This is a genomic window from Micromonospora sp. C51 (assembly GCF_018070435.1).
Lineage (GTDB): Bacteria > Actinomycetota > Actinomycetes > Mycobacteriales > Micromonosporaceae > Micromonospora > Micromonospora sediminimaris.
In genome coordinates this window covers 1-46,133 of the sequence record NZ_JAGPXQ010000044.1, presented here as the reverse complement: position 1 = coordinate 46,133, position 46,133 = coordinate 1, and the positions used below count along the sequence as shown (strand labels likewise).

Sequence of the window (46,133 nt, the reverse complement as noted above, 5' to 3'; positions counted from 1 at the left end):
CGACGTCCTGGCCGCCCAACGCCGCGAACGCGCCCGCATCCGCAGCGAACGACAACAACGCTGGGGCCAACCCGCCACCCGCGCAGCCTGACCCAACACCCCAAACGTTCGTGGTCACGGCACTAGCTGATCTTCTTGCGGTAGATCGCCGTCGCGCCGACGTAGGCCACCACGAGCAGACCGGCGCACCAGGCGAGGGCGATCCAGATGTCGTTGCCGACGGGTTGCTGCGCGAAGAGGCCGCGGAGAGTGTTCACGATGGACGTCACCGGCTGGTTCTCGGCGAACCAGGCGACCGGGCCAGGCATCGAGTCGGTGGGGACGAACGCCGAGCTGATGAAGGGCAGGAAGATCAGCGGGTAGCTGAAGCCGCTGGCGCCGTCGATGGTCTTGGCGGTCAGGCCCGGCATCACGGCGATCCAGCTGAGGGCGAGGATGAACAGGACCAGGATGCCGGCGGCGGCGAGCCAGTCGACCACGGACGCACTGGTGCGGAATCCCATGATCAGCGCGACGCCGATGACGATCACGAGCGAGGCCAGGTTGGCGATGAGCGAGGTCAGGACATGTGCCCAGAGCACGGCGGGACGCGAGATCGGCATCGATTGGAAGCGCTCGAAGATGCCGCCCTGCATGTCCAGGAACAGACGGTACGCGGTGTAGGCGATGCCGGAGGCGATGGTGATGAGCAGGATGCCGGGAAGCATGTAGTTGATGTACGACTCACCGGTGCCCGTGTTGATGGCCCCGCCCAGCACGTACACGAAGAGCAGCAGCAGTGCGATCGGGGTGATCGCCGTGGTGATGATGGTGTCCGGGCTGCGGAGGATGTGGCGCAGGGAGCGACCGGTGAGGGTTCCGGTGTCGCTGAGGACGTGGGCAGTCATCGGGATTCCTCTCCCGCAGGCATGGCCGCCTCGTCGGTGGTGTCAGTGGCGTCACCGACGAGGGCGAGGAAGACGTCTTCAAGGGTCGGCTGCTTCTCGACGTACTCGACCGTGGCGGACGGGAGAAGCTGCCTCAGCTCGGCGAGAGTGCCGTGCTGAATGATCGTGCCTTTGTGCAGGATCGCGATTCGGTCGGCGAGTTGCTCGGCCTCGTCGAGGTACTGAGTTGTCAGCAGGATGGTCGTACCCTTCTTGGCGAGTTGCTTCACCGTCTGCCAGACCTCGATGCGGGCCTGCGGGTCGAGGCCGGTGGTCGGCTCGTCGAGGAACACGACCGGCGGGTTGCCGACCAGGCTCATCGCGATGTCCAGCCGCCGTCGCATGCCACCCGAGTACGTCGCCGCCCGCCGGTCCCCGGCGTCGGTGAGCGAGAAGCGGGCGAGCAGGTCGTCGGCGATCGCACCCGGATCCCTCTGATGGCGGAGCTTCGCGATCAGGACCAGATTCTCCCGACCGGTGAGCACGCCGTCGACTGCGGCGAACTGGCCGGTCAGGCTGATCGACCTGCGTACGTCGGCCGGCACCGAGGACACATCGAAGCCGTGGACGGTCGCGCTGCCGCTGTCCGCCTTCAGCAACGTCGACAGAATCCGCACCAGCGTGGTCTTTCCGGCGCCGTTCGAGCCGAGCAGCGCGAAGATGCTCCCGGCCGCCACGTCGAAGTCGACACCCCGCAGCACGTGCAGGTTCTGGTAGGACTTGGTGACGGCTCGCACTCTGATCGCCGGTTCACGCGTCTCGGTGATCACGACCTGTCCTCCTGCCCGCTGTTGTGGTCGGCGGCGTCGATCGCCTTCCGGAGACGCTCGCGCTCCTTGTCGATCCACTGCCGGCCGGCGTATGCCTGTAGGAACGTCTCGGCGAACTCGACCGGATCGTCGCCGACGACGGCGCGGACCGGCGTTCCGTCGGCGACCGCACGCTCCCAGAGGTCGACGAAGTCGCCGAGCATCGTGGTGATCGTGTCGCCGTCGAGGATGCCACCGTGGTACATGAAGTACCGGTGCAGCGCCTTGGCCGAGCCGCGATAGGGCTCCGGCAGGGCCTCGATCCGGGCCATGTGGTGCTTGTACTGCTTCTTCTGCTCCAGCGATCCGACGAGCGTCTCGATCCACTTCGCGGCCATGCTCATGCTCCCTTTTCGTGTTGGTTGCCGTTGTGACGGAGTTGCTCGATGCGATCCGTGAGGACGCTCCAGGTCCTCCAGAACTCGGCGAGTTGGTCCCGCCCCTTCGCGTTGAGCGAATACACCTTCCGCGGCGGCCCCTTCTCGGAAGGCACCTTCTCCACGTCCACGAACCCCCGTTGCTCCACGCGGACGAGCAGTGCGTAGATGGTGCCTTCCGCGATGTCCGAGAACCCGCGGTCGCGCAGCCACGCGGTGATCTCGTAGCCGTACGCGGACCTGCGGGCCAGGATCGCCAGGACGATGCCTTCGAGGGTGCCCTTCAGCATCTCGGTCAGTTGGTTGCCCATGTCCCCATCTCCTCGCTACCCAGCGACGCTGACTACTGGTAGACAGTAGCGCTAGGTACCAGTAGATAGCAACACTGAATACCGAGAAATTCAGACCCGCGCCCCCGGACGTACGGCTCCGGTGCCGGCCAGCGGGTTCGAGACGGGCCCGACGAACGGTGGGCATCGCGCCGGTGACGGATCGAGTGGATCTCCACGACTCCGCCGTATCCACCCGGCAGATGGCTCGGGAGGCCACCGGACCTGCGCGGTGCTCGGGAGCAGCTACCGGAACCGGGCGACGAAACGGCGTTGCCACGGGGTCTCAACGGCACTCGGAGCGTAGTGCCGCCGGACATAGTCGACCGCCTGGTCGTTCGGCACCCCATCGATCACCGCGAGGCAGGCGAGGGCAGTCCCCGTGCGTCCCCTCCCACCGCCGCAGGCAATCTCGACGCGTTCGGTTTCGGCGCGAGCCCATGCCTCGCGCAACGCGTCGGCGGTTGCGGCACGATCGGACGGCAGCCGAAAGTCAGGCCAGCGCAGCCATCGATGCTCCCAGGCCACCGAGGTCGGCTGGCGGCCGAGGAGGTAGAGCGCGAATGTGGGCTGCAAACCTTGCGGCAGCGGGCGCCTGAGCGCCCGGCCGCGGACAAGCCGACCGGAGGGCAGCCGGAGTACGCCCGTCGCGGAGGGATCCCATGAAGTGCTCATCCTCGTCCGGGCAGCCGCACCCTGGTGGGCCGGCGTGCCCATTCTCCTTTCGGTTCGGTGTGCAGGTCCGAAGTCGGCTGTCTCCGGTTGACCAGATGTTTCGCCCCGCCGTGCCTGCCGGCCGCGCGCACTGTTGCGCGGTTGTCCGCTAGGAGCCGAGATATTGCAGGATCGCCAGGACGCGGCGGCTGTAGCCGGTCGCGTGGGACAACTCAAGCTTGTCGAAGATGGTTTGACGTGTTTCTCGACCGCGCTCTGTGAGACGTGTAGGCGTTCGGCGATGGCGGCGTTGGTGTGCCCTTGAGCCTGTTGGCCTCGAGCAGGCGACGGGCCAGCCACCGATCCAGCGTGGCGACGCTGGCTATCGCCTGCAGGTTCACCAGCAGCAGGGCCGCCCCGATGAGCCCCTGCAGCAGGAACCCGGCTGCGGTCATGGTGCCCGCGACGAAGGAGCGCAGCACGATGGCGGCGAGTACGGCACCGACCACCAGAAGGCCGGTGGTGAGCAGGCCGAGTGCCGCCGGTAGGAGGCGGGCGGCGAGGTAGCCGAGCACGCCCGGTCCGCTCGCCCGGACCGGGGGCGGGAGCGGTTCCGAGGCAACGATGGCTAGGCGGCACCGTTCCCAATCGGTGATGCGGTGGGCGTACCCGCGACGCGTGTCGCGCTCCGGTTGGCCCAGACCGGACGCCGAGCGACCGCGGTCAAGTCACCCGCCGCCCCCGACGGTGCCGTCCGTCGGGTCGGTGCCGGACACCTTGTGAAACTCCACGCACGGGGTGTGGTCGTCGAAGGGCTGGTCAGGGCACCGCCTAGCCTCAACCCTGCCCGGGCTGGCAAAGAAGAGAACCGTACCGATGCCGGTCAGTCCGATCAGGACCGTGGCGATCACGTCGCCCGGTCGCCACGACGCGTGCAGGGTGGCGCTCAGGGTCGTGATCCGCGACCAGTTCTCCCGGATCCAGGGGTCGCTGCCGCGCCGGCCGACCGTCGTGCGTTCACCAGGGTTGAGCGACCCGTCCAGCTTCGTCCCGATCCGGTGGATGCGGTCTAGGACGAACTCGAGCTCCCACACGTCGCCGACGTGGTTGCCATCGTCGAAGAACTCCGCCGACACGGCCCAGTTGCCACTGCTGAACACGCTCATCCGGTACGCGCACTGGACGTCTCCGGCCGTGATCCGCCCCGTGAACTCCCGGTCGACCAGGGTCGCCAGCGTGCGTACGCTCACCGGGAAATCCCATTTCTCCAGCTCGCTCACGGCCCGCAGGCTGATCGGGGCGCCATGGAACTGTCGCATGGCCCGGATGGAGATCACCGGCACCTCCGATGCGTCCCGGTCTGACCGCCCGGTGTCCTTCGCGCGCCATCACGCCTCTCCCGCTACCGGCTCGCCCATCTGGATCTCCTGCCAGTACGCGGTGCCGGTCGCGGTGACGACTCTGCCGCTCGGCACGCACAGCCACAGGCTGCACCGGTCCCACTCCGCCACCACCGCGCCGTTGATCCGCTGTGATCCAGTGTTCCGCACCAGCACGAGATCACCCACCTGGCCGGTGCGCGGCAGCTTGGGCGTCGGCCCGCTCTGCTCGATCACCCTCAGGTTGAGTCGAGCGCCATTGATCCGTACCCCGCCGGGGTAGTCGCCGTTGAAGTTGACGGTCAGACCGTCCTCCGAATTGTGCACCAGAGCGCGGCGGAATGGACCACCACCGGCGCCCCGGCGGGCGGCAGAGTCGAGAATCAGGTCCGCTGCCCTTGCGTTGACGACCGCGGCTTCGATCGAGATCCAGTCGGCGTTGTTTCCGTCGTCCAGTCTTATGTCGGTCGGCATTGTCTCCACCACCTTTCGACTCACCCGACGAGGGATGGTGGCTCATGTTCAAGGGCGTCGGCTGTGTCTGGCAAGGGATAAGCAAGATTCCCGACCCCGGCTCCGCCTCGTCAACCGTAAGGATCCGCGTGGCGCACCCGAAGGTCGTCCATGACCTCCTCGATGAACGCCGGAGCCTCCTCACGCATGAGATGCTGCCGGGCCCCTCGCCGGCCGTTCACGTCGGAGTTCAAGGCCGAGATCGTGCAGTTGTGCAGCGCCCTCGACCGGGAGTCGTGATTCGTTCACGTCATCAGATCGGTAGGGGCCGACTGCCGTACTTCGCTGCTGTACCGGCCACGCGCACCAAGGTTGCGGAGGAAGTGGGGCGGACGCACCACCATGCGAACCGCACCGCCACCATCGCTGGTGATCCGCTGGCCCTGCCTTCTTGCAGGGCACGGACTCGGACGACGTCCGGCGACCCGGGGACCCGAGCAGCCAAGGCCGCTGACGCATGCGGCCAAGCAGGCTAAACTAATCCCTTAGCTAAGCGAGGAGGTTGCGCCATGTCGGCTGAGGCCGTGCACTACAACATGCATGATGCCAAGACCCACCTGTCGCGCATCATCGAGCGGGTGGAACGCGGCGAGGAGATCATCATCGACCGGGCGGGCACCCCGGTGGCGAAGGTCGTACCGTTGGTCCGGCGGGCTAACCGTACCGCTGTCGGCTCCCTCGCCGGCCAACTGGACCTCTCCGGTGACTGGGACTCGCCACAGACCAACGCCGAGATCGCCGACGACTTCGGCATCGGCGCATGAATTTGCTGCTGGACACGCACGTCGCGCTCTGGGCCATCACTGGCGACCCGACCCTAGGCACCGAGTTGCTCGATCGACTACGCCACGAGCCGGACATCTTCCTCTCCCCGGTCACCCTGTGGGAGATCACCATCAAACAGCGCATCGGGAAACTCGCCGGCCCCCCTGACCTTGCAGAGCGGGTACGAGACATGGGCTTCCGGGAACTCCCGGTGACCCACGCCCACGCCATCGCCGCAGGCCGCCTGCCATCGCATCACCGCGATCCCTTCGACCGCATGCTGGTGGCACAGGCAATCACCGAAGGGCTGACCCTCGCCTCCCGCGACGCGTCGATAGCGCTGTACGACGTGGACATCCTCAAGGTGTGATCGGACAGCTCGGTCCACGCCGCATACCCGCGAGAGATCCAGGCCCAACTCGCCACCGGCTGCCTCCCATTCCGAGCGGCGCCGGTCGCTTAGCCCCAGCGCAAGCCGTGGCCTGCAGCTTCGCGGGTCTTGGACCCTAAGTCTGGGTATCCGTTCCGATGGGCCGGAGGTGCCACCATGCGAACCACGCCGCCACGATCGCCGGTGAGCCGTTGCCGCTGCGTGTGCGCAGTTCTACTCCGGCGTTGGTAGCCCGATGACGGGGCTACGAGTCGTCGAAAACGTCGTCGAGCACGAGTCTTGCGCGGCCCGGGATCTCCTCCTCAGGGAAGATCTCCGCACACAGAGCGAGGACCTGCTCCGCGCTGCTCAACTCGAGGCGGTCGATCAGGAAGCGGATGTCCTCGGCGTCCCGCCGCCGTGCGGCGAGCACCTTCATGGCCAGCAGATGCTCCGGAGACGCCGCTGCCACCCGCAGGCCGGGGTGGTCGAAGACGCGCGGAGCCGTTGCGTCGCCTCCAGGAGCGACATAGGCACTCGCCTGCTCGTTGAGCCACCTGCGGTGGCCTAGTTCATCCGCTACCGCACGAGCCTCGTCGAGCACGATGCCATGCGGTTGGAACACCGCGTCGATGTCACGGGTAGCCCGTCGGGCGTCGTATATCGCAGCGGACGCCGCTGGCTCTGGCGAGTCGACCATCACCGGTAAAAGAGTGGGCATGCCATCAACTCCGCCGCCGCGCCCCTAACCGCTTGCAGGTCTGTCCCGAGATCAGCCGGTGAACCCGGCGACGTACGCCGCGAGCGACATGCCGCCCGACCCGCCACCGCCGACTGTCACACAGCCGTCGGCCGGAGCACGCTCCCCAGCGGGATACGCGACGACCCGCAGCGGATGCTGGAAGTGCACGGTCAGGAAGCGCCACGCCGCCGCGTTCAGCTCCGGTTGTCGAGAATTGGCCACCTCACCCGGTTCGCCAGCGTGAAACAGCAACAGGGCACCTGCGCGATCCCGCAGCGCCCGGCCGAGGGCCAGCCGCTCAGGGCAGCGTTCGCAGGTCAGAAACCCTTCGTCGGTGCCGTCGAAGCCAGCGGACAACAAATCTGCGAACCCATCCTCCGGCCAGCCGGAAAGGTAGGCCGGAAGGGGTATGTCCAGGTCGCCGTCCGCGTCCAGCATGGCCGGCAGCACACCGCTCTCCATCTGACGATGCAGTTCGGGATCCCAGTCGTGAGCCACCCGAAGCTGGTGACCGACGTGGTCGGCAAGCAGCTTCCACAACGCGCTGGACGGCAGTCGGGACTGCGAGAAGACCGGCTGACCAGGATTGCCGGCATACCTGATGACAGTGCCGCCGGGCTGCTCGCTCAATGGCTTACCGAGCCCCCAGCAGATCCGGTTGCACGAGCAGTAGAGAAACGCCGATGCCCCCACGTGTCACCCCTAACCGGGTACGCCCATTCCACGAGCCCCCAGCATCCACAACCCTGCCGGCCGACCATCCGGCGTGTGGAAGGCAACGTACACGTCCGCGTATCTCGCCAAGCGGCGATCGTCGCGATTCTTGGCCCAGAACGCCTCCATCAGCCGTTGTACGTCTGTACCTCTGGGTACCTGCACATACAGCTCACCCCGATAGTCCAACTTCTTCGCATAGTCCTCGAACTGCCGAGCGAACGTGGTCGGCGCCCCACTGAAGGTCTTGACCTCCCTCCGGTACACCTCCCGCCCGCTGGCATCCCGGAAGGAGACGTCCGGTGGAGGCTTATTGGCACCGGCCAGCCTCGGCGTCGAGCCGGCTGGCCCGTACAGTGCCCGCTCCGCGTTCGCCTCGGTGAGCACGAAGTCCTTGTGCTGGGCGTGCTCCCTCATCAACAGGTGAATCGACTTCTGAACCGTTGGTTCGTTGAGATTGAGCTCCGCACCGCAGCCCTTGCAGGCAGTACGGGCCAGGCGAATATTGTCAGACAGAATCTCGTGCGGCGGCCGGGGAGGTTCCGCCACCTCAGATGCGGTCTCCGACGGCAACAAGCCCGGAGGCGCGCCCGCTGTGGGCGCGGCGGTACCGTCGGACGATGCCTGCGGCACTGTGGTACCGCAGGCCGCCACCGCGAACAGGGCCAGGCCGACCACAACTCGAGCGACACCGCGAGGAACTCGGCCGAGGATATCCATACGGGGAACCTACGGTGATGACACGTCCCGCCGCTGTCCCGTCACGCTGCGGCCTCAGCCGACCCGCTCGATCGACGCGTGATGCCAGCCGTAGGTGGGGCGGGCGGGACTCGAACCCGCGACCGAGGGATTATGAGTCCCCTGCTCTAACCGGCTGAGCTACCGCCCCGGCACCGGGCCGGATCTTATCCCGCCCAGTCGATCACCGGCCAACGAACCTTCCCGACCTCCCTGCGGGCCGACGGACCGTACGGTCGGACGCTCGATGCGAGCGCCGTGCGGTGCAGGTCGGGAGGGATCCGGCGGCCACGGCCTCTCCTCACCGGCGTCGCCCTCGTGTCAGCAGCACGATGGGCAACGCGAGGATAACAGTGAGCAGCCAGCCGATCACGACCGCACCCCACAGTACGGCGACGTCCTCCTCGGCGGTGGGACTGATCAGCATGCCGATGGTGAGCAGCAGGGTGAACCCGCCCACCACCAGCGTGGCCAGGCCGCTGAGCACCATCAGCAGGATCTCCCACCCGGCCCGCTTCGGCCGGGTCAGGCGCTCGCGAGCCGCGCGGAGGGCACGCGGTTGGGGGATGCTCTCCGGATCGCGGGGCGGCATGGTGATCTGCCGGTCGATCGGCACCCCGCTGTCGATGACGTGCATCGCCGCCGGGCGCGTGTCGAACAGGGTCGGCTCGATGTGCAGCACGATCGCGTCGTGGCCGATGAGCTGCCGGGCGCCGTCGGGCCAGGCCAGCATCGCGGCGCAGTCGGCGTAGGTGACCGTGAGGGTGCCACCGGCACTGAGGTGGCTGACCCCCTCGGTGCCGATGAGTAGTCGACTGTCGTCGTCGCGGGCGCGGTAGGTGGTGCCCGCGACGGTCGACTCCGACGAGGTGGGCGCGGCGGTGAAGCCAGCCCAGTCGGCGCTGGTCCCGTTCGGCACCATCAGCAGCGCCGAGGCGTACGCCTCCTGGGCGACCTCGTGCAGGTCGGCGAGGGTTACCGCCTTCAGCTGCGCGAGCTGCTCGTCGATGGTGCGGTTCGGCTCGCCGGTGAGCAGGTTGAAGGCGTACGCGGGCAGCCGGGTGGCGTCGGCCTCGGCGGTGGCGTACATGTCGATCCGCTTGGCCACCACGGCGTCGAGGTCGCTCTGCTCGATCCGGCCCACCCGCAGCTTGGCCAGCACGTCGATGAATCCGCCGAGCACGGCGTCCTGCTTCTCGGCCAGCGAGTCGGCCAGGGCCCGCAGGTGGGCCTGGCCGTCGCCACGCGGTTCGTAGCCGCTGCCGATGGTGTAGGAGAGACCGGCGTCCTGGCGCAGCGCCCGGAACAGTTCGCGCTCCAGCACCTCGGCGAAGATGTTCGCGGCGGTGCGGCGCCGCACGACCGCGTCGAGCACCACCGCCCGCGAGCCGTGCACGAAGTACGCCGGGGTGGCCGGCAGCGCCGACGAGGCGGCCGGTACCGGCTGCCGGGTGCCGGCGGGCAGGTCCAGCCGCAGTCCTTCGGGCACCCGGTCACCAGCGATCCAGAGCACCGCGTTCTCCCGGGTGAACCAGCGTGCGGCCCACTGGCGCAGGTCCTCGGCGGTGCGCCTGCCCAGCCCCCACTCCGGGTAGCTGCTGAGCCCGTGGTCGCGGGCGCCGTGGCGCCACAGCGGGATGTCGTCGATGGCCGCGCTTCCCCGGCTGCTCCACTCGGTACGCAGGATGTCCTTCTCCACCTCCAACCGCCCGGTCGGCAGATCGGTCAGGTTGGCGCAGACGGAGGTGAGGAAGGTGGCGATGTCTGGTGCTGAGCCCTGCATGTGGAAGGTGGTGAAGGTCGGTCCGGTGGCGCCGTTGAAGTGGTAGTCGGCGGTGCCCAGCGGGGCGAGAACGAGGTGTTCGAGCAGATGGGTGATGCCGTGGCGGGCCAGCGTCTCGTCGGCGGTGCCGACCCGGAAGGTCAACCCGGCGCGCATCGGCCCCCCCGGTGGGGGCGAGCAGGGTCGGCACCCCGTCGGTCTCCAGGTGTTGGATCACGGCTGGCCGCCCTTCGCGTACGCCTTGTCGCGGAACCGCTGGAACTGCGCGACCGCGTCGCCGAAGTAGCCGAACATCGACTCGTCGCCGAGGTCACCGAGGGCGGCGAACTGCTGCGCCGCCGACGTCCACTCCTCCATCAGGCAGAAGGCGAGGGCGAAGGTGCTGCGTACCCGGACCCAGCCCCAGCCGTGGCGGAACTCGCGGTGCCAGATGGAGCGCTGGGCCGCGTCGTGGATCGCGGCGCGTACCTGCTGACCGCGCAGGAATGCCCGCGCAGCGGACAGGGTGCCGTGGTCGAAGGCCTGCTCCAGGTGCACCTCGACGATGAGGACCGCGTTGGGTGCGCCGGCCGGTGCGGCGGCGTTGCACTCCCGGGTGAAATGGTGCGCCTTCTCCCAGGTGCCGCTCCACTTCGGGCAGAACTGCTGCAACAGGGAGCTCTGGGCCGGCAGGTGGTGCGGGTGCCGGGCAGCGAGGCGGTCGTAGCGGCGGCGGGCCTCGGCCTGGCCGAGTTGCAGGCCGCGGGCGCTGGTGACCCGCTGGGTCCAGGCTGCCGCGTCCTCCGGGTGGCGGGCGGTGGCCTCGATGAGGACCTGCTCGGCCCGGCGCAGATGATCGAAGAACTGGGCGAACTGTTCGCGGCTGACATCCTGCGCCCGTTGGGCGGTCCGGATCCGCCACCCGGCGCGGATCAGGTGCGCCCCCAGCATGGCAGCGGCCACCGGGTCGTCCGGTTGTTCGGCGAGCGCCTTCCGGAGGAACGTCTCGGCGTCCGCCGTGTCGCCGACCTCGCCGACGAGGACCGTCCTGCCGTGGGCGTCCTGGGCGTCGACGAGGGTGCGCATCGCCGGCCAGTCGCCCGCGGCCAGCGCGTCACGGGCGGCGGCCACCTGGGGGTACGCCGCCGCGGCGTCGAACACCGGCGGCGCGAGGGGTCGGGGCATGGCGAGGATCATAAGTGATCATCATCGGGCCTGGTGACCCCGAATTTCAGTGCTGACGCAGGTGCCGCAGGGTGGCTCCGGCGGTGCGCCATCCGCTGGCGAGTGCCCCTTGGATCGACGGGCTGTCACGGTGGTCACCGGCGACGAACAGCCCGTTTCCCAGCGCCACGGGCTTTCGTAGCCGGCCCTGTGGCGGCGACGCGGCGGGCAGCGCGGCAGGGATGGTGACCGTGGTCAGGTGCTCCCAGTCGGTGGTGGGCCGCCCGTACAGCCGGGTCAGTTCCAGCCGCACGGCCGACTCGGACGGTACCGACGGCCCGACCACTGAGGTGGCGATCAGGTGCCGGTCGGGTGGCGCGTAGCTGGGCGCGGCCCGGCTGACCACGACCGTGTTGGCGACCATCTCGCGGCGGTCGCCGTCGATGAGCAGGATCGGCTCGCCCACCGGCGGCTCGGCGGTGGCGTGGTAGTAGGTGGTGTAGCTGTGCATGCGCACCGGCGGCAGGTCCAGCAGCCGGGTGGCGGTGGGCGGGTCGACGGCGACGACGACGGCCCGGCAGCGCAGCTCACCGGCGCTGGTGCTGACCCGCCCCGGTGCCACCTCGGCGACGGTGGTGTTCAGGTCCAGCAGCCCGGCCGGCAGCGCGGCGGCGACGGCCCGGGGCAACGCCGCCATGCCGTCGGCGGGCAGGCCGACCCGACCTCGGGCGAACGAGCGCAGCACCATCGCCAGGACGTGGCTGGAGGTTGCCAGCTCCCGGTCGAGCAGCACGCCGGACAGGAACGGGCGCAGCAGGTCCTCGATGATGGCGTGGGAGAGGCCCGCGCGACGCAGCGCCGTCTCGGCGGTGGTCTCGGGCCTGGCGAGCAGACGTTCCGCGGGCAGCGTGGCGTAGCTCGCGGCGAGGGCGGCGAAGCGCAGCCGGTCGGGCAGCGACCCGACGGAGGCCAGAGCGGTGCCCGGTCCACCGGCGGGATCGCGTAGCGGATCGACCAGTCGCAGCAGCCGGTCGCCCTTGCGTACCAGCACCCCGGGAACGAAGAAGCCGAGGTCGAGACGGTCCACGTCGAGCAACGCGCCGAGCCGGGGGTACGCCGTGTTGAGGACCTGAAATCCACGATCGAGCAGGAAGCCGTCGACGGTGTCGGTGGCGACCCGGCCACCGAGCCGGTCGGCGGCCTCCACCAACCGCCAGGACACTCCGGCGCGGTGCAGGCGGCGGGCTGCGGCGAGGCCGGCGAGGCCGCCGCCCACGATCACGACGTCGGTGTCAGCGGGCATGGGGTACGCGGTGCCCTGGTTGTGCCGGTGCGGGCTGGCGGCGGGCGTGCCGCGCCGCCACGACGGGGCGCGCGGCGGCCTCGGATGGTCGCAGCTCGACCGAGCCGATCTTCCAGTTTCCGGACATTCCACCCACCGGCTGTCGTCGCAGGATCGACGGGCACCAGCGTAGCCGCGTTGGCCGGGTGCCGCCCGGCAGAAGCCCGGCGTCGCGCCGGTCGGCCATCTGGTGGGGACACGAGTGACGCCCACCGGATCTGGCCGGTGGGCGTCGTGGTGAAGTAGGAAGCTCCCCCGTTTGGACTCGAACCAAAAACCTGCCGGTTAACAGCCGGCTGCTCTGCCAATTGAGCTACGGGGGACCGCAACAACGCCCGGAGCGGATCGCTCCGCACCGCGCGCCGGGCACAAGAGTACAGGACGGCGGGGGGTGTTGGTCCAGGGGGTTCATCGGCCACCACCGAGCGACCCGGGGGCGGTTTACCAGACAAATCGTCATCCTGGCACAAGGAGGTATGAGCGGAGAGGAGGATGGGTAGTTAGCTGCCGACGACAGGACGCAGGCGCGAATCGGTCAGTCCCGCCACCCGGGCTTCCGGGAGCGGGACGGCGGCGCGTCAGGTACGAAAGGAGCCGCCATGCGCGGAAAGATCATGTTCCTTGGCGGGCTGGCTGCAGGGTTCGTCCTGGGCGCCCGTGCCGGCCGGGAGAAGTACGAGGAGTTGGTGGTCCGGGGCCGCAAGGTGCTCGACCACCCGACCGTCCAGGAGGCGGCCGGGGTCGCGCAGGCCCAGGCGAACCGTCTCTACCACGAGGGCAGGGACAAGCTCGGCAACTCCAAGCTGGGCGAGAAGCTGAACAGCAACGGCAAGGCGGGGATCACCCCCGCCGACGACACGTTCGCCGGTACGCCGGCCACGGCCGGCACCAAGTCGGGTTCCGGCTCGTCGGGTTCCAGCTCGACGTCCGCCACCCCCCGCAGCAAGCCGTCCGGCTCTGGAGCCAACGGCAGCACCCTCTGAGCACCCCGGACGGGCCCGGCCAGCGACGTTGGTGGCCGGGCCCGTCCGTGTGCCCGGCCGGCAGCGGGTCACGCCGGACCGCCGCGGCGACAGGCGTTGACAGGTCCGCTCCCGACCGGCCACTGGTCTGAAACACCGCCGTGGAACACTCCGCACGGAGGTGGTCGAGATGGCCCTGGTCCGGCCGGAGAATCCGCCGCAGGCACGGTTGGTCCGGCTGCTGCGGGACGAGGGTCCCCGCTCCCGGGTGGAGCTGGGTGACCTGCTGGGTCTGTCCCGGACGGCCCTCACCACCGAACTGGACCGGCTCACCGCCCGAGGGCTGGTCGAGACCGCCGGGCCGGCGGCCTCCCGGGGCGGGCGTCGGTCGTCGTTGCTCCGCCTCTCCGGCGGCGTTCGCTTCGCCAGCGTGGTGGTCGCCACCGACCGGGTCACCGTTGCGATCACCGACGGCGAGCTGAACGTGCTGGCCGAGACCGGCGAGGTGGCGGACGTGCGCGACGGGCCGGAGCCGGTGACCGGTCGGGCCGTCGAGCTGGTCGCCAAACTCCGCGCCGAGCTGGGCGTCACCGAACTCACCGGGGTCGGTGTCGCCCTTCCCGGGCCGGTCGACGGCGGCACCTCCACCGCACCGGCGGTCCTGCCCCGGTGGCAGCGCTTCCCGGTCCGCGACGCGTTCGCCGCAGAACTGGGCTGCCCGGTCCTGGTCGACAACGATGCGAACGTGCTCGCCCTGGGCGAGCGGCACGCCGGCATCGGCCGTACCGTCGAGGATTTCCTCTACCTGAAGCTGGGTACGGCGATCGGCTGCGGGCTGGTGCTCGGCGGGTCGCTCTACCGGGGTGCGACCAGCAGCGCCGGCGACATCGCGCATCTACCGCTCGGCGAGGAGGGTCCGCCCTGCGCCTGTGGGGAGGCCGGTTGCCTTGAGGCGTACTGCGGGGATGCGGGGTTGGTCCGGGCGGCGCTGGCGGTCGCCCGATCGGATCGCTCCCCGGCGCTGGCCGCGCGGCTGGCCGAGGTGGGCAGGCTCACCGTCGCGGATGTGGCCGCGGCCGCCACGGCCGGGGATGCGGCCACCCAGTTGCTGGTCCGTGATGCCGCCCGCCGGCTCGGTCGGGTGCTGGTCGGCCTGGTCAGCTTCTTCAACCCCGGCATCGTGGTGATCGGTGGGGCGCCCGACGGGCTCGGGCACCTCCTGCTCTCCGAGATCCGTGGCGTGGTCTACCGGCGCTCGGCGCCACTGGCCACCGGCACCATGCCGATCGTCCTGTCCGATCTGGCGGGCCGGGCCGCCGTGGTGGGCGCGGCCCATCTGGCCAGCGAGCACGTCTTCAGCGCCGGCTGACCACGCCGACGCCCGGGAGCCGGCGCGGACCGGCCCCCGGGCGTCGGTACGGTTCAGTCCTTGCTGCTGAACGCGGCGTCGAAGGCGGCGGACGGTGCGTCGAAGGCGAGCCGGCGGACGAACTGGAGCGCCTCCGGGGCGCCGACCAGCCGGTCCATCCCGGCGTCCTCCCATTCGACGGAGATCGGCCCGGAGTAGCCGATGGCGTTCAGCGCCCGGAAGCAGTCCTCCCAGGGCACGTCGCCGTGGCCGGTGGAGACGAAGTCCCAGCCGCGGCGCAGATCCGCCCAGGGCAGGTGCGAGGCCAGCCGGCCGCGACGACCATCGCCGGTACGCACCTTCGCGTCCTTGCAGTCGACGTGGTAGATCCGGTCGGCGAAATCGAAGATGAAGTTGACCGGGTCGAGCTCCTGCCAGACGAAGTGCGACGGGTCCCAGTTCAGCCCGAACGCGGGGCGGTTACCGATCGCCTCCAGGGTCCGCTTCGTCGTCCAGTAGTCGTACGCGATCTCGCTGGGGTGCACCTCGTGGGCGAAACGCACCCCGACCTCGTCGAACACGTCGAGGATCGGGTTCCACCGGTCGGCGAAGTCCTGGTAGCCGCGCTCGATCATCTCCGGCGGCACCGGCGGGAACATCGCCAGGGTGTGCCAGATCGACGAGCCGGTGAAGCCGACGACGGTGTCCACGCCGAGCTTCGCCGCCGCGCGGGCGGTGTCCTTGATCTCCTCGGCGGCCCGCTGGCGTACCCCCTCGGGCTCGCCGTCGCCCCAGATCCGGGCGGGCAGGATGCCCTGGTGCCGCTCGTCGATCGGGTGGTCGCAGACCGCCTGGCCGACCAGGTGGTTGGAGATCGTGAAGACCTGAAGGTTGTGCTTGGCGAGCGTCTCCCGCTTGCGTTCGACGTACGAGTCGTCGGCCAGGGCCTTGTCGACCTCGAAGTGGTCGCCCCAGCAGGCGATCTCCAGGCCGTCGTAGCCCCACTCGGCGGCGAGCCGGCACACCTCGTCGAACGGAAGGTCGGCCCACTGGCCGGTGAACAGCGTGATCGGTCGCGCCATGTGTCCTTTTCCCCTGTCGTGTGGGGGATTCCATTACCTGCGGGACCGGGGCGAGGATGGCCGGATGCGGCGGCCACGACGATGCACCGGTGGACGCTTGTCGCGTCTGGGGCCGACGGGTTGCGCCTCCCGTCGACTCACCGGCCACCTCGCGGTCGCCGTCACCCACTCTAGGCGGGCGGCGCGCGGTAGGAAAGTGCCCCGGTGCGACGGGTGACCGTCGCACCGGGGCGGTGCCGCTGGTTGGGTTACGGCAGCACCCAGCGCTGGTTGGCGTTGTTGTGGCAGGTCCACAGGTGCACGGCCTGCCCGTCGGCGGAGCTGTTGTTCGACACGTCCAGGCACTTGCCCGAGTTCGGGTTACGCAACGTGCCGTTGGACTGCGCCGACCAGTTCTGGGCACCACTGCCGTTGCAGGTCCAGAGCTGGATCTTCGTGCCGTCGGCCGAGCCGGCGCCGTTGACGTCCAGGCACTTGCCCAACGCCCGGATCGTCGAGTTCGGCGTCACCGTCCAGGTCTGCGCCGCGCCACCGTGGCAGGACCAGATCTGGATCTGCGTGCCATCCGCCGACGAGCCGTTACGCACGTCGAGGCACTTGCCGGCCAGGCCGGTGATCCGACCGGTACGGACGTCACCGCCCGGCGGCGGGTTCGAGCCGCCGAGTTCCTTGATCCGGATGTTGCGGAACGACACGTCGTCGCCGTTGCCGTGGTTCTGGATGCCGATGTGGCCGGCAAGCGACCGGACCGGGTCGGTGTTGGTGAAGTCGTTGATCTTCGAGCCGTTCAGGAAGACCTGGAGGCGCTCCCCCTCCACCAGCAGCTCGTAGGTGTTCCACTCCCCCGCCGGGTTCAGCGCGGCGTCCCGGGCGGCGAGGTCGGCGGCCTTGAAGCCGTAGACCGCTCCGGTGGTCCGGTCGGCGGCGTCGGTGGGGTCGATCTGCACCTCATAGCCGTTGTTGATGGCGGAGTTCGGGTCGCTCGACGGTGGAAAGCCGATGAAGACACCGGAGTTGTCGTCGCCGGCCACCCGCCAGTCCAGCTTCAGCGAGTAGTTGGTGAACTGCTTGGCGCTGTGCCAGAACAGCCCCATCCCGCCAACCGAGGTCAGCGTGGCGTCGGAGTTGCTGAAGCTGCCCGGCCCTGCCTGGGACCAGCCGCTGGTCGAGCCGTTGTAGAGGTTGGTGTAGCCGGTCTCCGGCCGGCAGTCGGCCTTGGTGCGGCCGGCCGCGTACCGGATGCCGCCGAGCAGATGCGCCCGGAAGGCCGGTTCGGAATACGACGCCTGGGTGTGGCCGCCGCCGGTGTAGAAGGACCGACCGCCGTTGTACGTCTTGCACCAGGCGATCGGGTGGTCGGCGCCCATCACGCCGCCCGAGTACGTCGACTCGTTGAGGTTCGCCAGCACTCGGGCGCCGGAGCGGGGGTTGCTCTGGAAGTCGTACCACTCGTCGGTGCGGACCCAGTTCTGCGGCAGATGCGCGGTGGCCGCGTGGGCGCGGTTCTCCACCCGGACGGTGGCCTGCTGGATCGCCGGGTGGGAGCGGAAGTACGCCCCGACCAGATTGCCGTAGAAGGACCAGCCGTACTCGGTGTCGGCGGCAGAGTGCACGCCGACGTAACCGCCACCGGAGCCGATGTACGACTCGAACGCGCTCTGCTGGCTGTTGTTGAGCACGTCGCCGGTGGTGTTGAGGAAGATCACTGCCTCGTACTGGGCGAGGTTGCCGGTGGTGAACACCGCGGCGTCCTCGGTGGCGGTGACGGTGAAGCTGTTCGCCGCACCCAGGTCCCGGATGGTCTGGGTGCCCACGGCGATGGAGTCGTGCCGGAAGCCGGCCGTCTTGGAGAAGACCAGCACGTCGTACGGGGCGTCGGCGGCGCTGGCCGGGGTGGCCGGGGTGGTGCAGGCGAGTACGGCGAGGGCTGCGGTGGCCAGGCCGACGGTGGTTCGGAGGAGTCTGCGCATGTCGCTCTCCCAACGTTTGGTGGTGTCAGGAGGGGCCCTGTTGCCAACACTAGGCGTTGACGAGGGGCCCCTCCTCGGATCAGGGCAGGACCCAGCGCTGGTTCGCGCCGGTGTGGCAGGTCCACAGGTGCACAACCTGCCCGTCGACGGAGCTGTTGTTCGACACGTCCAGGCACTTGCCCGAGTTCGGGTTACGCAACGTGCCGTTGGACTGCGCCGACCAGACCTGGGCGCCGCCACCGTTACAGGTCCACAACTGGATCTTCGTGCCGTCCGCTGTGCCGGCGCCGTCGACGTCAAGACACTTGCCCAACGCCCGGATCGTCGAGTTCGGCGTCACCGTCCACGTCTGCGCCGCCGTGCCGTTGCAGGTGTAGATCTGAATCTGCGTACCGTCGGCCGTGGCGGCGTCCCGCACGTCCAGGCACTTACCGGCCAGACCGACGATCGGGCCGGTTCCGCCCGTGCCACCGTTGCCGGTGGTGAAGGTGAACGAGTCCAGGTCGTAGAGCGAGCCGGTCCCGGTGCCGGCGAAGGTCAGGTAGAGCGTGGTGGTGCCGGACGGCGGGTTGCTGATGGTGCCGGTGACCGTGGTGAAGGTGTCCCAGGCGCCGGTGACCGGGACGGTGGCCGAGCCGAGCACGGTGCCGGTGGCCGAGCCGGCCCGTACCTGGAGGGTGCCGCCGGCGCCGGCCGAGGAGACCCGGGCGCTGAACGACGTCACGTTGTTGATCCGGTACGGCTCGAACGCGATCCAGTCGCCGTTGTTGATGTTGCCGACGGTCTTGCCGCCCTCGGCGGCCGCCTTGTCGAAGGTGGCGATGCCGGAGGAGGTCTTGTAGTGCTCGGCCTGGCGGCTGCGGGGCTGGAGGGTGTGCTGGGTGTGCGTGGTCAGCCCGCCGGCATCGGTGTACTCGGCGTCGAAGATGGCGAAGATGTTCGCCGCGTAGTCGTGCTCGCCGTCCACCGGGATCGTGATCGAACCCGAGCAGCCGTTCCGCGAGGTGATCTGGTGACCGTGGTTGTCGTGGCCCAGGACGTAGGTCATCTTGACCTTGGTGCAGTCGATGGTGCCGTCCTCCGGGTCGGTCACCGTGATGCTGAACGGCACGGTGTCGCCGAAGGAGAACAGGGATCCGTTGACCGGGCCGTTGATGGTGACGGTCGGCGCGGTGTTACCGACCCGGATCTGCACGCTCGCGGTGCCGGTGGCACCCTGCGGGTCGCGTACGGTCAGCGTGGCGGTGTAACTGCCGTTGGTGGTGTAGGTCTTGCTCGGATTGGCCGCCGTGGAACTGGTGCCGTCGCCGAACGCCCACGAGTAGGTCAACGCCCCGCCCTCCGGGTCCGACGACCCGGCCGAGGAGAAGTTGACGGTCAACGGGGCGACGCCCGAGGTCCGGTTCGCCGAGGCGACCGCCGTCGGCGCCCGGTTTCCGCCGCCTACGTAGTCGTAGCGGTAGAGGGCGGAGTTGGCGTCGCCGTTGTAGAAGCCGGTGCCGTAGTCCAGCACGTAGAGCGCGCCGTCCGGGCCGAACGCCATGTCCATGACCTGCTTGCCGTTCCACGGGAAGGACCCGTCGATGCTGGCTATCGAGCCGTTGGTGTTGACGTGGATCGGCTTGATCCAGCCCCGGCCGAACTCACCGGCGAAGAACAGCCCGTCGAAGCTCTGCGGCCACTTGGTGGCCGAGTTCAGCGCGGCGTTGTACCGGTAGACCGGGCCGGCCATCGGCGACTCGGAGCCACCGCCGAACTCCGGCGGGCTGCCCGCGTCGCCGGCGTAGCGGATCCAGGCCGGCTTGGCGGCCGGCAGGCTGGTCAGGCCGGTGTTACGGAACGAGTTGTTGGTCGCGCCTCCGGTGCAGTTGTACTTGGGCCCGGCGGTGTTGTTGGCGAAGTTCCACTCGGCGTACGTCTCGTTGCTGGTGTTGGTGCCGGTGCAGTACGGCCAGCCGTAGAAGCCGGGCCCGGTGATCCGGTTGAACTCCACCTGCCCGCTGGGGCCACGGCTCGATGTGGAGCCGGAGTCCGGGCCGTAGTCGCCGACGTAGACGACGCCGGTGGCCTTGTCGACGCTCATCCGGAACGGATTGCGAAGGCCCATCGCGTAGATCTCGGGGCGGGTCCGGGCGGTGCCGGGGGCGAACATGTTGCCGGCCGGGATCGAGTACGAGCCGTCAGCGTTGACCTTGATCCGCAGGATCTTGCCGCGCAGGTCGTTGGTGTTGGCCGCGCTGCGTTGCGCGTCGTACGCCGGGTTGCGGTTGGTCCGCTCGTCGATCGGGGAGTACCCGCCGGAGTCGAAGGGGTTCGTGTCGTCGCCGGTGGACAGGTAGAGGTTTCCGGCGGCGTCGAAGTCGATGTCGCCGCCGGCGTGGCAACACATGCCCCGGTCGGCGGCGATGTCGAGGATGTCGACCTTGCTGGACTGGTTGACGGTGAAGTCGGCGTTGAGGGTGAACCGGGACAGCCGGTTGACGCCCTGCCAGGCGGACCAGTTGGTGCCGGTGGCCGGGGCGTCGCCGCCGGGGGTGGACAGCGGCGGGGCGTAGTAGAGGAAGATGTGCCGGTTGGTGGCGAAGTTCGGGTCGACCCCGACGCCCTGCAACCCGTCCTCGTCGTGCGTGTAGACCGGGATGTTGGCGATCACCGAGGTGTTGCCGGACGCGTCGGTGCGGCGCAGTGTGCCGTTGCGCGCGGTGTGCAGGACCGAACGGTCCGGCAGCACCGCGATGCTCATCGGTTCACCGACCTCGGCCACTCCCTTGGCGAGGGTGACCTGCTGGAAGTCGGTGGCGGCGATGGGGTGGGCAAGGGCCGGGGTAGGGCCGGCGATGGCCACGGTGCCGGCTGTCACGACCAGGAGCAGCGCCGAGGCGCTTGTGGACCACCGTGCGGGGTGGTGGGTGGTACGCATGGTGGACATCGCTGTGCTGTCCCTTCCTGACGAGTGCTCTGCCAGGGCGGGGCGCGCGCCGTCGCGCCGGATGCCGTAGCGGGGGGTGCCGAGGGGGGTGCCGCGCCGCCGGTTCACCTCGACGAAACATGTCGGTCCTGGCGATGACATTAAACGTCATACGTTGATGTGTCTATATCTTCTGACTGCCGGATACAGACTTTCGTCAGTTCGGCCAAAAGCCGCCCGGCGCCGCTCTGCCGCGGCGGCACTCAGCGCTGGCGGTCGATGGCCTGGGCGGCCAGCTCCATCAGGGCGGTCCGGCTCTCCGCGGTCACCTCGGTGTGCTCCAGCGCCGCCAAGCCGGCCTCGGCGCGGACCTGGATCATCTGCTCAATCTTCCGGCGGGCCCCGGTGCTCTCGATGATCTCGCGCAGCTCGGCGGCGCCGTCGGCGTCCAGGTCGGGATTGCCGAACAGCTCGCGCAGCCGGGCACCCTGCGCCCGGTCGGCGGCATCGCGGGCCAGCGCCATCATCACCGTCGGCTTGCCCTCGCGCAGATCGTCCAGCACGGACTTGCCGGTGACCGCCGGGTCACCGAAGACCCCCAGCACGTCGTCGCGGAGCTGGAAGGCGTCCCCGAGCGGGTCGCCGAACTCGGCCAACGCGTCGAGCAGCTCGACGGGTGCGCCCGCCAGCGCGGCGCCGATCTGCAACGGCCGAGTGACCGTGTAGCGGGCCGCCTTCATCCGGATCACCGTGAGCGCGCTGGCCACCGAGCCGTCGCCCACTCCGGACACCAGGTCGAGATACTCCCCCGCGATCACCTCGGTACGCATCAGCGCGAACACGGCGTACCCCTGGTGCACCTGGTCCGGGCTCAACCCGCACTCGTGGAACATCTGATCCGACCAGGCGGCGCAGAGGTCACCACAGAGCAGGGCGGTGTTGCGCCCGTACGCCTCCGGGTCACCCCGCCAGGACGAGCGGGCGTGCAGGTCGGCGAAGATCCGGTGCACCGAGGGCTCCCCCCGGCGGCGGTCGCTGCCGTCCAGGATGTCGTCGTGGATCAGCGCGAAGGCGTGGAACAGCTCCAGCGCGGCGGCGGCCACCACGATCGGCGTGCCGTCCGGGCCGCCCGCGCCCCGCCAGCCCCAGTAGCAGAACAGTGGTCGCAGGCGCTTGCCGCCGGCCAGCACGAACCGGTGCAACGTGGTGAAGACGCCCCGTGGTGCGCCGTCGGGCCAGTCCGGATCCTGCCGGTCGAGGAAGGCGGTCAGCTCGGCGTCGAAGCGGGCCCGCAGCCCGGCGGAGTCGACAGCTGCCGCGGCGACCGTCACCGCCCCTCCATTCCGGCCAGTTCCAGCAGCAGCCCCTTCACCTCCGTGGCCGCTATCCGGTCCCGGGCCACCGACGCGTCGGAGCAGAGCAGTACCGGCCCGTCGGCCGGATCGGCGGGCAGCCGTCCGTGTGAGCCCCGGATTGCCCGGGCGCCGGCATCCAACCCGACCACGTTCATCAGGTACCGCATCCCGAGCTTCTTGCGGGCCAGCGCGACCCCGGCACGGCGCTTCGCCGCGCCCGGCGCGGCCGGGTCGAAGAACAGCTCCGCCGGGTCGTACCCGGGCTTACGGTGGATCTCCACCAGCCGGGCGAAGTCGGGCGCACGCGCCTCGTCCAGCCAGTAGTAGTACGTGAACCAGGCGTCCGGCTCGGCCACCAGCACCAACTCACCGGCACGCGAATGGTCCAACCCGTGGGCCGCCTTGCCGTCGGCGTCGAGCACCTCGGCCACCCCGGGCAGGCCGGCGCAGAGCTTCGCCACCGCCGGCACGTCGGCCGGATCGCGCACGTACACGTGCGCGACCTGGTGGTCGGCGACGGCGAAGGCGCGGGAGGTCCACGGGTCGAGGTACTCCATACCCGCCTGGGTGTGCACCCGCAGCAGCCCCTCGGCGCGCAGCAGCCGGTTGACGTCCACCGGCCGGGACACCTCGGTGATGCCGTACTCCGACAGCACCACCACCGTCGCGTCCCGAGCCTGCGCGGCGTCCAGCAGCGGCGCGAGCACGGCGTCCAGCTCCGCCGCCGCGGCGGCGGACCGGGGCGATGACGGGCCGAAACGTTGCAGGTCGTAGTCCAGGTGCGGCACGTAGACCAGGGTCAGGTCGGGCGACTGATCCGCGAGGATCTGCTCGGCCGCCCGGCAGATCCAACGCGACGACGGCAGGCCCGCGCCCGGCCCCCAGTAGGTGAACAGCGGGAAGGTGCCGAGCCGGTCGGTGAGCGCGTCGTGCAGTTGCGGCGGATCCGTGTAGCAGTCCGGCTCCTTGCGACCATCGGCGTAGTAGACCGGGCGCGGGGTGACCGTCCAGTTCACGTCCGCGCCCATCGCGTACCACCAGCAGACGTTCGCCACCGTGTAGCCGGGCCGGGCGCGACGCGCGGCCTGCCACAGCTTCTCCCCGCCGACCAGCGCGTTGTGCTGCCGCCAGAGCAGCACCTCGCCGAGGTCCCGGAAGTACCAGCCGTTGCCGACGATCCCGTGCTCCGCGGGAAGAGCGCCGGTGAGGAAGGTCGACTGCACCGAGCAGGTCACCGCCGGCAGCACGGTGCCCAACTCGGCACGGAATCCGGTGTCGGCGACCGCGCGGAGCCGGGGCATGTGCGCCAGCAATCGGGGGGTCAACCCCACCACATCGAGCACCACCAGCTGCCTGCTCATGCTCTCACCGCCTTAGCTAGCGGGGTCAGCCCGAGGGCGACCAGCTCATCCCGGGTGAAGGCCAGCTCGGCCGCGATCCCGGCGGCCAACTCCGCGTCGGTGCGCGGGCGCCGCGCGGCCGGCAGCACCCCCCAGGTGTACGTCTCGACGTCGAGGTGGTCGCAGCCGGCATCCGCACCGGTGAAGAGCGCGGCCAGCGCGGCGCGCAGCACCGGCAGGGTCGAGCCCAGCGGCGGTTCGGGTGGGGCGTGCAGTGGCACGTGGTAGTGCACCCGCCACGGCCCGGGCAGCGCGGCGTCCAGAGCGGCGTCGAGGTCGTCGGCCGCCCAGCTCGGATCCGCCGGATCGGCAGCCCGCGGCCCACCGGCCGATGCGGTGGCGCAGTCGGCGGTGCGGGTCTGGTGCAGGAAACGTGGCTCGACCCAGCGGCGCATGGCGGCGGCGTCAGCGGTCGGGTCGGCCGCCTCCAGCGCGGCCGACACCTGCACCTTGACCACCGGCAGGCCGGCGACGGCCAGCCGCTCCAGAGCGGCGGCGGGCTCCTCCCAGGCGCAGGCGAGGTGGGCCAGATCCAGGCAGATCCCGAGACGATCGGTGTCCATTCCGGACAACGCGGCGACGGCCTGCGGGGTGCTTTCCACCACGCAGCCGGGCTCCGGCTCGAAGCCGACCCGTACCGGCCGGCCGGTGTCCCGCTCGACGGCGGCCAGTCCGGTGGCGAGCTGGTCGAGTCGTCGACGGGCGGTGTCCGCGCGGGTGTGGTCCCACGGCGCGCGCCAGGCCAGCGGCAGGGTGGAGACCGAGCCACGGGCGGCGTCGTCGGGCAGCAGGTCGGCCAGAACCCGGGCCAGGTCGAGGGTGTACCGGAGCCGGTCGTCCGTGGTCCAGTCCGGCCGGTACACCGCGCCCTTGACCACGGGCGCCTGGAAGGCGGCGTACGGGAAGCCGTTGAGGGTGACCACCTCCAGCCCGCGTACCGTCAACTCGGTGCGCAACCGACGACGGGCGGCCGGGTCGGCGGCCAGTTCGGCGGCGACCGGCGCGGCCAGCCACAGGCCCAGCCCGAGCGGGTCGGCACCGAGCGTCTCGCGGACCGGCACCGCGTAGGTGTCCAGTTGGGCCACGATGCCGGCGAGGTCCTCGGCGGGGTGCACATTGGTGCAGTACCCGAGGTGGACGGTGCGCCCGCCGACGTGCCGCAGCCGCATCAGCTGCCGCCGCGCAGGATCGAGTTGCCGGCGAAGGTCGGCCCGGCGAGGTCGTCGTCGGTCAGCTCGAGCCGCCCGGACTGCCCGTAGAACTCGACCGGGTTACGCCACAGCACCCGGTCGACATCGTCGTCGGTGAAGCCGGCGCGCAGCATCGCCTCGCCGGTGGCCCGGGTGAGCAGCGGGTCGGAGCGTCCCCAGTCGGCGGCCGAGTTGACAAGCATCCGTTCGGTCCCGTACGCCTTGAGCAGCTCGACCATTCGCGGCGGGGACATCTTGGTGTCCGGATAGATGGAGAAGCCGAGCCAGCAGCCGGTGTCCCGGACCAGTTTCACGGTCGTCTCGTTGAGGTGGTCGAGCACCACCCGCTCCGGCGCGATGCCGGACTCGGCGACCACGGCCAGGCTGCGCTCGACACCCCGGGCCTTGTCCCGGTGCGGGGTGTGCACCATCGCCGGCAGGTCGTGCGCCACGGCCAGGGCGAGCTGGGCGGCGAAGGCGTCGTCCTCCTCGGGGGTCATCGAGTCGTACCCGATCTCGCCGACCGCCACCACGCCGTCCTTCTCCAGGTAGCGGGGCAGCTCGTCGAGCACCGGCCGGCAACGCCTGTCGTTGGCCTCCTTCGGGTTCAGCGCGATCGTGGCGTGATGGCGGATCCCGAACTGCCCGGCCCGGAACGGCTCCCACCCGACCAACGAGTCGAAGTAGTCGGTGAACGAGCCGACGTTGGTACGCGGCTGGCCCAGCCAGAACGCCGGCTCCACCACCGCCCGGACGCCGGCGGCGGCCATCCGCTCGTAGTCGTCGGTGGTACGCGACGTCATGTGGATGTGCGGGTCGAAGATCCGCATCACACCTCCCTGGGCTGGGGCTGGCTGGCGGCGGTGAGCCGATCCAGCAGTTCGGTGGCGTCGGCGGGCATGCTCCGACCGGCGGCCCGGCGCTCGGCGGCCAGCGCGGCGAGCATCTCCGCCAGTTCCCCGTCCGCGCGGGTGTCGAGGTCGGCCACCACCGTCAGTGGCACGCCGGTGAAAACGCACTTGAGCACCGCCTGCCGCCAGGCCGACGGGTCGAGGTGGCGGGCGTACGGGCCGAGGGCCGCGGCCACCAACCGGGTGTCGTTGGTGCGGATCGCGTCGTGCAGCAGCGGCACCCCGGCCGCGCCGATCGGCAGCAACGGCAGCGCCTTGAGCACGGCCCGTTTCTCGGCAGCGTCCCCGGTGCGGTAGAGGGTCTCGGCCTGCTCGGCATGGTCGGTGGGCAGGCTGGCCAGCAGCAGGGCCCGGGCCGCCTCGTCGGCGGTCCAACCGGGCAGGTCGAGCAGGTCGTCTCGCCCGCAGCGGCGGCCGGCCGCCGGGAAGAACCGCGCGATGGCGGTGGGGTCGGCCGCGACGCGGTCCAGGGCCGTGGCCAACCAGTCCGGATCGGGTACGCCCCGCAGGGCCGCCCGCAGCTCGTCCACTGTCATCGCGTCTCCTCCCTCGTCCGCCGCCGTCGACGGCCGTGGCGGTGGTACCGCGTGCGTCCTTTGCTCTGCTTCACTCCACGCGTCGGTCGTTGTCCGGATAGCGGACGCCTCGCGGTGCGCCGGTTGAAGCAGAGCAAAGGGAGGGCCGCGCGACGGCGCTGCGCAGGAAGTCCAGCGAGCGGGCGGCGACGACGGGAGCGGCGTGCGAGTGCCGGGGCAACTCGACCGCCACCAGGCCCCGGTAGCCGCTCTCGCGCAGCGCGGTCAGCACCGGCGGAAAGTCGATCTCGCCGGCACCGAACTCCAGGTGTTCGTGCACACCCCGCCGCATGTCGTCGATCTGCACGTTGACCAGGTGTGCGGCGACGTCCCGGACACAGTCGGGCACCGGCTGCGGCTCCAGGCAACGGCAGTGTCCGATGTCCAGGGTGATGCCGAGGCGGGCCGGCGAGCCGAGGGCCGCGTGCAGGCGGCGCCAGTCGGCGATGTCCGCCACCAGCATGCCCGGTTCCGGTTCGAATCCCAGCGTCACCCCGACGGCCTCGGCCGCCTCGATCACGGTGGCGCAGCCGGCGACCAGGCGGTCCCAGGCCACCGCCGGGGTGACCGTGCCCGGTCGGACACCGGCCCAGAACGAGACCGCCTCGGCGCCGAGATCCGCGCCGATCGCCACCGCCCGGCGCAGGAACTCGATCCGGAGCGCGGGGTCGTCGTGCAGCAACGTCGGGGCGTGCTTGTGCCAGGGGTCCAACAGGAACCGCGCGCCGGTCTCGATCACCAGGCCGAGGCCGAGGTCGGCCAGCCGACGGGCGACGGCGTCGACGCGCCCCGCCAGTCCGGGCGCGAACGGGTCGAGGTGGTCGTGGTCCAGGGTGAGGGCGACACCGGCGTAGCCGAGATCGGCGATGACCGCGAGCGCGTCGTCGAGGCGGTGGTTGGCGAAGCCGTTGGTCCCGTACCCGAACCGCAGTTCGTCGGCGGCCGTGGCGGTGCCGGCGGCCGTCATGTCGGTGAGACCTTCCGGGCCAGCCGCCGGCCCAACGGCGCGGCCGCCGCCACCGCCAGTCCGAGCAGACCGGACCCGGCGCGGGCGGTCAGCGCCCCCTGCAACGCGGGCAGGCCGGTGATCCCGGCGCCCACCGCCGAGCGAACCCGCGCGGCGGTGGGGCGGGCCGCCACCCGCGCCTGCGCGGTGCCGTAGCGAGCGGTGTACCAGGCGGCGAGGACGGCCGGCAGCGCCACCGCCGCCGCATCGAGGGCCCGCCGACCGTTTCCGACGTCGCCGGTTGGTTGACCGTCGGTGCGGACGACAGGGGCGCGCCGGCCGGACTCCGCCGGGCGACCGCTCCGGAAGATGCTGGCGGTGAGCCGGCGTCCGGGCGGGAGCGCGGCGCTCGCCGCGACCACGGCGGTGCCGGCGAGGGTACGCAGCGGCAGGGCGCGGTCGGTGCCGCTGACCTCCCGGCGGGACAGCGCGGTGACGGTCCAGGTGTGCGCGGCGACGGTGACCGCCGCCGGCAACGCCCGCGCCGTCCGGCCTCCGGCGGCACCGAGCAGCACGTCCAGCCCTCGGCAGGTGGCCATCATGGCGGGGCCGGCGGCGGTGTTCTTGGCCGCCAGGTCGTACCCCCAGACGGCGGCGGCGAGCGGCAACGCGACGGCGGTGGCCCGCCGTCCGCCGGCCGCGGCGGCAAGCCCGACACCGGCGACGGTCAGCCCGGTGGCCAGGCCGACCGCGAGGCCGGGGCTGACCCGGCCGCTCGGTATCGGCCGCTCGGGGCGTTCCACGGCGTCCAACTCGCGGTCGGCCCAGTCGTTGGCGGCCATGCCGGCCCAGTACAGCAGCACCGACGCGGCGGCGAGGGCGGGGGTACGCGGACCGAGGCTGCCGGCCGCGGCGGCACCGGCGACCACGTCCCCGGGTACGGAGAGCGCGGCCGGGGCGCGGACCAGCTCGGCCAGGTCAGCCACGCGCGGCATCGGTGTCTCCGGCGTCCAGGCTGCCCGCGAACGCGCACAGCCGGGTCCACTGGTCGGCCAGCGAGTGGGTCGCGGTGCCCAGCGGATCCTTGAAGAAGAAGGCCAGATCGGTAAGCGGCCCGGTGCGGCCGGCGGCGTGCGCGGCGGCGGTGAGCCGGGCCAGGTCGAGCACGAGTGGGGCGGCCAGCGCCGAGTCGCAGCCGTGCCAGGTGAACTCCAGCCGCATCCCGGTGCCGAGGAACCCGGCGAAGGTGATCAGATCCCAGGCGGTCTTGAAGTCACCGAGTTCCTCGACGTACCCGATCCGGGTGTCGCCCTGCGGCAGGTAGCCGAGCGTCTCGCCGAGCACCCGTTGCTTGCTGCGTACCTTCGCGGCGTTGGCGTCGGGATCGGCCAGGGTGGCGCCGTCACCGCCGCCGAGCAGGTTGAGCCCGGACCAGGACCGGACGGTGAGGTGGCGCATCGCGAACATCGGGGCGAGCACCGACTTGAGCAGTGTCTCCCCGGTCTTGCCGTCGTGGCCGGCGTACGGCACGCCGTGGTGGTCGGCCAGCGCGGTCAGCGCCGGCAGCCGCAGACCGGTCGACGGGGTGAAGTCGACGTACGGGCAGTCCGCCGTGACTGCCGCGTACGCGTAGAGCGAGCTGGGGGGCAGCACCTCGTCGGGGCCGGCGAGAGCGGCCCGCAGCGCGTCCGCGTCGGCGTGCCCGGGATGCGGGCGGGGCGCCGGTTCGGTCGCGGCCACGTTGACCACCACCACCCGGGCCAGCTCGTGTCGTTCCCGGAAGGCGGTGAGATCGCGGACGAGCGCGGCGGCCCGGTCGGCCTGGGTCCCGACGGTGGGCGCGGGGCGCAGTTCCCGTTCCACGGCGGCCAGTTCCTCGGGCAGCGCGGCGACCAGGCGGGCCGGCAGTACACCGGCGTCCGCGAGCGCCTCGGCGCGCTTGGCGATCGGCGTAACGACCACGTCGTGGCCACCGAAGACCAGGTCGGCGAAGCCCGGCAGGGCGGGGCTGGTGACCCCGGGCAGTTCGGTGACGCAGCCGGTCGGCCCGGTCAGCCCGGCACGCAGCGCGAGCGCCCCGACGATGCTGGTGGTCGCGACCGAGCCACGCGCTCCCACCAGCCAGACACCTGTACGCATAGCGCTCCTTCCGGTGTCCAGAAACCGACAAGCATCGATTGCATCTTGATATCAGGAAAAAGTTGAAAAAGATACGGGTTAGGCCGATGCGCCCCGTCCGCCGCCCGCCCCGGTGGGTACTCGCCGGCCGGCGCCGAGGTCGGCGGCGACGACGTCGAGCCGGCGTACCGGGTGGGTCGGTCGGACGGGGCTGGCAGGCAGGGGCAGTCGGCGTCTCGCCCCTGCCTCCCCCGCATCCGGCCCGGCCGGGACGACGGTGTCCCGATCGGACGACTCGTCGGACACGGTCCGCCTGGCGGCGGGAGTCTCCAGGTGGATGGTCAGCGACTGGTAGGTGGGCGGCGGCCCTCCGGTGCCGCCGGGGAATCCCGGTCCGGCCGCACCGGAGGAACCGCATTGCTCGTGCCGCCGGTCACCCGGGGGCACGACCTCCGGACCCGACCCGTACCGGCCACGGGGCGCAACCGTGGCCGGCCCTCGCCGGTCGGCTCCGGAGGTGGTTCAGGCGGCGGCCGTCGCCATCGACGGCTCCACCGCGGCCCAGGAGGAGCCCAGCTCGGCCGAGCGGGTCACCGCGTCCAGCACCAGTTGCACCTGCAACGCCTCGGCGAACGAGGGCGACGGGTCGACGCCGGTCGCCACCGCCTCGATGAAGTCGCGCATCTGGTGGGTGAAGGAGTGCTCGTACCCGATGATGTGGCCCGGCGGCCACCAGGCCGACAGGTACGGGTGCTCGGCCTCGGTCACCAGGATCCGGTTGAAGCCCTGCTCGGCGGCGGGCCGGGTGGCGTCGTGGAACTCCAGTTCGTTGAGGCGTTCCAGGTCGAAGGCGACGCTGCCCAGCGAACCGTTGATCTCCACACGGAGGGCGTTCTTGCGCCCGGTGGCGAACCGCGTCGCCTCGTACGTGGCCAGTGCCCCGCCGTTCAGACGGGCCACGAAGATCGCCGCGTCGTCGACGGTGACCGGGCCGGTGGCGGCGCCGGCCCCGTCGGCCTGCGCCGCCAACCCGCTCGACTCGGCCGACAACGGCCGCTCCTTGACGAAGGTCTCGGTCACCGCGCTGACCCCGCTGATCCGCTGTCCGGTGACGTACTGGGTCAGGTCGATGATGTGCGCACCGATGTCACCCAGCGCGCCGGAGCCCGACACCTCCTTGCGGAGCCGCCAGACCAGGGGGAACTGCGGGTCCACGATCCAGTCCTGCAGGTAGGTGGCCCGGACGTGCCGGATCTCGCCGAGCCGCCCGTCGGCGATGAGCTGACGCATCAGCGCCACCGCGGGCACCCGCCGATAGTTGAAGCCGCACATCGACCGCGCCCCGCCGGCCTGGGCGGTGGCCGCCGCAGCGGCCATCTCCCGGGCCTCGGCGACCGTGTTGGCCAACGGCTTCTCGCACAGCACGTGCTTGCCCGCGGCCAGCGCGGCCAACGCGATCTCGGCGTGGCTGTCACCCGGTGTGCAGATGTCGACCACGTCGATGTCCGGGCGGTTCACCAGTTCCCGCCAGTCCGTGGTGTGCTCGTCCCAGCCGAGCCGGTCGGCGGCGTCGGCCACCTTCCCGGCGTCCCGGCCGCAGATGAGTGCCATCCGGGCCCGCGCCGGCAGGTCGTACACCCGGTTCACGGTGCGCCACGCCTGCGAGTGCGCGGCCCCCATGAACGCGTAGCCGACCATGCCGACCCGCAGTTCGTTGTTTGTCGTGGACAAGGTGGGTCTCCCCCCGTTGTGTCAGAACCCGAGCTTGAGGTAGTTGCTCGCGTTCTCCTTGGTGATCGTTTCCGAGGCGAGGACAATCTCCTTCGGAACCTGAAGTTCCACCAGGTCGGACATGCCCCTGCCCTGGCCGATGAGGCGGGCCAGCGAGATCGCCGAGGACGCCATCGACGGGCTGTAGGTCACCGTGGCCTTGAGCACCGTGTTGTCGGCCAGAATGTCCTCCATCGCCTTCTTCGAGCCGGCGCCACCGACCATGAAGAACTCGTTGCGGTTGGCCTGGCTGAACGCGGCCAGCACACCGATGCCCTGGTCGTCGTCGTGGTTCCAGATCGCGTCGATCTTCGGCTCGGCCTGGAGCAGCTGGCTCGCCTCCTGCTGTCCGGAGTCCGCGGTGAACCGCGCCGCCCGGCGATTTTTCACCTTCAGGCCGTGCTGGGCCAGGGTGTCGTTGAAGCCCTGGGTACGCTCCTGGGTCAGCTCCAGCTCGTCCATGCCGGCGATCTCGGCGATCACCGGGTTGCTCACGCCCTTGGCCTTGAGCTGCTCGACGATGAAGGTGGCCGCCGAGACGCCCATGCCGTAGTTGTCGCCCTTGATCTGCAGGCGGTACGCCTTGGCGTCGGGGAAGGCCCGGTCCAGGTTGACCACCGGGATGCCGGCCGCCATCGCCTCCAGCCCGAACGAGTTGAGCTCCTTGCCGTCGTGCGGCAGCAGCACGATCACGTCGGGCTTCTGCGAGATCAGCGTGGACAGCGCGGCTCGTTGGGCCGCCGCGTCCGCGCCCGCCTCGACCGTCTTGAACTCCACGTCGGAGTACGCGGCGGCCTGCGACTTGGCGTTGTTGGTGATCGCGGCGATCCAGCCGTGGTCGGCGGCCGGCGCGGAGAAGCCGATGGTCACCTGCTTGCCGGGCTCGGCGTTGGCGTTGCCGTCGGCCGCCTTGGTCTGCGCCTCGGTCGGCGACTGCTCGTTGCTGGTGCAACCGGCGAGCAGTACGCCGGCGCCGACGGCCGCCCCGCCGAAGAGCAGCCGGCGCCGCGACATGTCGCGACTGTGCTGGGTCATGACGACCTCCTGATTATTCAGTGGTGGGGATTTTGGGTGTACGAAGCCTGGCCACCGTCGTTTGTTCGGGTGGCCCGGATGCAGTGGTGCTCAGCTCGTGGTGAGCCGGTTACGACGGAAGAACTGGGAAAGACTGCCGAACTGGATCTGCTGGATCAGGACGGCGGCGACGATGATGCCGCCCTTGACCATGTTCTGCGCCTCGGTGGAGAGGCCGTTGATGGCGAAGAGGTTGGTGATGGTGGCGAAGATGATCACACCGAGCAGGGAGCCGACGATGGTGCCCCGCCCGCCGCTGAGCAGCGTGCCTCCGATGATCACGGCGGCGATCGCGTCCAGCTCGTAGAGGTTCGCCATCGCCGCCTGGGCCGAGGTGGCCTGCGCGGTGAGCATGATGGCGGCGATGCCGCAGCACAGGCCGGACAGCACGTACAGCAGCAGGGTGTGCAGCCGGACGTTGATGCCGGCCAGTCGGGCGGCCTCCGGGTTACCGCCGACGGCGACCGTGCGCCGCCCGAAGGTGGTGCGGTTCAGCAGCACCCAGCCCGCGGCCACCACGGCGGCCAGGATGTAGACCAGCAACGGAATGCCGAGTAGATCAGTGCTGGCGATGCCGTTGATGGTGTTGTTCTCCGAGATCTGGGTCTGCTTCTGGGAGATCTCGGCGGCCAGTCCCCGGGCGGCGACCAACATGGCCAAGGTCGCGATGAACGGCACCAGCCGCCCGTACGCGATGAGCGTCCCGTTGACCAGGCCGACCGCCATCCCGACGACGATCGCGGTGAAGATCATTCCGCCGGCGCCGAAGCTCTGGGTCGCCACCGTGGTGCACCAGACCCCGGCCAGCGCAACGATCGCGCCGACCGAGAGGTCGATGCCACCACCGATGATCACGAAGGTCATCCCGACGGTGACCACGCCAACCACCGAGGCGAGCTTCAGGATGCTGAGCATGTTCGCCCAGACCCAGTCCGGGTTGGAGTACAGGTCCCAGCGGGTGGCAGCACCGATCACGAAGAGTGCCAGCAGCACCCCGATCAGGGCGAGATTCCGCTTGGCGCCCTCACCCCCGTCGCCGTGCCACCAGGAGAGCCGACCCGCGCCGGCCGGCGCGGCCGCGGCACGCTCCCCGACCTGTTCGGTCTCGGCCGGGTCCACCGGGGGTGACTGCGCCGGCAGCTCAGTCGTGGGCGGACTATCGGTCATGCCGCTGCGCCTTCCATCAGGGACCCCGCCATCACGAGGTCGAGCACGGTGGGTTCGTCGAGTTCGTCGGCGGGGGCGGTCCGGACAACCCGCCCTTCGCGCATCACCAGCACCCGGTCGGCCAGGCCGAGCACCTCGGGCACCTCGCTGGAGACCAGCAGCACCCCGACCCCCTGAGCCGCGAGCTGCCGAATCACCTGGTACAGCTCGGCCCGGGCGCCGACGTCCACGCCTCGGGTGGGCTCGTCGAGCAGCAGCAACTTCGTGTCGCCGAGCAACCAGCGACCGACCACCACCTTCTGCTGGTTGCCGCCGGAGAGCGTGCGTACCGCCCGGCGGACGTCACGCGGGCGCATCTCCAGGCTCTCGGCGATCCGGTCGGCCTCCGCCCGTTCCCGGCCCACGTCGGTGAAGCCGAAGCGGGCATAGCGGTCGAAGGTGGCGAGGGTGACGTTGCGGTAGATCGGCTCGCCGAGCAGCAACGCCTGGCTCTTGCGCTCCTCGGGGGCCATGCCCATGCCGGCCTTCACCGCCGCGCCGACGCTGCCCGGCCGCAGTGCCCGGCCGGCCATCCGCACCGAACCGGCTCCGGCCGCCCGGGCACCGTAGATCGTCTCCAGCAGTTCGGAGCGGCCGGAGCCGACCAGGCCCGCGATGCCGACGATCTCTCCGGCCCGGACGGACAGCGACACGTCGGCGAACTCGCCGTTGCGGGTCAGCCCGTCGACCTGGAGCAGCTCGTCGCCGATCACGGTGTCGGCGACGCGGTCCGGGAAGACGTACTCGATGGTCCGGCCGGTCATCCGGGAAACCAGGTCGCTGGTCGGGGTCTCGCGGGCCGGCAGGTTCGCCGCCGTGGTCCGGCCGTCCTTGAGTACGGTCACCCGGTCACCGATCTCGCGGATCTCCTCCAACCGGTGCGAGATGTAGATGACCGCGATGCCCTGCGCGGTGAGTTCGCGGATGATCCGGAAGAGGTTCTCCACCTCGTCGTGGGCGAGCACGGCACTCGGCTCGTCCATGATGATCAGCCGGGCCTCGTGGGACAGCGCCCGGGCCATGCTGACCACCTGCTTGCCGGCCGCCGGCAGTGCCCGCACCATCCGGCCCGGTGAGATCTCGGCGTGACCGAGCCGGCCGAGGATCTGGCGGGTCCGGCTGGCCATGTGGCCCCGACGGATGAACCCGAGCCGACGGGGCTCGTGCCCCAGGAAGGCGTTCTCCGCCACCGACAGGTCGTCGACCAGGTCGAGTTCCTGGTAGATGGTGGCGATCCCGGCGCGCATCGCGGCCTGCGGGTTGGCGAAGGCGACCCGGTCGCCGCGCCACTCGATGTGCCCCGAGTCCGGCCGGTGCACCCCGGCGAGCACCTTGATCAAGGTGGACTTGCCCGCACCGTTCTGCCCGAGCAGGCAGTGCACCTCGCCCGCGCGGACCTCCAGTTGCACGCCGTCCAGGGCGCGTACGCCCGGGAAGGTCTTGACCACGTCGGTCAGGCGCAGCACCACCTCGCCCGCGTCGGTGGTCGCCGGGGCCGGCGGCACGCCGGTCCCGCTCGCGATGTCGTGCCCGGTCATGCCGCCTCCCCGAACGCCAGGTCGCTGGCGAGCACCGCGGCGCCGGCCACGCCGGCGCGCGGGCCGAGCTCGGAGAGCACCACCGGCAGGTTCCCGGTGGCCAGCGGCAGCGAGCGGCGGTACACGACACTGCGGATCTCGGCGAGCAGGATGTGCCCGAGTTGGGCGAGTCCGCCGCCGATCACGATCATCGAGGGGTTGGTGAAGCTGACCAGCCCGGCGAGCACGCCGCCGACCCGCCGTCCTCCCTCCCGGATGAGCTGGATGCAGGTCACGTCCCCTTCGAGCGCCCCGGCGGCGACGTCGAGAGCGGTGACCGAGCCGTTGGCCTCCAGTCGTTCGGCCAGGGCGGGTGAGGTGCCGGCCCGGGCGGCGGCGGTGGCGTCCTTGGCGAGGGCCGCCCCGCTGAAGAGTGCCTCCAGGCAGCCGGCGTTGCCGCAGGAACAGATCGACCCCTGCGGGTCGACCTGGATGTGGCCGATGTCGCCGGCGCATCCGTCGGTACCCCGGTAGACGTCGCCGCTGAGGTAGATCCCGCAGCCGATGCCGGTGCCGATCTTGACGAAGAGAAAGTCGTCGACCGAGTGGGCCACGCCGCCGTGCCGCTCGCCGATGGCCATGATGTTCACGTCGTTGTCGACCACCGCCGGGCAGCCGTGCTCGCGGGTGAGCAGTTCACGGACGGGGAAGCGGTCCCAGCCGGGCATGATCGGCGGCGAGACCGGCACTCCGTCGCGGAAGCTGACCGGGCCGGGCACCCCGATGCCGACCGCGTCGAGTCGCTCGTAGACTCCGTCGACCCGGGCCTTGTGCAGCAGCTCGTTGACGCGCTGGAGGATCGCCTTCGGGCCGGACCGGATGTCGGCCGCCTCCGCGTACGCCGCCACCGGCTCCAGCCGGCCGTTGACGACCTCGACGTCGATCGAGCTGGCGCCCAGGTCGACGGCGGCGAAGCGCAGCTCGGGGCTCAGTTCGACAAGCGTCGACCGACGCCCGCCCCGGGAGGCCGCCTTGCCCGCCTCCGCCACATAGCCGAGGGCGACCAGCCGCTCCAGTTCGGCGAGCAACCGGGGCCGGGGCATCTCCAGGCGGTCGGCGAGTTCGGCCCGCGACAGCGCTCCCTCGTCGCGTAACAACCGCAACAACCGGACGTGCAGGGGGTCGGCGTTGGGCACGGGCTCACCTCTCCCACCGGGGTGTTTCACATCGACGAAATGCCGACGTGTGGTGCCCGACACAGTAGGAGGCTTCAGTGCGCCCTGTCCAGACCTTAGAACCAATCTGTGCCCAACTTTTGCAGGATCCAGCAAAAGCTACCCGCGGGTCGACACCATGCCCGAGCCGCGGGCCGACACCCCCCGCCGCAGCCATTCCATCGATCCCCATCGAGCTATCCGATGCCTGACGACAGCGCCGAATGACATCCGTCCGGGCGACGACATTCCGTAGATCCGTCCGACCTTCCGGCAGCATCAGTAAGAGCGCTGGTCGATGTCGTCGCGTCACACCGATTGACACCGAAGGTAGCTCCCTGGCAAGACACGGAGGAAATACGGATGGCGCGCTCGTTGATGATGCGTGCCCTCCTCCGGTCCGGACACCACGCAGGAAAATCCATGAGGAATGGCCATCGGGCGACAGCCGTAGCGTTATAGGCCACGCCGCTGGTCGCGCCAGCCGCCCGAGCCGAGGCGACGTCGTCGACCACTGCGGGCAGCACGCCGGCAGCCGACCGCAGCACAGCTTCCAGTGAGCACTCTGAGCTGGGGCGATCCTCGACGAGCGAGATCGTTACGCCGCTCGGCAACCGCGCCGCCGGGGTCTTTGCCGCGAGGTGAAGGACCGGCTCGGCAGGTGGTCGAAAATCTCCGGGAACTGGCCTTCAAGCACAAAGGAGATGGTGCTCCCGGCCGGGCAGGGCGCCGCTTCCGATTCAGCCACCACTACGATTTTTCGAGACACCGACGGGGGTTCCGGGGCCGAGCGGCTACATCTATTACCACACCATTGGCAGCACCTGTCGTCCCGGCTGACACCGGGTCAGGGACTACCCGGAAAGCACGCTCCGGGCCCGGTGTCTCGTCTCGGACTGCGGCTGACAATCAATCGCAGGACGCCGTGGCATCGTTGCCGCGCCCCGGCGCTTCCGGGGCGGGGCAACGGCCTCAGCCGGCACGCTCGCCACCACCCTTCGAGCGCAGCTTGCGATCGTCGCGCAACTCGACGTAGGGCTCCCGATCGACCGGCCGGAGGCCGCCGCTGATCGCCCGCGCCCGCGCCAGCTCGGCATCGAGTTCCGCACCGAACAGGATCGCGATGTTGCTCAACCAGAGCCAGACCAGGAAGATGATCACCCCGGCCAGCGCCCCGTAGGTCTTGTTGTACGAACCGAAGTTGCCCACGTAGAAGGCGAACAGGCCGGAGACCAGCAGCCAGATCAGCACCGCCAGCACCCCACCGGGGCTCACCCAGCGGAAGCCGCCCTGGCGCGCGTTCGGCGACGCCCAGTAGAGGATGGCGAACATCAGGCTGACCAGGAGCAGCAGCACCGGCCACTTGGCGATGTCCCACACCGCCACGGCCGTGCTCCCCACCCCCAGCGCCGCGCCGACCTCCTCGGCGAAGCGTCCGGTGAAGACCACGATCACCGCACTGGCCAACAGCAGCACACCGACCAGCGCGGTCACCCCCACCCGGATCGGCAGGGTCTTCCAGATCGGGCGTCCCTCCGGCACGTCGTAGATGGCGTTGGAGGCGCGCATGAAGGCGGCGACGTAACCGGAGGCGGACCAGAAGGCGGCGAGCAGACCGATGATCGCGGCGATACCGGCCAACCCGCCGTTCTGCTGGGCCTGCTCGATCGCGGCGTCGAGGATCAGGCGGATGTTCTCCTCGGGCACCGACTCCGCGACGGTGTCGCGTACCGTCCGGGTGGCCGCCGGGCCCAGCAGGCCCAGCAGCGACACCAGCACCAGCAGGCCCGGGAAGATGGAGAGCACGCCGTAGTAGGTGAGTGCCGCGGCCCAGTCGGTCAGGCTGTCGTCGCCGAACTCGCGCACCGTCCGGCGCACCGCCGCCATCCACTCGCCCCGCGACAACCGGCCCGGATGTGCCGGCGGGTCACCTGCCTCATGCCCTACCGGCACCTGGTCGCGGTCGGCACCCGACTCGTCCCGCCCCTCGCGGTCGCGGTCGTCCGGCCGCTCCGCGCGGGCGCGGTCGCCACCCGACTCGTCCCGCCCCTCGGGGGCGGGGTCGGGCCCCGGGTCACGCCGGTCTGGACGGGAAGACTCCTCGGAGGCCATCGCCTCTCCCCTCGGCTCCGCTCGCGGTGATCGTTGAGGAGACATGCCCAGCGACCGACGTGAAGTAACCCCACCGGGCAGCCGCTCGCTCGGTTGACCCCGAAGCCCTCGGGCCGGGGTGTGAGACGGTCGGCGCGGTTCCGGTTCCGCGCAGACCCGGGAAATGCGCCGACGCCGCTTCCCATCCACGGGCCCAGACGAATGCGATCACTGCGGGAATGGTCGTGCCTCGCCCGCCGGGATCGGCCCACCGGCCGGCGATGCGCTCCGGGAGCAGCCACGTCGATCTTCCGAAGGACGTCGACCAGGCGACAACCCAGCCGGTTCGGAGCGACACCTACCGTAATCTCATACACGGAGAGTAATCATTCGACTAGATTTTCTTGTCGACCAATCCGCCCCCAAGATGCCCGCTAACCCGATAAAACGGACAGCTGTCGTTGCCCTCTCCGGCGACCAGCCCTACCTCCATCGGCACGTCCGGGCCAATCATGAACGCTATTCTTAATTATTGTCGCGATGCATGACTTGAAAGAATGTAAAGTCACTCAGCGAAGCGATGTGCGACTATGTCCCCCAACGTGGAGTCAATTCGCGTATCGTCCCCCCTCGTGTCGGCTATCCGATTCACCGAAGATTCCGGACCTGAGCGTCGCGGCGGACACAGCCGAGTCGCGGAGGCGGAAGCACCCGCCGTCGGGCCCGATCCGGTCCAGATCGATCCGACCGACATCGCCGGGCGGTTCGAGGACGAGAAGCCGGGTCGGGTGCTGACCGGACCAATCGCTCTCGCACTGACCGCGGCCACCCTGGCGATCAGCCTGCTGGCGCTCTGGCAGGTGTTCCGGCCGATGGCCCAGGGCAGCAAGTACTACCTGATCTTCTTCCTCGCCGGCGTACTCCCGTTGGTCTTCCTCGCCTACCCGGCCGACCTGCGGCTGCCTCGCCGCCTGCGGGAGCTGTTCGCAGGTCGAGCCTCGTCGGCGCCCCACGCGACCGGGTATGGCGGATCCAGGTCGACCGGGTCCGGCGGGTCCGGGCCCAGCCGGGTCGACTGGTTGCTGGCCGCCGCGGCGCTGGCCGGCTGCCTGTACCCGGTGCTGCCGATCGCCCTGGCCGGCGGTGGCGGCGGCTACGACGCCTTCCTCGACCGGCAGGGGCTGCTGGTCGGGATGGACGTGGCGATGGGCACCGTCCTGCTGCTCCTGCTGCTGGAGGGCTGCCGACGCACCACCGGCTGGATCCTGCCCGCCGTCTGTCTGGTCTTCCTCGGCTACGGCTACTACGGGGGGCTGCTGCCACAGACCTGGGCGGTGGCGCACGCCGGGCTGGACTTCGGGCAACTGGTCGACGCCTTCTACAACTCCGACAGCGGCTTCTACGGCACCCCGCTGGACGTGGCCGCCACGTACATCGTGCTGTTCACCATCTACGGGGCGGTACTCGATCTCTCCGGCGCCGGCCGGTTCTTCGTGAACCTGTCCGCCGCGGCGTTCCGGCGCTCGCGCACCGCCGCCGGTCGTACGGCGGTGGCCTCCGGGTTCCTGCTCGGCACCGTCTCCGGCTCCGGCGCGGCAACCACCGTCAGCATCGGCGCGGTCACCTGGCCGATCCTGCGCCGTGCCGGGTACCCGGCGGAACGGGCCGGCGGGATGCTCGCCGCAGCCGGCGTCGGTGCCATCCTGTCCCCGCCGACGCTCGGCGCGGCAGCCTTCATCATCGCCGAGTACCTCGGCGTGTCCTACCTCCAGGTACTCGGCTGGGCGGTGGTGCCGACCATCCTCTACTACCTCGGCATCGTGCTCTCGGTGGAGATCGACGCGCGCCGCTCCGGGGTGCGGCCGGCAGCCCTCGCAGCCGGTTCCGCCTGGCGGCTGCTGGCCCGGTCCGGGTATCACTTCGCCTCCCTGTTCGCCATCGTCGGGCTGCTCGCCGTCGGGCTGTCGGCGACCCGTGCCGTGGTGCTGGCCACCGTCCTCGCGATCGTCCTGTCCTTCCTGGACCGCAGTCACCGGCTCACCCCGGCCCGACTGGTCGCGGCGCTCTCCAACGGCGTACGCGGAGTCCTCGCCGTCACCGTCGTCTGCGCGGCGGCCGGCGTCATCACCGCCACCACCACCAAGACCGGGCTCGGTCCGCAGGCCGCCGCGCTCCTGGTCGGTGCCGCGAGCGCGGTCAGCTCCGAACCGGCCGTGGTGCTCGCGCTGACCGCGCTGCTCGCCGCCGTCGCGCTCAGCCTGCTCGGCCTGGCCGTCCCGGTGACCGCGTCGTTCGTGATCGGCTGGGTGATCATCGGGCCGGCGCTGCTGGAACTCGGGGTCAGCGCTCCCGCCGCCGCCATGTTCGTCTTCTACTTCGCGGTGCTGTCCGAGGTGTCGCCGCCGACCGCACTCGCCGCCGTCGCCGCCGCCGCGGTCACCGGTGGACGCCTGGTGCCGACCATGTGGCACACCCTGCGGTACGCGCTGCCGGCGTACCTGATTCCGCTGGCATTCGTGATCACCCCGACCGGGCTCGGCCTGCTCGGCATCGGCGGCCCCCGGCGCATCCTCATCGCGGCCGTCGTCACGGCCCTCGGTGTCGCGGTGCTGGCCGTCGCGGCCGGCGGCTGGCTGCCCGGCGTCGGCGCGGCGGGCGCGCCGGAACGCGTCATCGGCGGGGCCGCCGGACTGACGCTGCTCTGGCTGCAACCCGTGCCCGTCGCGATCGGTGCCGTGCTGGCCGGCGTCATGGCGGTGGGCGTGTTCATACGACGCGGATCCGCCGGCCCCTCCGGCGGAACGCGAGCCGGATCACCGGCATGACCCAGGAAGGAGACACTGTGGGACGGATCAACGCGCGGCTCGTCGCCGGGGTGGGAGTCCTCACCCTCGTCGCCGCCGGCGCCGCCGGTTGCGGAGGCCGCCAGGACGCCGCGGCCACGGACGACACCGCGAGCGCCGTCACCTGTGAGGTGGCCGAGAACACCCGGGTGGGCATCGCCACCGGTAACGCCACGGGCGTCTACTACGTGGTCGGCAACGCCCTGGCCGGGCAGCTCGCTGACAGCACCGGCGGCCGGTTGACCGGCACCGCAGCCGAGACCGGAGCATCGGTCCAGAACATCGAACAGCTCGTCGGTGGCCAGTACGACGTGGCCTTCTCGCTGTTCGACACGGCCGTCAACGCGGTGGAGGGCAAGGACAGCTTCAGCGCACCGCAGCCGGTCGAGGCGCTGGCCCGGATCTACGACAACTACACCCAGGTGGTGGTCCGGGCCGACTCGGGGATCAACTCGGTGGCCGACATGCGCGGCAAGAAGATCTCGACGGGCTCCCCCAAGTCCGGCACCGAGGTCATCGCGAACCGGCTGCTGGAGGCCGCCGGCCTGAACCCGGCCACGGACGTCCAGGCGCAGCGGCTCGACCTCACCAAGACCGTGGAGGGCGTCAAGGACGGCACCGTCGACGGGTTCTTCTGGTCCGGCGGACTGCCCACCGGCGGCCTCACCGACCTGTTCACCACCGCCGGTGACAAGGTCAAATTCATCGACGTCACGCCGTTGCTGCCTAAGATGAGCGAACTGAACCCCGCGTACCAGGCCGGCACGATCGGCAAGGACGTGTACTCCACAGTGGCGGACACCCCGACCATCGTGGTCCCGAACGTGCTGCTCGTCCGCAAGGACCTCGACGCCAACGTGGCCTGCGCCATCACTCGGACCGTGTTCGAGAAGAAGGACGCGCTGGCCCAGGCCAATCCCGCTGCCAAGGGCATCGCCCTGGACACCGCCCGCAAGACCGACCCGGTCGGTCTGCACCGGGGCGCGGCCAAGGCGTTGCAGGACCTCGGCGCGAGCTGACCGACGGCGGCCGGGCCGGGCGCCTGAAACCCCGGCCCGGCCGCCCCGACCTCGGGAGACCCCCGTGCCGCTGTCCTCGCTGGCCCGCGTACGCCGGCACAACCGTCCGTCCGGCCACACCGGCCGACTCCGGTCGGTGCGTACCCAACTGCTCGCACCGATCCTGATCGCCACCGCCGGCCTGCTCGTGCTGGGGGCCATCCAGACCGGTGACGCCCTGGCCGCCTCCACCGACGCGGAGCGGGCCCGGGTGCTGGCCGGTACCGCCACCGCCACCGTCTCGCTGGTACACGAGCTGGAACGGGAACTCGGCGAGACGGCGGCGCTCCGCCAGCGCGGCGGTACCTCCGGCCGTCAGTTGGTCGACGCCCAGCGGCGCCGGGTCGACGAGGCCAGCGAGCGCTACCGGACCGCCAGCTCCGACGCCCGCCGCACCGCGCCGGACCTCGGCCACGACCTCGACGGGGTGACCGAACACCTCGACCAGCTCGACGAGGCCCGGATCGCCGCGCTCACCACCGACAACGCCGACGGGCTCTACGTGGCGCTGGTCGAGTCGCTGCTCGCCGTCGCCGACGCGCTGCCCGCCCAGCTACGCGACCCCGAGCTGGCCAACCGCGCCCGTGAGGTGGCCGCCGTCGCGGCCCAGGAACACCTGGCGTCGCTGGAACGTGACCTGCTACGGGCGATCTTCGTGCGAGGTGAGCTGGTCGAGGGCGAACTCGCCCGGCTGGGCCGGCTGCGCGGCGCGCAGGAGCAGCGGCAGGCCGAGTTCTCCCGGATCGCCGGGGAACGCGCCACCGACGCGTACACCCGTCTGATCGCCGGCGGCGACGTCTCCACCGCCCGGCGGATGCGCGACAGCGCACTGAACGCCGACGCCGAGCCGGCCGCGCTGCCCGCCGACGGGGACGCCTGGTATGTCGCCCAGAGCGGTGCCATCCGCCGGTTCAACCTGCTCGGCCGGGAACTCTCCGACGAGCTGGACCAGCGCGCCGCCGAGTTGGCCACGGACGCCCGACAACGGGCGTTGGTCACCGGCGGATCCAGCGCCGGCCTGGCGCTGGTCTCGCTGGCCAGCGCCGCGCTGCTGGCGGTACGCACCAGCCGCCGGCTGCGCCGGCTGCGGGTGGCGGCGCTGACCATGGCACATCGGGAGCTGCCCGAGCGGATCACCGCCATCGCGGCCGGCGGCAGCGGCCCGACGGAGGGCACCGCCTCGCAGCTCACCGCGGGAATCAGCCGTGGACGTGACGAGATCGCCCAGGTGGCCGAGGCGTTCGACACCGTCAACCGGGCCGCGCTGCGGCTCGCCGGTGCGCAGGCTGAACTGCGGATGGACGTGACCCGGATGGTCGAGGCGCTGGCCCGCCGGATCCGTACGCTGATCACCCGGCAGCTGCGGCTGCTCGACGAGTTCGAGCAGGAGGAGACGGATCCGGACGCGTTGGCCCGGCTCTTCGCCCTCGACCATCTCGCCGCCCGGATGCGGCGCAACGGAGAGAACCTGCTGGTCCTGGCCGGCGGCGAGCCCGGGCGCTCGCAGGACGGCCCGCATCTGGTGGCCGACGTCGTCCGCGGCGCCGCCTCCGAGATCGAGGAGTACGCCCGGGTCGAGATCGACGTGCCCACCGCCGGTGTGCACGGTTCGGCGGTCGGCAACCTGGTGCACCTGCTGGCCGAGCTGTTGGAGAACGCCACCTCGTACTCGCCGCCGCACACTCCCGTGCATGTGGACGGTCGACGTACCGTCGACGGGCTGACGCTGCGCGTACACGACCAGGGCATCGGCATCGGCGAGAACCGGCTGGCCGAAATCAACGAGCGGCTGCGCGCCCCGGCCGCGTTGTCCAGCGCCGCGGCCGGCAGCATGGGCCTGCACGTGGTGGCCCACCTGGCCGCCCGGCACGGCATCCAGGTGCGGCTGCACAGCGCCGGTGCCGGAACGGTCGCCCAGGTGGACGTGCCGGAGTCGCTGCTGACCCGGATGGAGCAGCTCACCGGCCGTCCGAACGCCGTCGGCCGGCCGGCGCCCCCGGCCGCCGGCGCCTGGTTCCGGCACCGGGGCGCTCCGGCGGTGGTCGGTGCCGCAGCAGACCGGTACGACGTGCACCGCGCCCCCACGATGACGCTGCCGGTGGTGGGCAACGGCGCAGCGGCCTGGTCACCCGAACAGCCCGGTCAACCGCACTACCGACCGCCCACACAGCCCGTCGGCGTCGCGCCGAACGGGCCGCCCGCGTCGGCCAACGGTGCGTCGACCTGGCGACCCGGCACCGCCCGCCCCGAGGAAGCCACCGCGGCCGGCCTGCCCCGGCGGGTACGCGGCGGCGGACTTCAGTCCGAACTGCACGACGTGCCGCCGCCGCAGGTCGCGCCGGACCTGCTCGACCCCGAGGTGGTACGGGCCCGGCTGTCCGCCCTCTCCGCCGGGGTGGCCCACGCGATGCGACGTAACCAGCAGACGAACGGGAGACCCTAGATGACGCCCAACGGCAGCCCCGGCCTCGACTGGCTCCTGGCGAACTTCGCCGAGCAGGTACCGGACGTGTCGCACGCCCTCGCCGTCTCCGGGGACGGGCTGCGGCTGGCGGCCTCGCCGCACCTCTCGACCGACCAGGCGGACCAGCTCGCCGCCGTGATCAGCGGCCTGGCCAGCCTGACCGTCGGCGCTGCCCGGCTGATGTCCGCCGGTCGGGTCCGACAGCAGATCGTGGACATGGACGGCGGCGTGCTGCTGGTGATGGCGGTCGGTGACCGCGCTCTGCTCGGCGTACTGGCCGCCGCCGGCTGCGACCTGGGTCAGATCGGTTACGAGACGGCGACGCTGGTCCAGCGGGTCGCCGAGGCGCTCGAACCGGCGGCCCGCAACTGGGCGGACCACCCCGGCGGAGTGCCGGCATGAGTCGGGGGCGGCGATTGGTGGCGGCGCTGCTGGCGGTCGCGCTGGTCAGCGCCTGCAGTGCCGAGCGCACCCCGGAGGCTCGGCCGTGGCACGACGGGCGCATCTTCCTCGCCACCGGCAACACCACCGGGGTCTACTACCAGCTCGGCGGCGGCTACGCCGATGTGATCAGCCGCCACCTGCCCGGCTACGAGGCTCGGGCGGAACCGACCGGGGCCTCCGTCGAGAACATCACCCGGCTGGTCGACGGCGACATGGAGATCGCTTTCAGCCTCGCCGACACGGCGGCTGACGCCACCGCCGGCCGTGGCGCCTTCGACGGTCGCCCGCAGCCGGTTCGGGCGCTGGCCCGGGTCTACAGCAACTACACCCACGTGATCGTCCGCGCCGACGCGCAGATCGCGGACCTCGCGGGACTGCGCGGTAGACGGGTCTCCACCGGCTCACCGAAGTCCGGCACCGATGTCATCGCCGGTCGGCTGCTCACCGCCGCCGGACTGGACCCGGAGCGGGACGTACGCCGAGCCCGGGTCTCGCTTCCGGAGACGGTGGCCCGGATGCGCAGCGGCACGCTCGACGCGATGTTCTTCTCCGGCGGGCTACCCACTCCGGGCATCGCCGACCTGCTCACCAACGCACCCGACCGGTTCCGGCTGCTGCCGGTCGCCGACCTGATCGAGCCGCTGAGCGCCACGCACGGCTCGGTCTACACCACCGCCGAGCTGCCCCGCGACGCCTACGACACCCCCTCGGGCACCCCCACCGTGACAGTCCCCAACGTGATCCTGGTCAGCGCGGAAATGCCCGACGACCTGGCGTACGACCTGACCCGTCTGCTCTTCACGTATCAGGCCGACCTGGCCGTCGCCCACCCCGAAGCCCGCAACTTCGACCGTGAGTCGGCCGCCACCACCGACCCCATCCCCCTGCACCCCGGCGCCGCCCGCTACTACCAGGGCGCCTGACCGCACTCACTGCGAGCCTTTCGCGAGATCTTGGACAGTTTTCGTTTCTCGCGAACTATTCAGTCCCATGACATCTGTCAGTGATGAAGTCCCGATACATGTGTCAGTTGGTAGGGATCTTGGGCGGGCTGGTACATGGTGCCTGGCATGGCTTCTCGGCGGCATGTCTTGAACCTGCTC

General features: G+C 70.7%; 40 protein-coding genes and 2 tRNA genes. 9 read left to right on the top strand and 33 right to left on the bottom strand.

The genetic code is table 11. From position 1 onward, the window contains the following. Positions 1–122 precede the first annotated feature (122 nt). From KBX50_RS27940 to KBX50_RS27910, 8 genes are all read right to left on the bottom strand, one after another. Entirely contained in the window at positions 123–887 is a 765-nt protein-coding gene (locus KBX50_RS27940; RefSeq protein WP_210940789.1) for an ABC transporter permease, read from the bottom strand. Continuing rightward, positions 884–1,696, bottom strand: a complete 813-nt coding sequence (locus KBX50_RS27935; RefSeq protein WP_210940787.1) for an ABC transporter ATP-binding protein — start codon at positions 1,694–1,696, stop codon at positions 884–886. Before KBX50_RS27935 ends, KBX50_RS27940 begins: the two co-directional genes overlap by 4 nt. Next, a complete protein-coding gene (locus KBX50_RS27930) occupies positions 1,693–2,073 on the bottom strand; it encodes a DUF1048 domain-containing protein (RefSeq protein WP_210940785.1) in 381 nt (126 codons plus the stop codon). The genes KBX50_RS27935 and KBX50_RS27930 overlap by 4 nt, the downstream gene beginning before the upstream one ends. 2 nt (positions 2,074–2,075) lie before the next feature. Further along, positions 2,076–2,423 (bottom strand): PadR family transcriptional regulator, encoded by a 348-nt coding sequence (locus KBX50_RS27925; RefSeq protein ID WP_164449514.1) that lies wholly within the window; start codon positions 2,421–2,423, stop codon positions 2,076–2,078. 264 nt (positions 2,424–2,687) lie between these two features. Beyond that, complete coding sequence (locus KBX50_RS33880; RefSeq protein ID WP_247674563.1) at positions 2,688–3,116, bottom strand: protein-tyrosine phosphatase family protein; 429 nt, start codon at positions 3,114–3,116, stop codon at positions 2,688–2,690. Positions 3,117–3,328: 212 nt separating this feature from the next. Next, positions 3,329–3,670 (bottom strand): hypothetical protein, encoded by a 342-nt coding sequence (locus KBX50_RS27920; RefSeq protein ID WP_210940782.1) that lies wholly within the window; start codon positions 3,668–3,670, stop codon positions 3,329–3,331. 153 nt (positions 3,671–3,823) lie between these two features. Continuing rightward, positions 3,824–4,432, bottom strand: coding sequence for a hypothetical protein (locus KBX50_RS27915; RefSeq protein WP_210940780.1), 609 nt, complete (start codon positions 4,430–4,432; stop codon positions 3,824–3,826). Between the two features lie 51 nt (positions 4,433–4,483). Further along, on the bottom strand, positions 4,484–4,972 hold the full coding sequence (locus KBX50_RS27910; protein WP_210940778.1) for a hypothetical protein: 489 nt from the start codon (positions 4,970–4,972) through the stop codon (positions 4,484–4,486). 524 nt (positions 4,973–5,496) lie between these two features. Between KBX50_RS27910 and KBX50_RS27905 the strand changes: the two genes are divergently transcribed. Both KBX50_RS27905 and KBX50_RS27900 read left to right on the top strand, forming a co-directional pair. Continuing rightward, positions 5,497–5,751 (top strand): type II toxin-antitoxin system Phd/YefM family antitoxin, encoded by a 255-nt coding sequence (locus KBX50_RS27905; RefSeq protein WP_102659982.1) that lies wholly within the window; start codon positions 5,497–5,499, stop codon positions 5,749–5,751. Next, complete coding sequence (locus KBX50_RS27900) at positions 5,748–6,122, top strand: type II toxin-antitoxin system VapC family toxin (RefSeq protein ID WP_210940775.1); 375 nt, start codon at positions 5,748–5,750, stop codon at positions 6,120–6,122. The genes KBX50_RS27905 and KBX50_RS27900 overlap by 4 nt, the downstream gene beginning before the upstream one ends. A 265-nt stretch (positions 6,123–6,387) precedes the next feature. Here the strand turns inward: KBX50_RS27900 and KBX50_RS27895 are convergent, their stop codons facing one another. The 8 genes from KBX50_RS27895 to KBX50_RS27860 form a co-directional block, all read right to left on the bottom strand. Then, positions 6,388–6,747 (bottom strand): hypothetical protein, encoded by a 360-nt coding sequence (locus KBX50_RS27895; protein ID WP_210940773.1) that lies wholly within the window; start codon positions 6,745–6,747, stop codon positions 6,388–6,390. 147 nt (positions 6,748–6,894) lie between these two features. After that, positions 6,895–7,557 (bottom strand): hypothetical protein, encoded by a 663-nt coding sequence (locus KBX50_RS27890; protein WP_210940772.1) that lies wholly within the window; start codon positions 7,555–7,557, stop codon positions 6,895–6,897. Between the two features lie 9 nt (positions 7,558–7,566). Next, on the bottom strand, positions 7,567–8,298 hold the full coding sequence (locus KBX50_RS27885) for a hypothetical protein (protein WP_210940769.1): 732 nt from the start codon (positions 8,296–8,298) through the stop codon (positions 7,567–7,569). Between the two features lie 95 nt (positions 8,299–8,393). Continuing rightward, positions 8,394–8,467: transfer RNA gene (locus KBX50_RS27880), tRNA-Ile, on the bottom strand. A gap of 150 nt (positions 8,468–8,617) precedes the next feature. Then, a complete protein-coding gene (locus KBX50_RS27875; RefSeq protein ID WP_210940768.1) occupies positions 8,618–10,255 on the bottom strand; it encodes a pitrilysin family protein in 1,638 nt (545 codons plus the stop codon). Between the two features lie 57 nt (positions 10,256–10,312). Continuing rightward, positions 10,313–11,263: a hypothetical protein gene (locus tag KBX50_RS27870; RefSeq protein WP_247674562.1), complete on the bottom strand. Its 951-nt coding sequence runs from the start codon at positions 11,261–11,263 to the stop codon at positions 10,313–10,315. Positions 11,264–11,309: 46 nt separating this feature from the next. Next, a complete protein-coding gene (locus KBX50_RS27865; RefSeq protein ID WP_210940763.1) occupies positions 11,310–12,545 on the bottom strand; it encodes an FAD-dependent oxidoreductase in 1,236 nt (411 codons plus the stop codon). A 289-nt stretch (positions 12,546–12,834) separates the two neighbouring features. Beyond that, positions 12,835–12,907: transfer RNA gene (locus KBX50_RS27860), tRNA-Asn, on the bottom strand. 276 nt (positions 12,908–13,183) lie between these two features. Here KBX50_RS27860 and KBX50_RS27855 point away from each other — a divergent pair. Next, positions 13,184–13,567, top strand: coding sequence for a hypothetical protein (locus KBX50_RS27855; protein WP_210940760.1), 384 nt, complete (start codon positions 13,184–13,186; stop codon positions 13,565–13,567). Positions 13,568–13,736: 169 nt separating this feature from the next. Further along, positions 13,737–14,915, top strand: a complete 1,179-nt coding sequence (locus KBX50_RS27850) for an ROK family transcriptional regulator (RefSeq protein ID WP_210940758.1) — start codon at positions 13,737–13,739, stop codon at positions 14,913–14,915. A 53-nt stretch (positions 14,916–14,968) separates the two neighbouring features. Here the strand turns inward: KBX50_RS27850 and KBX50_RS27845 are convergent, their stop codons facing one another. From KBX50_RS27845 to KBX50_RS27765, 17 genes are all read right to left on the bottom strand, one after another. Continuing rightward, on the bottom strand, positions 14,969–15,976 hold the full coding sequence (locus KBX50_RS27845; RefSeq protein WP_210940756.1) for a sugar phosphate isomerase/epimerase: 1,008 nt from the start codon (positions 15,974–15,976) through the stop codon (positions 14,969–14,971). A gap of 248 nt (positions 15,977–16,224) precedes the next feature. Continuing rightward, complete coding sequence (locus KBX50_RS27840) at positions 16,225–17,946, bottom strand: ThuA domain-containing protein (RefSeq protein WP_210940754.1); 1,722 nt, start codon at positions 17,944–17,946, stop codon at positions 16,225–16,227. Between the two features lie 79 nt (positions 17,947–18,025). Continuing rightward, positions 18,026–20,866 carry a PQQ-dependent sugar dehydrogenase gene (locus tag KBX50_RS27835; protein WP_210940794.1) on the bottom strand — a complete coding sequence of 947 codons (2,841 nt, stop codon included), beginning with the start codon at positions 20,864–20,866 and terminating at the stop codon, positions 18,026–18,028. A 251-nt stretch (positions 20,867–21,117) separates the two neighbouring features. Further along, positions 21,118–22,185, bottom strand: a complete 1,068-nt coding sequence (locus KBX50_RS27830; protein ID WP_210940752.1) for a polyprenyl synthetase family protein — start codon at positions 22,183–22,185, stop codon at positions 21,118–21,120. After that, complete coding sequence (locus tag KBX50_RS27825; RefSeq protein WP_210940750.1) at positions 22,182–23,570, bottom strand: alkaline phosphatase family protein; 1,389 nt, start codon at positions 23,568–23,570, stop codon at positions 22,182–22,184. Before KBX50_RS27825 ends, KBX50_RS27830 begins: the two co-directional genes overlap by 4 nt. Next, positions 23,567–24,778 carry a metabolite traffic protein EboE gene (gene eboE, locus KBX50_RS27820; protein WP_210940749.1) on the bottom strand — a complete coding sequence of 404 codons (1,212 nt, stop codon included), beginning with the start codon at positions 24,776–24,778 and terminating at the stop codon, positions 23,567–23,569. The genes KBX50_RS27825 and eboE overlap by 4 nt, the downstream gene beginning before the upstream one ends. Further along, positions 24,778–25,629 (bottom strand): TatD family hydrolase, encoded by an 852-nt coding sequence (locus KBX50_RS27815; protein WP_210940748.1) that lies wholly within the window; start codon positions 25,627–25,629, stop codon positions 24,778–24,780. Before KBX50_RS27815 ends, eboE begins: the two co-directional genes overlap by 1 nt. After that, entirely contained in the window at positions 25,629–26,246 is a 618-nt protein-coding gene (locus KBX50_RS27810; protein ID WP_210940747.1) for an EboA domain-containing protein, read from the bottom strand. Before KBX50_RS27810 ends, KBX50_RS27815 begins: the two co-directional genes overlap by 1 nt. A gap of 70 nt (positions 26,247–26,316) precedes the next feature. After that, entirely contained in the window at positions 26,317–27,252 is a 936-nt protein-coding gene (locus KBX50_RS27805; RefSeq protein ID WP_210940746.1) for a sugar phosphate isomerase/epimerase, read from the bottom strand. Next, a complete protein-coding gene (locus KBX50_RS27800) occupies positions 27,249–28,226 on the bottom strand; it encodes an SCO3242 family prenyltransferase (protein WP_210940745.1) in 978 nt (325 codons plus the stop codon). Before KBX50_RS27800 ends, KBX50_RS27805 begins: the two co-directional genes overlap by 4 nt. Beyond that, the gene (locus tag KBX50_RS27795) at positions 28,210–29,370 is read right to left on the bottom strand and encodes an inositol-3-phosphate synthase (protein WP_210940744.1); all 1,161 of its coding nucleotides are present in this window, start codon (positions 29,368–29,370) and stop codon (positions 28,210–28,212) included. The genes KBX50_RS27800 and KBX50_RS27795 overlap by 17 nt, the downstream gene beginning before the upstream one ends. A gap of 501 nt (positions 29,371–29,871) precedes the next feature. Continuing rightward, positions 29,872–31,047, bottom strand: coding sequence for a Gfo/Idh/MocA family protein (locus KBX50_RS27790; protein ID WP_374224744.1), 1,176 nt, complete (start codon positions 31,045–31,047; stop codon positions 29,872–29,874). 54 nt (positions 31,048–31,101) lie between these two features. Further along, positions 31,102–32,154, bottom strand: coding sequence for a substrate-binding domain-containing protein (locus KBX50_RS27785; protein WP_210940741.1), 1,053 nt, complete (start codon positions 32,152–32,154; stop codon positions 31,102–31,104). A 90-nt stretch (positions 32,155–32,244) separates the two neighbouring features. Beyond that, positions 32,245–33,360 (bottom strand): ABC transporter permease, encoded by a 1,116-nt coding sequence (locus KBX50_RS27780; protein ID WP_210940740.1) that lies wholly within the window; start codon positions 33,358–33,360, stop codon positions 32,245–32,247. Continuing rightward, a complete protein-coding gene (locus tag KBX50_RS27775; RefSeq protein WP_247674561.1) occupies positions 33,357–34,937 on the bottom strand; it encodes a sugar ABC transporter ATP-binding protein in 1,581 nt (526 codons plus the stop codon). Before KBX50_RS27775 ends, KBX50_RS27780 begins: the two co-directional genes overlap by 4 nt. Then, a complete protein-coding gene (locus KBX50_RS27770) occupies positions 34,934–36,112 on the bottom strand; it encodes an ROK family transcriptional regulator (protein ID WP_093401396.1) in 1,179 nt (392 codons plus the stop codon). The genes KBX50_RS27775 and KBX50_RS27770 overlap by 4 nt, the downstream gene beginning before the upstream one ends. Positions 36,113–37,102: 990 nt before the next feature. Then, positions 37,103–38,242, bottom strand: a complete 1,140-nt coding sequence (locus tag KBX50_RS27765) for a YihY/virulence factor BrkB family protein (protein WP_210940737.1) — start codon at positions 38,240–38,242, stop codon at positions 37,103–37,105. 716 nt (positions 38,243–38,958) lie between these two features. Here KBX50_RS27765 and KBX50_RS27760 point away from each other — a divergent pair. The 5 genes from KBX50_RS27760 (at position 38,959) to KBX50_RS27740 (ending at position 45,953) form a co-directional block, all read left to right on the top strand. After that, positions 38,959–41,046, top strand: a complete 2,088-nt coding sequence (locus KBX50_RS27760; RefSeq protein WP_307871095.1) for a TRAP transporter fused permease subunit — start codon at positions 38,959–38,961, stop codon at positions 41,044–41,046. A gap of 17 nt (positions 41,047–41,063) precedes the next feature. Beyond that, positions 41,064–42,083 carry a TAXI family TRAP transporter solute-binding subunit gene (locus KBX50_RS27755; RefSeq protein ID WP_210940735.1) on the top strand — a complete coding sequence of 340 codons (1,020 nt, stop codon included), beginning with the start codon at positions 41,064–41,066 and terminating at the stop codon, positions 42,081–42,083. A gap of 64 nt (positions 42,084–42,147) precedes the next feature. Beyond that, the gene (locus KBX50_RS27750; RefSeq protein WP_210940734.1) at positions 42,148–44,565 is read left to right on the top strand and encodes a nitrate- and nitrite sensing domain-containing protein; all 2,418 of its coding nucleotides are present in this window, start codon (positions 42,148–42,150) and stop codon (positions 44,563–44,565) included. After that, positions 44,566–44,988, top strand: a complete 423-nt coding sequence (locus KBX50_RS27745) for a roadblock/LC7 domain-containing protein (protein WP_210940733.1) — start codon at positions 44,566–44,568, stop codon at positions 44,986–44,988. Continuing rightward, positions 44,985–45,953, top strand: a complete 969-nt coding sequence (locus KBX50_RS27740) for a TAXI family TRAP transporter solute-binding subunit (RefSeq protein WP_210940732.1) — start codon at positions 44,985–44,987, stop codon at positions 45,951–45,953. The genes KBX50_RS27745 and KBX50_RS27740 overlap by 4 nt, the downstream gene beginning before the upstream one ends. The last annotated feature ends 180 nt before the right edge of the window (positions 45,954–46,133 follow it).

Coding starts and splice junctions, on each gene's coding strand:
- KBX50_RS27790 (WP_374224744.1), bottom strand. CDS start 31,047: ATGGTCGGCTACGCGTTCATGGGGGCCGCGCACTCGCAGGCGTGGCGC.
- KBX50_RS27840 (WP_210940754.1), bottom strand. CDS start 17,946: ATGCGCAGACTCCTCCGAACCACCGTCGGCCTGGCCACCGCAGCCCTC.
- KBX50_RS27855 (WP_210940760.1), top strand. CDS start 13,184: ATGCGCGGAAAGATCATGTTCCTTGGCGGGCTGGCTGCAGGGTTCGTC.
- KBX50_RS27800 (WP_210940745.1), bottom strand. CDS start 28,226: ATGCCGCGCGTGGCTGACCTGGCCGAGCTGGTCCGCGCCCCGGCCGCG.
- KBX50_RS27870 (WP_247674562.1), bottom strand. CDS start 11,263: ATGCCCCGACCCCTCGCGCCGCCGGTGTTCGACGCCGCGGCGGCGTAC.
- KBX50_RS27865 (WP_210940763.1), bottom strand. CDS start 12,545: ATGCCCGCTGACACCGACGTCGTGATCGTGGGCGGCGGCCTCGCCGGC.
- KBX50_RS27905 (WP_102659982.1), top strand. CDS start 5,497: ATGTCGGCTGAGGCCGTGCACTACAACATGCATGATGCCAAGACCCAC.
- KBX50_RS27940 (WP_210940789.1), bottom strand. CDS start 887: ATGACTGCCCACGTCCTCAGCGACACCGGAACCCTCACCGGTCGCTCC.
- KBX50_RS27835 (WP_210940794.1), bottom strand. CDS start 20,866: ATGCGTACCACCCACCACCCCGCACGGTGGTCCACAAGCGCCTCGGCG.
- KBX50_RS27805 (WP_210940746.1), bottom strand. CDS start 27,252: ATGACGGCCGCCGGCACCGCCACGGCCGCCGACGAACTGCGGTTCGGG.
- eboE (WP_210940749.1), bottom strand. CDS start 24,778: ATGCGGCTGCGGCACGTCGGCGGGCGCACCGTCCACCTCGGGTACTGC.
- KBX50_RS27875 (WP_210940768.1), bottom strand. CDS start 10,255: ATGCGCGCCGGGTTGACCTTCCGGGTCGGCACCGCCGACGAGACGCTG.
- KBX50_RS27765 (WP_210940737.1), bottom strand. CDS start 38,242: ATGGCCTCCGAGGAGTCTTCCCGTCCAGACCGGCGTGACCCGGGGCCC.
- KBX50_RS27745 (WP_210940733.1), top strand. CDS start 44,566: ATGACGCCCAACGGCAGCCCCGGCCTCGACTGGCTCCTGGCGAACTTC.
- KBX50_RS27850 (WP_210940758.1), top strand. CDS start 13,737: ATGGCCCTGGTCCGGCCGGAGAATCCGCCGCAGGCACGGTTGGTCCGG.
- KBX50_RS27740 (WP_210940732.1), top strand. CDS start 44,985: ATGAGTCGGGGGCGGCGATTGGTGGCGGCGCTGCTGGCGGTCGCGCTG.
- KBX50_RS27825 (WP_210940750.1), bottom strand. CDS start 23,570: ATGAGCAGGCAGCTGGTGGTGCTCGATGTGGTGGGGTTGACCCCCCGA.
- KBX50_RS33880 (WP_247674563.1), bottom strand. CDS start 3,116: ATGAGCACTTCATGGGATCCCTCCGCGACGGGCGTACTCCGGCTGCCC.
- KBX50_RS27795 (WP_210940744.1), bottom strand. CDS start 29,370: ATGCGTACAGGTGTCTGGCTGGTGGGAGCGCGTGGCTCGGTCGCGACC.
- KBX50_RS27775 (WP_247674561.1), bottom strand. CDS start 34,937: ATGACCGGGCACGACATCGCGAGCGGGACCGGCGTGCCGCCGGCCCCG.
- KBX50_RS27925 (WP_164449514.1), bottom strand. CDS start 2,423: ATGGGCAACCAACTGACCGAGATGCTGAAGGGCACCCTCGAAGGCATC.
- KBX50_RS27845 (WP_210940756.1), bottom strand. CDS start 15,976: ATGGCGCGACCGATCACGCTGTTCACCGGCCAGTGGGCCGACCTTCCG.
- KBX50_RS27785 (WP_210940741.1), bottom strand. CDS start 32,154: ATGACCCAGCACAGTCGCGACATGTCGCGGCGCCGGCTGCTCTTCGGC.
- KBX50_RS27885 (WP_210940769.1), bottom strand. CDS start 8,298: ATGGATATCCTCGGCCGAGTTCCTCGCGGTGTCGCTCGAGTTGTGGTC.
- KBX50_RS27815 (WP_210940748.1), bottom strand. CDS start 25,629: ATGCGGATCTTCGACCCGCACATCCACATGACGTCGCGTACCACCGAC.
- KBX50_RS27900 (WP_210940775.1), top strand. CDS start 5,748: ATGAATTTGCTGCTGGACACGCACGTCGCGCTCTGGGCCATCACTGGC.
- KBX50_RS27810 (WP_210940747.1), bottom strand. CDS start 26,246: ATGACAGTGGACGAGCTGCGGGCGGCCCTGCGGGGCGTACCCGATCCG.
- KBX50_RS27930 (WP_210940785.1), bottom strand. CDS start 2,073: ATGGCCGCGAAGTGGATCGAGACGCTCGTCGGATCGCTGGAGCAGAAG.
- KBX50_RS27780 (WP_210940740.1), bottom strand. CDS start 33,360: ATGACCGATAGTCCGCCCACGACTGAGCTGCCGGCGCAGTCACCCCCG.